This is a genomic window from Kluyvera sp. (genome assembly GCF_047971185.1).
Lineage (GTDB): Bacteria > Pseudomonadota > Gammaproteobacteria > Enterobacterales > Enterobacteriaceae > Kluyvera.
The window spans coordinates 56,719-106,732 of sequence record NZ_JBKDZH010000006.1; the positions used below are offsets into that span (position 1 = coordinate 56,719).

Below are 50,014 nucleotides of genomic sequence, written 5' to 3' on the forward strand. Positions count from 1 at the left end.
AAGATTTCCCGAAATCCTTTTTCTATCGCCTGAGCTACCTCGGTGGCAGAAAGGCTTTCTGTATAAGAGTCTGGGGCGATTACGATTTTCATATCTGAGCCTATTAGCGCGCGACGCCGGATGACGCAAAACTTACCCGGCCTACCTTGTAGGCCCGACAAGCTCAACGCCGCCGGGCACGTCGTCCTTAGCGAGTCACTTCCACTTTCGCCAGTTTCTCGTAATAGCACGCCAGGGCGCTATGGTCGGCGGTGCCCAGACCATCGGCGCGCAGCGCCTGCATCATTTCCATCACCGCCGCCGTCAGCGGCAGCTGCGCGCCAACGCCGTGGGAAGTGTCCAGCGCGTTCGCCAGATCTTTAATATGCAGGTCGATACGGAAGCCAGGCTTGAAGTTGCGGTCCATCACCATCGGCGCTTTGGCATCCAGCACGGTGCTGCCCGCCAGGCCGCCGCGAATCGCCTGATAGACCAGATCCGGGTTCACGCCCGCTTTGGTCGCCAGGGTCAGCGCTTCCGACATCGCCGCGATATTCAGCGCGACGATTACCTGGTTTGCCAGCTTGGTAACGTTACCCGCGCCGATTTCGCCGGTATGGACCACAGAGCCAGCCATCGCTTTCATCAGGTCGTAGTACTTATCGAAAATCGCCTTATCGCCGCCCACCATCACCGACAGCGTGCCGTCGATAGCCTTCGGTTCGCCGCCGCTGACCGGCGCATCCAGCATCTCTACGCCTTTCGCCTTCAGCGCGTCGCTAATCTCACGGCTTGCCAGCGGCGCAATAGAACTCATATCAATCAGCACGGTACCCGGCTTCGCGCCTTCGATAATACCGTTTTCACCCAGCGCTACCTCTTTCACGTGCGGCGAGTTCGGCAGCATGGTGATGATCACATCGCACTGCTCGGCAATCGCTTTTGGCGTGGTGGCGGTTTCCGCGCCCGCCGCAATCACTTCGGCAATGGTTTCAGCATTACGGTCGGCAACCACCAGCGAGTAACCCGCTTTCAGCAGGTTTTTGCTCATCGGTTTGCCCATGATACCCAGACCAATAAAACCAACTTTCATCGTTATTTCCTCAATTTTGCGTTAATTCGGTGGTGGTTATTTTTTAAAGGCATCCGCCAGCTTCTGCGTTCCGGCGCGGAACACGCCCAGGTCGCTGCCGACGGCCACAAAGGTGGCGCCCCATTCCAGATAGCGGCGCGCATCGGCTTCCACCGGCGCCAGAATGCCGCTTGGCTTACCGTGCGCTTTCGCACGGGCGAAAATGTGCTGAATCGCCTTCTGAACCTCAGGATGCGAGGCATTGCCCAGGTGGCCCAGCGCGGCGGCCAGATCGCTTGGCCCGACGAAAATGCCGTCTACGCCGTCGGTCGCGGCGATGGCGTCAACGTTATCCACGCCCTGCTGGCTCTCAATCTGTACCAGGATGGTGATGTTCTTGTTGGACTGCGTGAAGTAGTCCGGCACGGTGCCAAACATATTGCCGCGATGCGAAACGGAGACGCCGCGAATGCCTTCCGGCGGATAGCGCGTGGATGACACCGCCTGCGCCGCCTGTTCCTGGGTTTCGACGAACGGGATCAGGAAGTTGTAGAAGCCAATATCCAGCATGCGTTTGATGATCACCGGCTCGTTGGTCGGCACGCGGACCACCGGAGCGCTCTGGCTGCCTTTCAGCGCCATCAGCTGCGGGATGAGAGTCGTCACATCATTCGGCGCGTGTTCGCTGTCCAGTACCAGCCAGTCGAACCCAGCCAGGCCTAACACTTCGGTGCTGATTGGGCTGGCGAGAGCGGACCAGCAGCCGATTTGGATCTGATGAGCAGCCAGCGCCGCTTTGAATTTGTTAGGGAAAATCGCGTTATCCATTTTCATTACCTTAAGTTAGTCGCGGCTTACTTCCGCAGTTCCAGACGTTTGATGTCGCCCACCACGAACAGGTAGCAAACCATCATCATCAGCGCGGAACAGCCAACAAAAATCAGTGCGCCATTAAAGGAGTGCAGCTCGCTAACGATATAGCCAATCACCAGCGGCGTGACGATAGAGGCCACGTTGCCAAACACGTTGAACAGACCGCCGCACAGGCCGACAATTTCTTTCGGCGCCACGTCGGAGATAACTGGCCAGCCAAGCGCCCCGAAGCCTTTGCCGAAGAAGGCCAGCGCCATCAGCGTGACCACCAGCGCGGTGTTGTCGGTGTAGTTACATAAAATAATCGTCGATGCCAGCAGCATGCCCAGTACGATCGGCAGCTTACGCGCAAAGGTCAGCGTACAGCCACGGCGAATCAGGTAGTCGGAGAACAGCCCGCCCAGCACGCCGCCGGCGAAGCCGCACAGCGCAGGGATCGATGCCACCAGCCCCACCTTCAGAATCGACATGCCTTTATCCTGCACCAGGTAAATCGGGAACCAGGTGAGGAAGAACCAGGTGATAGTGTTTAAGAAATACTGGCCGAAGAAGATACCCAGCATCATACGGCTGCCGAGCAGCTGCTTGATATAATCCAGTTTCGGACCTTTCGCCGCCGCGGTGCCCGGCTTTTTATGGTCCATATCTACCACTGCGCCGTTATCCGAGATAAATTTCAGCTCTTCCTGGGACATCCGCGGATGGTCGGTCGGGTTATGGACGAACTTCACCCACATGCCGGTCAGGACGAAGCCAATCACGCCCATCACGGTGAAAACATGCTCCCAGCCCCAGGCAAAGGTCAGCCAGCCCAGCAGCGGCGAGAACAGTGCCAGCGAGAAGTACTGCGCGGAGTTAAAGATAGCCGAGGCGGTGCCGCGCTCTTTGGTGGGGAACCAGGCCGCGACAATACGCGCGTTCGCCGGGAACGAGGGTGCTTCAGAGAAGCCCAGCATAAAGCGCATAAAGAACATGGAGACGCCGGCCCACGCCAGCGGGAAGAGACCAACGAAACCCTGTAAGAAGGTAAACAGCGACCAGAAGAACAGGCTGTAGGAATAGACTTTCTTCGAGCCAAATTTATCCAGTAACCAGCCACCCGGAATTTGCATAAGCAGGTAAGCCCAGCCGAATGCCGAGAAGATATAGCCCATCGACACCGCGCTCAAATCTAACTCTTTCGCCACGGCGGTACCGGCAATGGAAAGCGTTGCGCGGTCCGCGTAGTTAACGGCCGTAACAATAAAAATAATTAAAAGAATTAAATAACGGGTAGGCATACCCTTTTTAGCTTCAGCAACGTCAGCAGTATCGTGTATCATTTTATTATCCTCGGGTACATGAGGCTTTAATCTTATTGTTTTTATTAAAGCGAATTCCGCTGATTATTTAATTGATAACGGGTTATCTCAATAAATAATCAGACACCTTGAAATCGACAATCAGTATAATCAGAATGCCGCCCCTGCACATTGTGCAAACTACCAATTTCATCGCTTTAAAAATTCATTTTATTGATCATATGCACACAGCACTGGGCGCTGATGCACAATTTCAGCCATTGATACCCTTGCCCCATGGGGGATGACAACGATAGGTGATCTGCATCACATTTTTATATTTAAACTCCTGACATTCTTTATTCCAATACTGGAGTGTTTTTATTTTCCATTACCAGAAGCGAAACACTTATATACATAATTCTTTTTACCCCCTGGCTGGAGAATGCTGGACAATGGCTAACATTGAAATCAGACAAGAAGCGCCGACTGCTTTTTATATAAAAGTACACGATACCGATAATGTCGCAATCATCGTTAACGATAATGGATTAAAAGCGGGAACGCGTTTTCCTGACGGTCTGGAATTAATTGAACATATTCCTCAGGGGCATAAAGTGGCGCTGGTGGATATTCCGCAGAACGGTGAAATTATCCGCTACGGCGAAGTCATCGGCTACGCGGTGCGCGATGTCGCCAAAGGCAGCTGGATCGACGAATCCACGGTCACCCTGCCGAAAGCGCCGCCGCTGAACACGCTGCCGCTGGCCACCCGAGTACCGGAGCCGCTGCCGCCGCTGGAAGGTTACACCTTCGAAGGTTATCGCAACGCTGACGGCAGCGTCGGCACCAAAAACCTGTTAGGCATCACCACCAGCGTGCACTGCGTAGCGGGGGTTGTGGACTACGTGGTGAAAATTATCGAGCGCGACCTGCTGCCGAAATACCCGAACGTTGACGGCGTGGTCGGTCTGAACCATCTGTACGGCTGCGGCGTAGCGATTAACGCCCCGGCCGCCGTGGTACCGATCCGCACCATTCATAATATTGCGCTGAACCCGAACTTCGGCGGCGAGGTGATGGTGGTTGGCCTCGGCTGTGAAAAACTGCAGCCGGAGCGCCTGCTGGAAGGTACGGAAGACGTGCAGAGCATCCCGGTCGACAGCGCCAGTATCGTGCGTCTGCAGGACGAGCAGCACGTGGGCTTTAAATCGATGGTCGACGATATCCTGCAGGTTGCGGTGCGTCATCTGGAAAAACTCAACCAGCGCCAGCGCGTCACCTGCCCAGCCTCCGAGCTGGTGGTGGGCATGCAGTGCGGCGGCAGCGACGCCTTCTCCGGCGTGACCGCTAACCCGGCGGTGGGCTACGCTTCCGATCTGCTGGTCCGCTGCGGCGCGACCGTAATGTTCTCGGAAGTGACCGAAGTTCGCGACGCCATACATCTGTTAACCCCGCGCGCCATCAACGAAGAGGTGGGCAAGCGCCTGCTCGAAGAGATGGCCTGGTACGATAACTATCTCGATATGGGCAAAACCGACCGCAGCGCCAACCCCTCACCGGGGAACAAGAAAGGTGGGCTGGCGAACGTGGTTGAAAAAGCGCTGGGCTCTATCGCCAAATCCGGCAAAAGCGCCATTGTGGAAGTGCTGTCGCCGGGCCAGCGCCCGACCAAACGCGGCCTGATTTACGCCGCTACGCCGGCCAGTGATTTTGTCTGCGGCACCCAGCAGGTGGCTTCCGGCATTACCGTGCAGGTGTTCACCACCGGGCGCGGCACGCCGTACGGCCTGATGGCGGTACCGGTCATTAAAATGGCCACCCGCACGGAGCTGGCGAACCGCTGGTATGACTTAATGGACATCAATGCGGGCACTATCGCCACCGGCGAAGAGAGCATTGAAGAGGTGGGCACCAAGCTGTTCCACTTCATCCTGGACGTGGCGAGCGGGCGTAAGAAAACCTTCTCGGATCGGTGGGGGCTGCACAACCAGCTGGCGGTGTTTAACCCGGCGCCGGTGACTTGATCGCACCCGCCAACGGACGGGGGTAGCCTCTGCGCTACCCCTTTTTTATTCCGCCAGCGCCACCAGAATCACGTCGACGCCGATTTTACGCAGCCCTTCCAGGCTCTCTTGCGGGATCCCTTCATCGACGATAATGATATCGACGCGGTGCATATCAATGATTTTGTGCAGGCTCGAACGGTTGAATTTGCTGGAGTCGGTAACCACGATGATCTTCTCCGCCACCTCGCTCATACGCCGATTCAGCCGCGCTTCATCTTCATTATGGGTACTGATCCCTCGCTCGAGATCGATAGCATCGACCCCGAGGAACAGCATGTCGAAGTGGTAATTCTGTAGCGACTGCTCCGCCTGGTCGCCATAGAAAGACTGCGACTGGCGACGCAGATGCCCGCCGGTCATCAGCAGCTCCACCCCTTCCGCTTCCAGCAGCGCGTTGGCAACGTTCATCCCGTTGGTCATCGCAATCACGTCGCTATGCTGGCGCAGCAGACGCGCGATTTCATAGGTTGTGGTGCCGGAGTCCAGAATCACCCGGTGGCCCGGCTTGATAAATTCCACGGCCGCTTTCGCAATGCGGCGCTTGACCGCCGTATTGAGGGAGCTTTTATCTTCAACGGAAGGTTCGATGCCCGGCGTGTTGCCGTCGCAAATCAATGCGCCGCCGTAGGCGCGTACGGCAATGCCCTGCTTTTCCAGAAAAGCCAGATCGTTACGGATAGTCACGGTGGAAACGCCGAACAAGCCGGAAAGATCGTTCACCTGCACACTTCCCTGCTGTCGCAACCGCTGGATGATCTGCTCGCGCCTTTCGCTGGTCCCGGAAACCCGCTTATCGACAGAAGAGTCGGTGTTGCTCATAAGAAATCCTTTGGTCAAATTCTTTCGTTTCATTTCGTTTTGTCTATTAACGCCTTTCCTTTATCGGAATGCAAGCCTTATAAAGGGCATGAGTACGCAGAAATAACTCCCACCAATCTTTCATTGTGTTTCTTTTGTGAAACAGATCGGAAAACTATTATCTTTCGTTTTATTTTTATAACACCATGATGCAGTATCAAATGAAACAAAACGAAAGATCGATGTCGCAGTTATCTGACCTGGAGAGGAAAGTGAAACATCTGACTGAAATGGTGGAACAGCATAAACGGGGGAAGACAAATGGGATTTATGCCGTTTGTTCCGCGCATCCACTGGTACTGGAATCCGCAATCCGTTATGCCCACGCCAACCGCACGCCACTGCTGATCGAAGCAACCTCTAACCAGGTTGATCAATTCGGTGGCTATACGGGGATGACCCCGGCCGATTTTCGCGACTTTGTTTATCGTCTGGCAGAGAAATTCCATTTTCCTCAGACGCAGCTGATCCTGGGCGGTGACCATCTTGGCCCCAACCGCTGGCAGAATCAGCCCGCCGCCGTGGCGATGGCCCATGCTGACGATCTGATTAAAAGCTACGTCGCGGCAGGGTTTAAAAAGATCCACCTCGATTGCAGTATGTCCTGCGAAGGCGACCCGGTTCCCCTGACGGACGCGATCGTCGCCGAGCGGGCCGCGCGTCTGGCGAAAATCGCGGAGGAGACCTGCATTGCCGAGTTTGGTGAAGCGGACCTGGTCTACGTGATTGGTACGGAAGTGCCGGTGCCCGGTGGCGCGCATGAAACATTAACTGAGTTAGCGGTCACCACGCCTGAAGCCGCCCACGCCACGCTCGAGGCCCATCATCACGCCTTTGAAAAGCAGGGGCTGAGCGCCATCTGGCCGCGCATTATTGCGCTGGTGGTGCAGCCCGGCGTCGAATTCGACCATACCCACATCATTGATTACCAGCCGCAAAAGGCCGCTGCGCTGAGCAAAATGGTCGAAGGCTATGAGACGCTGATCTTCGAAGCACACTCCACCGACTACCAGACGCCGCAGTCGTTGCGCCAGCTCGTGATCGATCACTTCGCCATCCTGAAGGTCGGCCCGGCGCTCACCTTCGCCCTGCGCGAAGCGCTGTTTTCACTGGCGGCCATTGAAGAAGAGCTGCTGCCGGCTAAAGCCTGCTCCGGCCTGCGCCATGTACTCGAAAACGTGATGCTTGACCGCCCGGAGTACTGGCAGAGCCACTACCACGGCGACGGCAATGCGCGCCGTCTGGCGCGCGGCTACAGCTATTCCGACCGCGTTCGCTACTACTGGCCTGATGAGCAAATTGATGACGCCTTTGAACGGCTGGTGCGTAACCTGGCCGACGAACCGATCCCGCTGCCGCTCATCAGCCAGTATTTACCGTTGCAGTACATCAAAGTCCGCGAGGGGGATCTCAACGCCACACCGCGAGAACTTATCATCAGCCATATTCAGGACATACTGCAGCAGTACCACGCCGCCTGCCAGGGCGTAGCGTCCGATAACGAATAACAACAAAGAGGAAAAACGTGATGCCAAATATTGTTCTTAGCCGTATTGATGAACGCCTGATTCACGGTCAGGTTGGCGTGCAGTGGGTCGGGTTTGCGGGGGCAAATCTGGTGCTGGTCGCCAACGACGAAGTCGCTGAAGACACCGTACAGCAGAACCTGATGGAAATGGTGCTGGCCGAAGGCATTGCCGTGCGCTTCTGGTCTCTGCAAAAAGTGATCGACAACATCCACCGCGCCGCCGACCGGCAGAAAATCTTGCTGGTCTGCAGAACCCCAGCCGATTTCCTCAAGCTGGTCGAAGGCGGCGTGCCTATCACCCGCATCAATGTGGGCAACATGCACTACGCCGAAGGTAAACAACAAATAGCCAAAACGGTTTCCGTTGACGCCAGTGACATCAACGCTTTTAACGGTCTGAAAGCCGCTGGCGTGGAGTGTTTCGTCCAGGGCGTACCGACAGAACCGGCTTTGGATCTCTTTAAACTACTTTGAGGGATTCACAATGGAAATCAGTCTGTTGCAGGCTTTTGCTTTAGGCATCCTCGCCTTTATCGCTGGCCTGGATATGTTCAACGGCTTAACGCACATGCACCGCCCGGTGGTACTTGGACCGCTGGTCGGCCTGATTCTGGGCGATCTGCATACCGGTATTTTAACCGGCGGTACGCTAGAACTGGTGTGGATGGGGCTGGCCCCGCTGGCGGGCGCTCAGCCGCCGAACGTGATTATCGGCACTATTGTGGGCACCACGTTTGCCATTACCACCGGCGTGAAGCCTGACGTCGCGGTCGGCGTTGCCGTGCCTTTCGCCGTCGCGGTGCAAATGGGCATTACCTTCCTGTTCTCCGTGATGTCCGGCGTGATGTCCCGCTGCGACCGTATGGCGGCAAATGCCGACACCGACGGGATTGAACGCGTCAACTATCTGGCCCTGCTGGCGTTAGGGATTTTCTACTTCCTCTGCGCGTTTCTGCCGATCTACTTTGGGGCAGAGCACGCGAAAACCGCCATTGACGTTCTGCCGGAGCGCCTGATTGACGGCCTGGGCGTAGCAGGCGGCATCATGCCCGCTATCGGCTTTGCCGTACTGCTGAAAATCATGATGAAGAACGTCTACATCCCCTACTTCATTATCGGTTTCGTTGCCGCGGCCTGGCTCAAGCTGCCGGTGCTGGCGATCGCCGCCGCCGCGCTGGCCATGGCGCTGATTGACCTGCTGCGTAAATCCCCTGAACCGACTCAACCTACGGCACAGAAAGAGGAATTCGAAGATGGCATCTAATCAACAGACTCTGCCGAACGTATCCGACAATGAAGATACGCTGCTGACCGGCGTCAATGAAAACGTCTATGAAGACCAGAGTATTGGCGCAGAGCTGAGCAAAAAAGACATTAATCGCGTGGCCTGGCGTTCCATGCTGCTGCAGGCGTCCTTTAACTACGAACGTATGCAGGCTTCCGGCTGGCTATACGGCCTGCTGCCCGCGCTGAAAAAGATCCACACCAACAAACGCGACCTGGCGCGCGCCATGAAAGGCCACATGGGCTTCTTTAACACCCACCCTTTCCTGGTGACGTTTGTGATCGGCATTATTCTGGCGATGGAGCGCTCTAAGCAGGACGTTAACAGTATTCAGAGCACCAAAATTGCCGTGGGCGCACCGCTGGGCGGCATTGGCGATGCGATGTTCTGGCTCACCCTGCTGCCTATCTGCGGCGGTATCGGCGCCAGCCTGGCGTTACAGGGTTCTATTCTTGGCGCCGTGGTGTTTATCGTGCTGTTTAACGTGGTGCATCTCGGCCTGCGCTTCGGGCTGGCGCACTACGCCTATCGCATGGGCGTTGCCGCCATCCCGCTTATCAAGGCGAACACCAAAAAAGTGGGCCACGCGGCGTCTATCGTCGGGATGACGGTGATCGGCGCACTGGTCGCGACCTATGTGCGGCTGAACACCACGCTGGAAATCAAAGCCGGTGACGCCGTGGTCAAGCTCCAGGCTGACGTTATCGACAAGCTGATGCCCGCTTTTTTACCGCTGGTCTATACCCTGACCATGTTCTGGTTGGTCCGCCGCGGCTGGAGCCCGCTGCGTCTTATCGCCATTACCGTGGTGCTCGGCGTGGTCGGTAAATTCTGTCACTTCCTGTAAAGCAAAAGAGGTTTGAGATGTTAGGTATTATTTTGACGGGGCACGGCGGTTTTGCCAGCGGCATGGAAAAAGCGATGAAGCAGATCCTCGGCGAGCAGTCGCAGTTTATCGCCATCGATTTTCCTGAAACCTCGACTACCGCGCTGCTGACCTCACAGCTGGAACAGGCGGTAGCTTCTCTGGATGACCAGCAGGATATCGTTTTTCTGACCGACCTGCTCGGCGGCACGCCGTTCCGCGTGGCCTCGACCCTCGCTATGCAAAAGGCCGGGCGAGAAGTCATTACCGGCACCAACCTGCAGCTGCTGCTGGAGATGGCCATGGAGCGCGATGGGCTAAGCAGCGAAGACTTTCGTCTCCAGGCGCTGGAGTGTGGCCATCGCGGCTTGACCAGCCTGGTGGATGAACTGGGACGCTGCCGCGAGGAGTGCCCGGTAGAGGAAGGCATATGACGCACATTCTCCGCGCCAGACGCCTGCTGACGGAACACGGCTGGCTGGATGACCACCAGCTGCGGATGGCGGAAGGGGTTATCACCGCCATCGAACCCATTCCGTCAGGCGTTACGGTACGCGACGTCGAGCTCTTGTGCCCGGCCTATATCGACATCCACGTCCACGGCGGCGCTGGCGTTGATGTGATGGACGACGCGCCGGATACGCTCGATATCCTGGCCCGCCATAAGGCGTGTGAGGGCGTTGGCAGCTGGCTTCCTACCACCGTCACCGCCCCGCTGGCGTCCATTCACAGCACGCTGGCGCGGATCGCCCAACGCTGTCATGAAGGTGGCCCCGGCGCGCAGGTGCTGGGAAGCTATCTTGAAGGCCCGTACTTTACCCCGCAGAACAAAGGTGCCCATCCGCCTGCGCTGTTCCGCGAGCTCAATCGCCTCGAGCTGGATGAGCTGATTGCCGTCTCCCGGCAGACCCTGCGGGTGGTGGCGCTGGCGCCGGAGAAAAGCGATGCGATACAGGCCATTAAGCATCTGAAGCAGCGCGGTATACGCGTGATGCTGGGGCACAGCGCCGCCAGCTGGGAGCAGACCCGCGCCGCATTCGACGCGGGTGCCGACGGGCTGGTGCACTGTTACAACGGCATGACCGGCCTGCATCATCGAGAGCCGGGGATGGTTGGCGCAGGATTAACCGACCCGCGCGCGTGGCTGGAACTTATCGCGGATGGGCATCATGTTCATCCGGCGGCCATGCAAGTGTGCTGTTGCTGCGCCAAAGAGAGAGTGGTGCTGATTACCGACGCCATGCAGGCGGCCGGTATGCCCGACGGCGATTACACGCTATGCGGCGAGGAGGTCACCCTGCGCGGCGGCGTTGTCCGCACCGCCGCGGGCGGCCTGGCGGGCAGCACGCTGTCGGTCGATGCCGCGGTGCGCAATATGGTCGAGTTGACGGGAGTGACCCCGGAAGACGCTATCCATATGGCTTCGCTGCATCCCGCGCGCCTGCTGGGCATTGACCGCCAGGTTGGGTCACTCGCGGTCGGCAAACGTGCGAGCCTCATCGCACTAGATAGCCGCCTACATCTGCAACGGTTATGGATTCAGGGGCAGCCTTTCGCCTTCTGACCTTTCGTTTATCACCAGGGCCTGCGCTTAGTCCGTGTAAGGCCTTTCTTTTCCTTTCGTACCTCAAATATCCCACCCGTGGCGATCGTAGCTTAATCGCTAAGTATCAATGAGATAAATGATTCTTTCGTTTTACGATCACAAATTTCGTTTTATTTCACATCACATCATTGAACTTTCGTTTTCTTTTCTATAGATTTTAATTAACAGATAGCGTTCATAAGTGAAACGAAACGAAAGATAGCGACATTATGCCAGCGTCTGATGTGGAATTTACAAGACTAAGGACTTACGTTATGCCCGAAACCTATATCCCCGCTGCCGCCACAACCGGTACCTGGACAGAAGAAGAGATCCGCCAGCAGCCCGCTAGCTGGATCCGCTCGCTGAAAAATATCGACGCGATGCGATCCGCCATCGACGCCTTCCTGGCGCCGCTGGTGCGTAAACCCGACCTGCGAATCGTCCTGACCGGCGCCGGGACGTCAGCATTTATCGGCGAAACCATCGCCCCCTGGTTATGCCGTCAGACCGGGAAAAACATCAGCGCGGTGCCAACCACCGACCTGGTCACCAATCCCATGGACTATCTGAACCCGGCGCATCCGCTGCTGCTGGTTTCCTTCGCACGCTCGGGCAACAGCCCGGAAAGCATGGCGGCCGTTGAGCTGGCAAACCAGTTCGTCCCAGAGTGCTACCACCTGTCGATCACCTGTAACGAAGCGGGCAGCCTGTACCAGAATCTGGTCGACAGCGACAACGCATTTGCCCTGCTGATGCCAGCCGAAACCCACGATCGCGGCTTTGCCATGACCAGCAGCATCACCACCATGATGGCCAGTTGCCTGGCCGTATTCGCGCCAGAGAAAATCAACGCTCAGACCTTCCGCGACGTGGCCGATCGCTGTCAGGCGATCCTCACCTCACTCGGCGATTTCAGCGGCGGCGTGTTTGGTAACGGGCAGTGGAAACGGATTGTCTATCTCGGCAGCGGCGGGCTACAGGGCATTGCACGTGAGTCCGCGCTGAAGGTTCTGGAGCTCACGGCAGGCAAGCTGGCGGCGTTTTACGACTCGCCGACCGGCTTCCGCCACGGCCCAAAATCGCTGGTTGATGGTGAAACGCTGATCGTGGTGTACATCTCCAGTCATCCTTACACCCGCCAGTACGATCTCGATCTGCTGGCGGAACTGCGCCGCGATCGGCAGGCCATGCGGGTGGTGGCTATCGCCGCCGAAAGCGATGCGGTCATCGAAGCCGGGCCGCACATTCTGCTGCCGTCGGCGCGCCAGTTTAACGATATGGAGCTGGCCTTCTGCTTCCTGGTTTACGCCCAGGTTTTCGCCCTCACCCAGTCCCTGTCTGTCGGTAATACGCCGGATACGCCGTCTGCAAACGGCACCGTCAACCGCGTCGTGCAGGGCGTCATCATTCATCCCTGGCAGGCTTAAGAGGATCGCACTATGAGTATTATTTCCACCAAATATCTGCTGCAGGATGCCCAGGCTAAAGGCTACGCGATACCGGCATTTAACATTCACAACGCCGAAACGATCCAGGCGATCCTCGAAGTGTGCAGTGAAATGCAGTCACCGGTGATCCTCGCCGGTACCCCTGGCACCTTTAAACATATTGCGCTGGAAGAGATCTACGCATTGTGCAGCGCGTATTCCACCAGCTTTGATATGCCGCTGGCCTTACACCTGGATCACCATGAATTGCTGGAGGATATTCGTCGCAAGGTCAATGCTGGCGTGCGCAGCGCGATGATCGACGGTAGCCACTTCCCGTTTACCGATAACGTCGCGCTGGTGAAATCGGTGGTTGATTTCTGCCACGCGCACGATTGCAGCGTTGAAGCCGAACTGGGCCGCCTGGGCGGCGTGGAAGATGACATGAGCGTGGACGCCGAAAGCGCCTTCCTGACCGACCCGCAGGAGGCCCGACGCTTTGTCGAGCTGACCGGCGTCGACAGCCTGGCCGTGGCCATCGGCACCGCACATGGCCTTTACGCTAAAACGCCAAAAATCGATTTCCAGCGGCTGGCGGAAATTCGTGAAGTAGTCGACGTGCCGCTGGTGCTGCACGGCGCAAGCGACGTGCCGGACGAATACGTGCGCCGCGCCATCGAGCTAGGGGTATGCAAAGTGAACGTCGCCACCGAGCTGAAAATCGCCTTCGCGGCGGCGGTGAAAGAGTGGTTTGCCGAGAACCCTCAGGGCAATGACCCGCGCTACTACATGCGCGTGGGCATGAACGCGATGAAAGAAGTGGTGCGCAGTAAAATTCACGTTTGCGGATCGGCACATAAAATGATGGCGGATCCCCTGGTAGGGTAAAGCCACACCGCTAACACAGCCGCCAGATGCCGCCTTTCTTTGCGCCTACACGTTGCAGTTTGCCTCTTTGCTGCAACGTTTGCAGCGCTCGTTCGACCGTTCTGGCGGAAACATTAGCATCCTGAGCAATACTTTTCGCCGTCACCGTGGGTTGGGCGGCGATTTTCTGTAAAATCAGCACTTCCAATGCCGTCAGCTTTTCTTCCGACATTTCTTCCGACATTTCTTCCGACATTCCTGTCGGTTTACCTAATCCTTCTTGTAGCGCGGCAATAATATTGCCCAGCATAAATTCAATAAACGGAGTACAGTCGCTTGCTTTATCACATTGCCCTAACACCTGATAATAGCGCTCCTGCTGATAGTGAATCAGTGTTTCAACAGGAAGCCATCCCAGTTCCTCACGCCATTCACTTAAAATCAATGTCTGCCACAAGCGTCCCATTCTGCCATTACCGTCAGCAAAAGGATGAATAAACTCAAACTCATAGTGAAACACGGCGCTGGCAATAAGCGGATGAATATCCGTTTCCTGCAACCACAGCAGCAAATCATTTATCAAGCGTAATACCTGCGATGCAGGCGGCGCCATATGGACCAGCCGTTCACCGCGGTATATCCCCACGCTACCTGAACGCAGCTGGCCTGGCGCATCCACAAGTCCCGCCATAAGCATGCGATGGGCGCTCTGCAGATCGACAAGCTGATGGCTTTTCCAGGCCAGCATTTTGTCGTAGGCCAGGAGGGCATTTCTGACTTCCTGAATATCTTTTGCCGGCGCAAGGACTCGCTTCCCCTCCATTAATGCCGTCACCTGATCGGCAGTTAACGAGTTATGCTCAATAGCCAGCGAAGCCTGAATGGTACGGATACGATTCTCTTTGCGCAGCAAAGGGGATGTGCGCCCCGACATCGCCGCCCAATGACCTATAAGCTCACCAATTTCAATAACCTGATTGAGCATTAATGGTGTTACGCTAAAAGGCGGTTTGTAGGCGCTCACATTTACTCCCCTTGCTGCTCCAGCGCGTACTTATACAGCGCATTCTTCTTCACGCCGTGTATCTCTGCCGCCAGTGCCGCCGCTTTCTTCAACGGCAGCTCTTTTTGTAACAACGCCAGCGTACGCAGCGCATCAGCCGGGAGGTCATCTTCTTGCGCTTTATGCCCTTCGACAATCAGCACCATTTCGCCCTTACGACGGTTTTCATCTTCTTTGACCCACGCCAGCAGTTCGCCGACCGGCGCGCCGTGGATGGTTTCCCAGGTTTTGGTCAGTTCGCGCGCCAGCACCACGTAGCGGGATTCGCCCCACACGGCGACCATATCTTCCAGGCTATCCAGCAGGCGGTGGGTGGATTCATAAAAAATCAGCGTACGCGGTTCTGCTTCAATGGCTTTCATCGCGTCGCGGCGGCCTTTGGATTTCGCAGGCAGGAAGCCTTCGTAGCAGAAGCGATCGGACGGCAGACCGGCAGCGCTCAGCGCGGCAATCGCCGCGCATGGGCCAGGGAGCGGCACCACGCGGATGCCCGCTTCGCGGCAGGTGCGTACCAGATGATAGCCCGGATCGTTAATCAGCGGCGTGCCGGCATCGGAAACCAGCGCGATGTTCTGACCTTCTTTGAGCTTCGCCACCAGCGTTTCGGCTTTTTGTTGCTCATTGTGATCGTGTAAAGCAAACAAACGGGCGTTAATCGCGAAGTGTTGCAGCAATAAACCGGTGTGCCGCGTGTCTTCAGCCGCAATTAAATCAACAGCTTGCAATACTTCGAGCGCTCGTTGGGTAATATCAGCCAAATTTCCGATAGGAGTAGGTACAATAAAGAGTTGGCCTTGAGAATTATCCGCCGATTCGTGTTGTTTCATTGTTTCGTCCGTATTGCCGATTTAATATTGAGCATTGCGTAAAAAATATCACTGGATACAGTATGGTACCCTCAACATTTTCTCGTATGAAAGCCGCGCGTTGTCTGCCGGTTATCCTGGCTGCGCTGATTTTCGCAGGCTGTGGAACCCAGCAGCCCGCCGATCAGAGTGCCGCCCAGCTTCAGGGCGCGACGCAGGCTGATTCCGGCTTTTACCTGCAGCAGATGCAGCAAAGTTCGAATGATAGCAAGACCAACTGGCAATTACTCGCCATTCGTGCACTGCTGAAAGAAGGTAAGAGCCAGCAGGCGCTGGAGTTGTACAACCAGCTGCCGAAAGAACTGAACGCCGCCCAGCGTCAGGAGCAGTCGCTGCTGGCCGTTGAAATCAAGCTCGCGCAGAAAGATTACGCCGGCGCTCAGGCGCTGCTGCAGCCGCTGAAAGCCGATGATTTCGACAGCGCTCGCCAGGCCCGTTTCTGGCAGGACGTCATCACCGCCGAGCAGGGCAAACCGTCCCTGACGCTGCTGCGCGCCCTGGTTGCCCAGGCGTCGCTGCTGACTACTCCGCCAGAAAAACAGCAGAATAGCGACGCCACCTGGCAAGCGCTCTCCGCCATGACACAGCAGCAGGCCTACGCGCTGGTGATCAACGCGGATGAAAACGATCTGCGCGGCTGGCTGGATCTGCAGCGCATGTGGTTTGATAACCGCAACGATCCGGACATGCTGAAGGCGGGCATCAAAGACTGGCAGACCCGCTACCCGCAAAACCCGGGGGCGAAGGTGCTGCCGTCGCAGCTGGCCAACGTGCAGAACTTCAAGCCGGCGTCGGTGAATAAAATCGCCCTGCTGCTGCCGTTGAGCGGCCAGGCGTCGGTCTTTGGCCGAACCCTTCAGCAGGGTTTTGAAGCGGCGAAAAACGGCGTGATGCCGGTCAGCGGCAGCGCGGTACCGGAGCAGGTTGCCCAGGCGGCCTCCGCGTCGGTCGTGAGCCCATCGCAGGCTGAAATTAGCGATCTGACCAGCCCGCAGACCCAAACGCCGGAACAGACTGCGGCCTCCCCAGCGCCGGTTCAGGCCGCCGCTGAGCCAGAAACAACCGCCGAACAGACCAGCGAAACGCCAGCCGCACAGCCGCAGGCCGTCACCAGCGTGGCGGCGAATCCGTCAGCGGAACTGAAAATCTACGACACCTCTTCCCAGCCGCTGAACCAGATTCTGGCGCAGGCGCAGCAGGACGGCGTCAGCCTGGTGGTCGGCCCGCTGTTGAAAAACAACGTCGACGAGATGCTGAAAAGCAACACCTCTCTCAACGTGCTGGCGCTTAACCAGCCGGAGTCGGTCACCAGCCGCGCCAATATCTGCTACTTCGCCCTTTCGCCGGAAGATGAGGCCCGCGACGCCGCGCGCCATATCCACGACCAGGGCAAACAGTCTCCGCTGCTGCTGGTTCCGCGTAACGCCCTCGGCGATCGCGTTACCCAGGCCTTTGCCGACGAATGGCGCAAGCTGGGCGGCGGTACGGTCCTGCAACAGAAATTTGGTTCGCTCTCTGAGCTGCGCGGCGGCGTCAACGGCGGCTCCGGCATTTCCCTGTCGGGAACGCCGGTGGCCTCTACTCAGCCACAGCCGCAGAGCGTCACCATCGGCGGGCTGACCATTCCGGCCGCGCCAACCGATGCACAAATCACCGGCAGCAGCAAAGTCGATGCCGCCTATATTCTGGCAACACCGGAAGAGATCGCCTTTATCAAGCCGATGATTGCGATGCGTAACGGCAGCCAGAGCGGCGCAATGCTGTACGCCAGCTCGCGCAGCGCCCAGGGCACTGCGGGCCCGGACTTCCGTCTGGAGATGGAAGGTTTACAGTATAGCGAAATCCCGATGCTGGCCGGCAGCAACCCGGCGCTGATGCAGCAGGCGCTGCGCGCGGTCAACAATGACTACTCGCTGGCGCGCCTGTACGCGATGGGCGTTGACGCCTGGGCGCTGGCCAATCATTTCTCTGAGATGCGCGGCGTGCCGGGCTTTGAGCTGAACGGCAATACCGGCGATCTGAGCGCCAGCCAGGACTGCGTGATTAACAGGAAGTTATCATGGCTCAAATACCAGCAGGGGCAAATCGTCCCGGCCAGCTAACCCGCAAACAGACCGGTGACGCCGCGGAACTGCGCGCGCGTCGCTGGCTGGAGCGTCAAGGGCTCTGTTTTATCGCCGCCAACGTCCATGAGCGCTGCGGCGAGATCGACCTGATTATGCGTGAAGGGGCGGTGACGGTGTTTGTTGAAGTTCGTTACCGCGCTTCCAGTGCGTTTGGCGGCGCGGCCGCCAGCGTCACCCGCTGCAAACAGAACAAACTGTTACAGACCGCCCGTTTGTGGCTTGCCCGCCATAATGGGAGTTTTGATACTGTGGATTGCCGTTTCGATGTGATAGCCTTCACGGGCAATGAGATCGAATGGTTTCAGAACGCTTTTAGCTTATAGAATGTAAAGGGATATCGTGCTCGAAAGAATCAAAGTGTGCTTCACCGAAAGCATCCAGACCCAAATCGCCGCGGCGGAAGCGCTCCCGGACGCTATCTCCCGAGCCGCGATGACCCTGGTACAGTCGCTGCTGAACGGCAACAAAATTCTCTGTTGTGGTAACGGTTCATCCGCGGCCAACGCACAGCATTTTGCGGCCTGCATGATCAACCGTTATGAAACTGAGCGTCCCGGTTTACCGGCGATTGCACTAAATACGGATAACGTGGTCTTAACGGCAATCGCTAACGATCGCCTGCATGATGAAATCTATGCCAAGCAGGTGCGCGCGCTGGGTCACGCCGGTGATGTGCTGCTGGCTATTTCTACGCGCGGCAACAGCCGCGATATCGTGAAAGCGGTTGAAGCCGCCGTGACCCGCGACATGACCATCGTGGCCCTGACGGGCTACGACGGCGGCGAGCTGGCCGGTTTGCTGGGCCAGCAGGATGTGGAAATTCGCATCCCGTCGCACCGCAGCGCGCGCATTCAGGAAATGCACATGCTCACGGTGAACTGTCTGTGCGATTTAATTGATAACACCCTTTTCCCACACCAGGACGACTAAGGAGAACACATGAAGGTAATTTCGACCCTCGCGGTCCTGATTTCCGCACTGCTGCTCCAGGGATGCATTGCAGCCGCCGTTGTTGGCACCGCTGCAGTGGGGACCAAAGCCGCAACAGACCCGCGCACGGTGGGAACTCAGGTGGACGACAGCACGCTGGAAGTTCGCGTTAACAGCGCCCTGTCGAAAGATGAACAGATTAAGAAAGAAGCGCGTATCAACGTGACCGCTTATCAGGGCAAAGTGCTGCTGACCGGACAAGCTCCGGACCTCAGCCTCGCGACCCGCGCGAAGCAGATTGCGGTAGGCGTGGATGGCGCCACCGAAGTGTTTAACGAAGTGCGTCAGGGCCAGCCAATCAGCCTCGGCACCTCTTCGTCCGACACCTGGATCACCACCAAAGTCCGCTCGCAGCTGTTAACCAGCGATCAGGTGAAATCCTCGAACGTGAAGGCCACCACTGAAAATGGTGAAGTGTTCCTGATGGGCCTGGTGACCGACCGCGAAGGCAAAGCCGCGGCCGACATCGCCAGCCGCGTGAGCGGCGTGAAGCGCGTCACCACCGCGTTTACCTACATCCAGTAATCCGCACTACTGCCCGGCAGCTTTACTGCCGGGCTATTTCTCTCAGCTGACGCGACGTCAGAATCGTGACCGGTGAGGTTCCCGGACTCTTCGCCATTTTCAGCATCGCTTGCGCCACATCCTGCGCAGCAATCGCTTTCCAGTTGCCCGGCAGCAGACTAAACAGCGGCGCCAGCAGACGCTCGTTCAGCCGCGGTGTACCGCTGCGTTCCCCCAGCAGCATTGAAGGACGAGCGATCGTCAGCCGCGGCCAGCCCTGTTCAATCAAGGCCGACTCCATCTCTCCCTTCACCCGGTTGTAGAAAAACAGCGAGTTGGCGTTAGCCCCCAGCGCGCTGACCACCAGCAGCTGCTGTGCGCCCAGCCGCAAACCGGCCTGCGCGGTTTCCAGCACCAGCTCATAATCGACGTGGGTGAACGCGGCTTTTGAGCCCGCGTCGCGTATCGTGGTGCCGAGGCAGCAAAATACCGTATCAACGGCTGAGGTGACCTGCGCCAGCGCGGCGCTGAGATCCGGGTCATGCGGATTCTCAATGCCGAAGGCGTGCTCCAGCGGATGACGCGTGGGCGCAATAATCGATTCCACTTGCGCCTCGTGGCGTAGCAGGTTAAGTAAGTGCCCACCAACTAAGCCGGTGGCACCGGTGATAAGTACGTGGTGCATAAAGAAGCTCCGTGTATTCCCCAGCCTCACAGAGCGAGGCTGGGGGGCATTTATCCATTACGTCTGTGGCGATACATCCCTATTAATTTATAGGCAGCCGGAATGATAAACAACGACAGCAGCGGCGCGGTGATCATCCCGCCAATCATCGGCGCGGCGATACGGCTCATCACTTCAGAACCCGCGCCCGTTCCCCACAGTATGGGCAATAACCCGGCAATAATCACGGCGACGGTCATCGCTTTTGGCCGCACGCGCAGCACCGCGCCGTGGTACAGCGCCTCGTCCAGCCCCTGCTCGGTGAAGGTTTCCGGCCGCTGGAGTCTGGGGTCGGCCTCTACGGCGTGACGCAGATACATCAGCATCACCACGCCAAACTCCGCCGCCACCCCGGCCAGGGCGATAAACCCGGTGCCGGTTGCCACCGACATATGGAACCCCTGCCAGTAAAGGAACCAGATGCCGCCCACCAGCGCAAACGGCAGGCTCATCAGAATCAGCAGCGCTTCCTCCACCCGCCGGAAGGCCAGATAGAGCAGGATGAAGATAATCATCACCGTCATCGGCACCATCAGCTTAAGCTTTTTATTCGCGTGCTCCAGCAGTTCAAACTGCCCGGAAAACGCCACGCTGGTTCCCGGCTTGAGGGTCACGTTCTGGCTAATGGCCGCCTGGAGGTCGCGCACCACCGAAACCATATCGCGATCGCGCGCGTCGATGTAGATCCAGCTCGCCGGACGGGCGTTTTCCGTTTTCAGCATCGTTGGTCCGGAAACCACCTGCACCTTCGCCACATCGCCCAGCGTAATCTGCTGCTTCGCGGGCGTCAGAATCGGCAGCTGACGCAGCGCCGTCGGGCCGTCGCGGAAACCCTGCGGATAACGGATGTTGATCGGGTAACGCGCCACGCCTTCGACGGTTTCCCCCACGGTCATCCCGCCGATGGCCGACGAGACAAACAGCTGCACATCCCCCACGGTCATGCCGTAACGCGCCGCTTTCTCGCGGTCGATATCCACGTCGATATAGCGCCCGCCTTCCAGCCGCTCCGCCAGCGCGGAGACCACGCCCGGTACTGTTTTCGCCACCGTTTCAATACGCTGGGCCGCGTCATCGATATCCGCCAGCGAGGTCCCCGAGACTTTAATACCGATCGGGCTTTTAATACCGGTCGAGAGCATATCAATACGGTTGCGAATCGGCGGCACCCACAGGTTCGCCAGCCCCGGCAGACGCACGGTGGCGTCCAGCTCATCGATAATTTTGTCGAGGGTCATCCCTGGCCGCCACTGCTCCTGCGGCTTGAGCTGGATGGTGGTTTCAATCATCTCCAGCGGCGCGGAGTCGGTCGCCGTTTCCGCCTTCCCCGCCTTACCGAACACCGATGCCACCTCCGGCACCGTTTTAATCAGCTTATCGGTTTGCTGCAACAGCACCGCCGCCTGCCCCGGCGAAATGCCCGGCAGCGTCGAGGGCATATACAGCAGATCGCCCTCGTTAATCTTCGGCAGAAACTCACCGCCCACCTTGCTCAGCGGCCAGAGAACGGTAAACATCGACAGCACCGCCACCAGCAGCGTCAGCTTCGGCCACTTTAAGACCTTCAGCAGCAGCGGGTGATAGAGGGCTATCAGCAAACGGTTCAGCGGGTTGCGCGACTCCGGTGGAATTTTTCCCTTAATCCAGAAGCCCATCAGAATCGGGATCACCACGATCGCCAGCGCCGCCGCTCCGGCCATGGCGTAAGTTTTGGTAAACGCCAGCGGGCCAAACAGCCGCCCTTCCTGACCTTCAAGCGTAAAGATTGGAATAAACGACAGGGTGATGATCAGCAGGCTAATAAACAGCGCCGGCCCCACTTCCACCGCCGCGTCGGTAATCTCTTTCCAGCGCGTGGCGTTGTCCATCTGCGCGTCGGGATGCGCTTCCTGCCAGTGCTCCAGCCGCTTGTGAGCGTTCTCGATCATCACGATCGCCGCGTCGACCATCGCCCCCACCGCAATCGCGATACCGCCAAGCGACATGATGTTGGCGTTGAGCCCCTGGAAATGCATGACGATAAACGCAATGCACAGCCCCAGCGGCAGCGAGACGATCGCCACCAGCGCCGAGCGCACGTGCCAGAGGAACAGCGCGCAGACGACCGCCACCACGATAAACTCTTCAATCAGCTTTCCGCGCAGGTTGTCGATTGCCCTGTCAATCAGCTGGCTGCGATCGTAGGTGGTCACCACTTCCACGCCTTCCGGCAGGCTTTTTTGCAGCGCGGCCAGCTTCTCCTTGACCGCCGTAATCACGTCGCGGGCGTTCTTGCCTGAGCGCAACAGCACCACGCCGCCCGCCACTTCGCCTTCGCCGTTCAGTTCGGCAATACCGCGGCGCATTTCCGGGCCAATCTGCACCCGGGACACGTCCATCAGGTAGACCGGTACGCCGTTTTCCCCCGCTTTCAGGACGATATGGTTAAAGTCTCCCAGGCTTTTGAGGTAGCCGGTCGCGCGCACCATATATTCCGCTTCGGCGATTTCAACCGATGAACCGCCCGCTTCCTGATTCGAAGCGCTGAGTGCCTGTTTGACCTCGCCCAGGCTGATACCGTATTGGGCGAGCTTCATCGGGTCGACCTGCACCTGATACTGTTTCACCACGCCGCCGACCGACGCCACTTCGGCGACGTTAGGGATGGTTTTCAGCTCATACTTGAGGAACCAGTCCTGCAGCGAGCGCAGCTCCGCCAGATCGTGCTTGCCGCTTTTGTCGACCAGCGCATACTCAAAGATCCAGCCGACGCCGGTGGCGTCCGGGCCAATCTCCGAGCTGACGCCCTGCGGTAATTTGCCCTGCACCTGGTTGAGGTACTCCAGCACGCGCGAGCGCGCCCAGTACAGGTCGGTGCCGTCTTCAAAAATGACGTACACGTAGGAGTCGCCGAACTGCGAGAAGCCGCGCACGGTCTTCGCCCCCGGCACCGACAGCATGGTGGTGGTGAGCGGATAGGTGACCTGATTTTCCACAATCTGCGGCGCCTGCCCCGGATAGCTGGTTTTGACGATCACCTGCACGTCCGAGAGGTCCGGCAGCGCATCCACCGGCGTATTCACTATCGTCCAGCCGCCCCAGAGGCTGAGAAACAGCACGCCCATCATCACCAGAAAACGGTTGGCGACCGAGCGCCGGATAATCCATTCAATCATCGCCGTCTCCTTAATGCCCGGCATGGGCATCGGCGGTATGCCGCATGCGGTCCAGCGCGCCGCTGATATTGGCTTCGGAGTCAATCAGGAACAGACCGTTGAGCACCACCGACTCTCCTTCCGTCAGGCCGCTGGCGATCCCCGTCTGATGCTGTGACTCATGCAGCACCTGAATCTTCTTCGGCACAAACTCGCCGTTGCTGGCCACGGTAATTACCCGCTGCTCGTCGCCGGTATCAATGACCGCCTGTGACGGGATCAGCAGCATGTCGTCGCTTTGCGTATTCAGTTTCAGGTAAGCGTTCATCCCCGGCTTCAGCAGTTCGCCCGGGTTGTTGACCTGCAGGCGCACCTGCACGGTGCGGGTGGTCTGATCGACGCTCGGTAAAATGGACCATTTCTGGATCGGGAAGGTTTTATCGGGATAGGCGGGGATCGCCACCGTGAACTGCGTCGAGTCCTTCAGCAGCCAGGCCGTGGACTCCGGCACCGCGGCGCTGATCCACACCGGATCCATGCCCTGGATTTGCGCCACCACGTTATCTTTGGCGATGTTCATCCCGCTTTTCAGACTGAAGGCGGTCAGCACGCCATCAATCGGCGCGTTGAGGGTAAAGCGCGTCTGCACCCGGCGAGTGATGCGCATCCGCTGGATATCCGATTCCGGCATGCCGGCCAGGCGTAGCCGTTCCAGCACGCCCTCCAGCTGGGTTGCCGTGCCGCCCGAGTTAGCCAGCAGCAGGTATTCACTCTGCGCCTCGACCCAGGACGGAATCGTCACCTCCACCAGCGGCGTGCCTTTGCGTACCTTGTCACCGACCGTGAGCGGGAAGACCTTTTCGATAAAGCCTTCGGCGCGCGCCTGCATAATCACAAACTGGTATTCGTTATAGCTGACGTTCGCTGGCAGAGTCTGGCTGTAGGTCAGCCGCCCTTTCGTCACCGTCGCAGTACGCATGCCCAGATTGTGCACCTGAGTGGGATCGATACGTACGCCATTCGTGGAAGTCTCGCCCCCTTCGTCGGCGTATTTCGCCACCAGGTCCATATCCATAAACGGTGATTTCCCCGGCTTATCGAAGCGCACATCGGGCTTCATCGGATCGTACCAGTAGAGCACCTTGCGCTCGGCGGGCGAGGCTTTAGCCTGCTCACCAGGAGCGGCCAGGTGACCAATAGCCGACGCGGCCAGCCCGCCCACGATCAGGCTACAGACGATCGCCGCCGTATATTTTAATTGAGCTTTTGTCATAGCCATCAGCGCGTTTTAATGTCCTGAAGAAGGGAAATATTCCCCTGCTGAATGAAGCTGAAGTCCACGCGGCTGCCCTCTTTGAGCTGTTCGATCGCGGGCGTCAGTTCGCTGTAGGTAAAGCGCATGGTCATCGCCGGCCAGTTAACTTCCGCAATCGCCTCATGTTCGATGGTGATTTTCTTCGCCTGTTTATCAATGAGCTTCACGACGCCGGTACCGTTAATCACCGCCGGTTTCGCGCTCATATCCATCATTTGTTCGTGGCCGTCATGCTGCATTTCCGCCGCCTGAACGTTCATCGCCATCGCCATAAAAATGCCGCCGAGCAGAGTCGTAAAATGACGCATTATTGAAGTCTCCTGAATAAGGGTTAGGCTTTCCAGCCGCCGCCAAGGGCGCTGAATAAATTGATTTCATTAACCTGTTGGGAATAAACCAAATCGAGAATGGCCTGCTGCGTGGTGAATATTGAACGCTCCGCATCGAGCACTTCGATATAGCTCACCGCGCCGCTGGCATATAACGCACGCGCGCGTTGTAAGGTAATTTGCAGCGAGGTTAAATAACGCTGCTGGGCGATGAGTTGCCCCTGAATGCTGTCGCGAAGCGAAAGCGCATCCGCCACCTCTTTAAACGCCGCCTGAATTTTTTGCTCGTAGCTCACCGCCGCCTGCCGCTGCTTGACGTTTGCCAGCGCGAGGTTGGCTTCATTCCGCCCGGCGTTGAAAATCGGCAGGTCTATCTTCGGCACAAAGCTCCACATACCGCTCGCCGCATTAAACAGGCTGGAGAGCGATCCGCTGCTGGTCGATACGCCGCTGGTCAGGGTGATGGAGGGGAAAAACGCCGCGCGGGCCACGCCGATATTGGCGTCGGCGGCGCGCAGCTGGTGCTCGGCCTCCATGATATCCGGGCGCTGCAGCAGGATCGTCGATGGCAGATTCGCCGGTAGCGCCAGCGGCTTCACCGCCCCGCTTTGCGGGCGGTCATTTAGCGGCGTGTTATAGGTGCCAAGCAGCTGTTGCAGTAAATGGTTGGCCTGCGCCAGCTCGCCTTCCCGCTTGGCGATATCGGCGCGGGTGCTTTCCATCACGCCGCGCGCTTGTTCCAGCGCCAGCACGTTAGTGCTGCCGGTCACCAGCTGTTGTTCTACAAAGCCGTAGGACTGCTGATAGTTGCGCAGCGTCTCGTGAGCAATAGCCAACTGTGCGGCCAGACGGCGCTGGTTGAAGTAGGCCTGAGAAACGTTGGTCACCACCACAATTTGCGCGGCGCGCTGGGCCGCCTGACTGGCGAAAACGTTCTGCCTGTCGGCTTCGCTCATATTTTTCAGCTTGCCGAAAAAGTCCAGCTCGTAGCTCAGGTTCAGCCCAACGTCATAACTTTTCGCGGTGGCGTCGCGGCCTTGCAGATCGCCTTTGTAGTTCGCGGCAGAAGCGCCGTCCAGCTGCGGATAGCGCCCGGCGTCGGTGACGTTGTACTGCGCACGCGCGGCCTCAATGTTGAGCATCGCCATGCGCAGGTCGCGGTTGTTGCGCAGCGCAACATCGATTAACTGCTTTGCCTGCGGGTCGACAAAAAAGGTTTGCCAGCCGGTCTCCTGCCAGCTGCCGCCGGTCGCAACCAGCGTGCCCGTAGACAGAGAAAATTGTTGGGGAACGATATTTTCGGGCTGCTGGTAATCCGGCGCCAGCGAAGTGCATCCGGCCAGAATAAACGCCATCAGCAGCGTCAAAGGTTTTGCTTTCAACATGTCACGTCCTGTTTGGCCTAATGACGACACCTTACCGGAGTGACTCTGATGGCAACCTGACAGGATAATGACAAAGTTGTCATTTACGCGGCGGGAGAACGTGATCTACCCGGCGAAAATGCGAGCCAAAGAACGGTCTCGACGTTTATATTGGTTAAAAATAAAAATATGGGCGGCCAGAAGGTCGTCGCGATCACGTTTACTCAATTAAAACGCCAGAGCGCTCACAAATTAACGCCAGGTTGCGGGGAAGTGTATTTCTCTGGAAAAATACGAGATCAATATTTTCATAGAGTTATAAAACGGAGGATAATTTTCCCTGTGAGACGCTCAGCATAAACAGACGATACTCACCCTTTCGCCATAATAGAACGTTGTTTCACGTAAATAGCGCTCCTATCATCATTTTCATTCTTCTTTTTACCCGTCATTACCTCTGTTCAGGGATGAAATAATACCTACCGCAAAACCGGAGTCTGTCAATGAAATACAAAACAAAAGCGCTTGGTTTAGCTCTGCTGTGTACCCTTTCACAGAATGCCTTCAGCGAACAGCTCGACGTCTGGATCCGCGCCAGCAATGATTCAAAGGTGATTTATCAAAAGCTCGCCGACCAGTTCCAGAAAGAGACCGGAATTACCATCAAATACTTCAACGCCGTCACCGACTTTGACCAGCGGCTGGCCCGCGCGGCAACCGGTAACGCGCTGCCGGACGTGGTGTTCAACGATGCCATTATCGTCGGCCAGATGGTGCAACTGGGTATCGTTGATGAAATTAAACCGGGCGAGCTGAAAGGCGGCGGCGACGTTTACGAGGCGGCGTGGAAATCGGCCCAGCTGCCGGACGGAAAGTACTACGGTGTCCCCACCTCCGCGCACACCTACGCGCTGTTTATCCGCCAGGACTGGCTGAACAAACTCAACCTCAAGGCCCCCACCAGCTGGGATGAGCTGAAAAAAGTCGCGCAGGCGTTTACCCACGACGACCCGGACGGCAACGGTAAAAATGATACTTACGGCTTCACCATGCCGCTGTCTACCACCCGTGGCTACGCCAGCTCGTTCTCTTCCTCCTACCTCTGGCAGGCGGGGGCTAACTACTTAGTTGCCACCCAGCCGGGGAAATTTAAGGCCGCGCTCGACAGCAAAGAGATGGTCACGGCGATGGAATTTATGCGCGGGATGGTGTGCGAAGGGCTGGCGCAGCCGGGGGCGATTAATCACACGACCGCCGACGCCAACACCACGTTCCGTTCCGGGCAAACCGGCATGTACTCCTCCGGCCCGTACCATATTGCGCTGTTCGATAAAGATCCGGGCAAAGAGACCTACACCGTGGTGCCGCCTCCGGCAGGCCCCGGCGGCGCAACCTCCATGGCGGAAGGCACCACCGCGTTCCTGATGAAAACCAGCCAGCGCAAAGCGGCAGCGAAGAAATTCCTCGAGTTTCTGATCTCGCCGGAAGGGCAGAAGATCGGCATGGCGACCGACAGCACCTCGATGCCGATCGTCCGTCTGCCGATTAACAAGACGCTGAATATCAAGGATTACCATGACGATCCGCGTTGGGAAGTGTTCGCCGAAACCTACGCGAAAGACGGTCGTTATATGCCGCAGATCCCCAACTGGATCCCGGTACGGCAAATTACCGCCGATGGCTTTAACAAAATTTACGCCCGCTGCGACGGCGATATTCCGGCGGTGCTGAAAGAGATCAACGGTAAGGTCAACGAGGAGCTGAAGCGGCAGAACGCGTGGGCCGAATAAACCCGGCTTTTCGCATTCGGTTCTTCCGTCCCCCTTCACTCCTCATTAGAATGGCCCCATCACACAGCGGCGGCGGAGGGCGCGTGAAAATTCTGGTGGTGGAAGACGAGGTCAAAACCGGGGAGTACCTGTGCAAGGGGCTGACGGAAGCGGGTTTTGTCGTCGATCGCGCCGACAATGGCCTTAACGGCTATCATCTGGCGATGACCGGCGACTACGACCTGCTTGTGCTGGATATTATGCTGCCCGACGTCAACGGCTGGGACATCGTGCGTATGCTGCGCGCCGCCAACAAAGGTATGCCGATTCTGCTGCTGACGGCGCTCGGCACCATTGAGCACCGGGTGAAGGGGCTGGAGCTGGGCGCCGATGATTACCTGGTGAAACCGTTCGCCTTTGCTGAGCTGCTGGCGCGCGTGCGCACTCTGCTGCGGCGCGGCGCGGCGCCAATCGTCGAAAGTCAGTTTCAGGTCGCCGATCTCACGCTCGATCTGGTCTCGCGTAAGGTCACCCGCGGCAATACCCGCATCACGCTCACCAGCAAAGAGTTTACCCTGCTGGAATTCTTCCTGCGCCATCAGGGGGAAGTGCTGCCGCGCTCGCTGATCGCTTCGCAGGTGTGGGATATGAACTTCGATAGCGATACCAACGTGATTGACGTTGCCGTCAAACGCCTGCGCGCCAGAATTGATAACGACTTCACGCCCAAGCTGATTCAGACCGTGCGCGGCGTCGGCTATGTGCTAGAGGTTCGCGATGAAGGCTAGCCTGCGCCGCCCGTTCTCGCTGGCCACCCGCCTGACCTTTTTTATCAGCCTGGCCACCATCATCGCCTTTGCCGCTTTTACCGGCATTATGCTGCACTCGGTGGAAAAACACTTTGCCGAGCAGGACGTCAGCGACCTCAAGCAGGTCAACGCCACGCTTAACGCGCTGCTCACCGCGCCGGAAACATCGGAAGCGGAAAAGCTGGCCAATATCGACAGCGCGCTGGCGGGCTACCGTAATACCGCCGTGCTGCTGACTACCCGGGAAAACCCGCAGCTTTACCGCTCGCCCGGCGGGCCGGATCTGTCGCCGATCCTCTCAAGCGCCCATTTTGCCACCGAACTTAAGACCGAACAGATGTTCCGCTGGACCGGCGGCGGCATGCGCCCTATGGCGGAGCACGGCGGCGATGCCGGCCAGCCCACCACCTACCGGGTGATTGCTTCGACCATCCGCGCGCACGACCAGACCTACACGCTGCTGACCGCGCTATCGATCGACTTCCACCTGCACTATCTTGATCAACTCAAGCGTAACCTGATGATGATCGCCACCGCTATCAGCCTGTTGATTATCGTGATCGTACTGATCGCCGTGCGCAAAGGCCACCAGCCGCTGCGCGACGTGAGTATGGCGATCAAAAACATTACCTCGGAAAATCTTGATGTGCGGTTGGATCCCACCCGCGTGCCGATCGAACTGGAACAGCTGGTGATGTCGTTTAATCAGATGATCGGCCGGATCGAGGACGTGTTCCGCCGTCAGGCCAATTTCTCTGCCGATATCGCCCACGAAATGCGCACGCCTATCACCAATCTGGTCACCCAGACCGAGATCGCGCTAAGCCATACGCGTACGGTGAAAGAGCTGGAAGATGTGCTCTACTCCAGCCTGGAGGAGTACAACCGGATGGCCAAAATGGTCAGCGATATGCTGTTTCTGGCGCAGGCGGATGAAAATCTGCTGACTCCCGAGCGCGTACCGCTGGATCTGCAAAGCGAAACCAGCAAGGTGTTTGAGTTCTTTGAAGCATGGGCCGAAGAGCGCGAGGTGAAGCTCTGCTTTGTTGGGCAATCGTCGCTCATTGCCGGCGATCCGTTGATGATCCGCCGGGCAATCAATAACCTGCTGTCCAATGCCATCCGCTATACCCCGCGCGGAATGTCAGTCACCGTGCAGGTGAGTGAAGTCGACGATCGCGTGGTGTATCGCGTTGAGAATCCGGGCACGCCGATTGCGGCGGAGCATTTACCGCGCCTGTTCGATCGGTTTTATCGGGTCGATCCGTCGCGGCAGCGGAAAGGTGAAAACAGCGGGATCGGGCTGGCGATCGTCAAGTCGATCGTCCGGGCGCATGGCGGGAAAATTAGCGTGACGTCCGATACCGTCGCCACGCGCTTTATCATTGAGCTACCGCGGCTTTAGTCGCGCAGCCAGTGAAGCTTCTTACCGAAACCGAGGGTGTTGTCGGTAAACTTCAGCTCGTCGAGGCGCAGCTCCCACACCGGGGCCGAGAGCATGCGGGCCACCGGGAAGCGGCGGACGTACAGCGCGCGTTTCTGCTCGGCCTCTTCGCCTTCCAGCAGGCAGATGTGGCCCTTAAACTGCACGCCGCGAATCAGCGCCACCGTTTTCGGCTGGCCGTTGACCGTGCCCGCTACCGGCGCCTGCTTGCCGGTCATCTGCCCGTGGCGCGTGGTCTCTTCGCTCAATAGATAGAACGCCACCCGCTGCGGGTCATAAACGTAGAACGCGTTGGCGCACCACAGCTCGCCTTCACTCGCCACGCACCAGCCGACAACGTGTTGTTTTGCCAGCCAGCGGCTAATGGTTGCCAGGGTTTCCATCTGTTCTCTCCGTTATGCTATGGTGCGTGCACCTACACAGACAGGTTGGCACACGTGCGTTGGTTTCTTTATCTCGTCCGTACCGAGGACGACAAATTGTACACCGGTATCACCACCGACGTTGAACGGCGGTTCCACCAGCATCAGAGCGGTAAAGGGGCGAAAGCGCTGCGCGGCAAGGGCACGCTGCGGCTGGCGTTTTCTGGTGAAGTGGGCGAGCACTCACTGGCGCTGCGCCTGGAGTACCGCATTAAGCAGCTAACGAAGCGCCAGAAAGAGCGCCTCGTCGCAGGTGACGGTTCATTCGAAACGTTACTGGACAGCCTTAAACACGATTAAAGTGGTCGGAATACTCCACCAGACCGTGTACGCCGTTTAACGCATCGTCGGCCAGACGGTGCACCATAAACGCGTCTTCAGTGCCAGGCCAGCGACAGCGTAGATCGTACTGTGCCGCGCGCTCGAAGCCGAAACGGCCGTACAGCGCCGGTTCGCCCAGCGTCACGACCGCTGCGTAGCCAAACTCGTTCAGCGAATCCAGACCTTCATAGACCATCTGACGCGCCAGCCCCTGACCGCGGTACGCTTCATCCACCGCCAGCGGTGCCAGACCCACCCACTGCAGCTCTTCGCCTTCAATGCTGACCGGGCTAAAGGCGACGTAGCCGACAACATGGCCTTCGTCGTCCGTGGCCACCAGACCCAGCGTAATCAGGCCGTCTTCGCGCAGCTCACGTACCAGATTGGCTTCGCCATCACGATTGAAGGTCCGACGCAGCAGCGCGTCGATGCCCGGGGCATCAATTCCAATTTCTACTCGAATCAGCATGGCTCACCTACCGATGTATGTTTGGTTTCTGATGGTGATTTTAGGCCAGCTTCAACGAAATCAGCCAGCTGCATCAGCATTACGCGCAGCGCTTTCGGCATCTGCTCAAGCTCGATGGCATCCATCAGATTTTTGACATAGAGACCCAGCTCCGTATCGCCTTCGATCACCAGCCGACGCTGGAAAAAGAGCGTATCCGGGTCCTGTTTGCGCGCGGCGATCATCAGGAGATCGCTGGCGTCCGCGCTGAAGCTCACGTCTGCCTGGGCCGCGTCGCTGACGATAAGGCGTTCATTCTCGACGGAAGTGAACCATTTAAGGCCAATATCGCGCACCTCAATGCTCAACCAACGCCCTTCCAGAAAATCCAGTTCGCCGTCATTCAGCGCCTGGCGGAACTGCCAGCTTAATACCTGCTGCAGCACCTGGCGTTTAAGCGCGAACGGCGTCATTTTTACCGGAACGCTCATCAAAGTCGGAGCAACATGAACCAGACGTGAACGCAGTTTATCCAACACAAGCTTTACTCCCTGAATGCAATAGTTCCGTTATTTTGCCATATCAGATAAACGACATAGCGGCGTAAATCAACAATTATGTCGTGAGGCAGAGGGATTATTGGCGCAATCAATGCGCTTTTGTCTGCCTCAAATCAAAAATGATTAGCGTTAGGTTAACTAAAATTCCCATTCATTAACAATAATGCGCCCTGCTGGGCCGCTAACTCAGGAAGAATTATGGAGTTGCTCTGCCCTGCCGGAAACCTCCCGGCGCTTAAGGCGGCGATCGAAAACGGCGCCGATGCGGTGTACATCGGGCTGAAGGACGATACCAACGCCCGCCATTTCGCTGGCCTGAACTTTACCGAAAAAAAATTGCAGGAAGCGGTCAGCTTTGTGCATCAACATGGCCGTAAGCTGCATATCGCCATTAACACCTTCGCGCGCCCGGACGGCTACGTGCGCTGGCAGCGCGCGGTGGACATGGCAGCCCAACTGGGCGCCGATGCGCTGATCCTCGCCGACCTCGCCATGCTTGAGTATGCCGCAGAGCGCTACCCGCATATTGAGCGCCATGTCTCCGTTCAGGCATCCGCCACCAACGAAGAGGCGATTAATTTCTACCATCGCAATTTTGACGTCGCCCGCGTGGTGCTGCCGCGGGTGCTATCCATTCATCAGGTGAAGCAGTTAGCCCGCGTCACGCCGGTGCCGCTGGAAGTGTTCGCCTTTGGTAGCCTGTGTATTATGGCCGAAGGCCGCTGCTATCTCTCTTCTTACCTGACCGGCGAGTCGCCGAACACCGTCGGCGCCTGCTCTCCGGCGCGCTACGTGCGCTGGCAGCAAACGCCGCAGGGGCTGGAGTCGCGGCTGAACGAAGTGCTGATCGACCGCTATCAGGACGGAGAAAACGCCGGCTATCCGACGCTGTGTAAAGGGCGCTATCTGGTCGACGGCGAACGCTATCACGCGCTGGAAGAACCCACCAGCCTCAACACGCTGGAGCTGCTGCCGGAGCTGCTGGCCGCCAACATCGCCTCGGTGAAAATCGAAGGTCGCCAGCGTAGCCCGGCGTACGTCAGCCAGGTGGCGAAAGTCTGGCGTCAGGCCATCGACCGCTGCATGGCGGATCCGCAAAACTTCGTCCCGCAGGCCGCGTGGATGGACACTCTCGGTTCGATGTCCGAAGGTACTCAAACCACCCTCGGCGCGTATCACCGTAAATGGCAGTAGGAATTCCCATGAAATATTCATTAGGGCCGGTGCTTTACTACTGGTCAAAAGAGACGCTGGAAGAGTTCTACCAGCAGGCCGCCGCCAGCAGCGCCGACACCATCTATCTGGGCGAAGCGGTGTGCAGCAAGCGCCGCGCCACCAAAGTGGGCGACTGGCTGGAGATGGCGAAAACGCTGGCCGCTAGCGGTAAGCAGGTGGTGCTGTCCACCCTCGCGCTGGTGCAGGCGTCGTCCGAGCTCGGCGAGCTTAAGCGCTATGTCGAAAACGGTGACTTTCTGGTTGAAGCCAGCGATCTTGGGGTCGTGAACCTGTGCGCCGAGCGCAAGCTGCCGTTCGTCGCCGGCCACGCGCTGAACTGCTATAACGCCGTGACCCTGCGCCTGCTGCAAAAGCAGGGCATGACGCGCTGGTGTATGCCGGTGGAGCTGTCCCGCGACTGGCTGGTGAACCTGCTGAACCAGTGCGAGGAGCTCGGCATCCGCGATAAGTTTGAGGTTGAAGTGTTGAGCTACGGCCATCTGCCGCTGGCCTACTCCGCCCGCTGCTTTACCGCGCGTTCGGAAGATAAGCCCAAGGACGAATGCGAAACCTGCTGCATCAAATACCCGAACGGGCGCAGCATGCTGTCGCAGGAGAACCAGCAGGTATTCGTGCTCAACGGCATCCAGACCATGAGCGGCTATGTCTACAACCTCGGCAACGAGCTCGCCTCCATGCACGGTCTGGTAGATATGGTGCGCCTGTCGCCGATGGGGAATGAGACTTTCGCGATGCTCGACGCCTTCCGCGCCAACGAGAACGGCGGCGCGCCGCTGCCGTTGACGGCCAACAGCGATTGTAACGGTTACTGGAAGCGTCTGGCGGGGCTGGAACTGCAGGCCTGATAAAACCGCTCACTTTGTTAACAACAGTGGTCAGATTTTAATGCATTATTAAAGATGCAGCTTTTCTGGCCGGGCGCGCCCGGCGGGAACAAGACCTTCAATCTGATGACTATGCTGTAGCAAAGTGAGCCTTTATGACTGACAAAACCGTTGCATTCTCGGTGCTCGATCTGGCGCCGATCCCCCAGGGTTCCTCCGCGCGAGAAGCCTTCTCCCATTCGCTCGATCTCGCCCAGCTCGCTGAACAGCGCGGCTACCATCGCTATTGGCTGGCAGAGCACCACAATATGGTCGGCATCGCCAGCGCGGCAACCTCCGTGCTGATTGGCTATCTGGCCGCCAACACCACTACGCTGCGTCTGGGATCCGGCGGCGTGATGCTGCCGAACCACTCACCGCTGGTGATCGCCGAGCAGTTCGGCACGCTCAACACGCTGTATCCCGGGCGCATCGATCTCGGCCTTGGCCGAGCGCCAGGGAGCGATCAGCCGACCATGCGCGCACTGCGTCGCCATATGAGCGGCGATATCGATAACTTCCCGCGTGACGTAGCGGAGCTGGTGGACTGGTTTGACGCGGTCGATCCTGACCCGCAGGTGCGCCCGGTGCCGGGCTACGGCGAAAAGATTCCGGTGTGGCTGCTCGGTTCCAGCCTGTACGGCGCGCAGCTTGCCGCCCAGCTTGGCCTGCCGTTCGCCTTCGCCTCACACTTCGCCCCGGATATGCTGTTCCAGGCGCTGCATCTCTACCGGACGAACTTCAAGCCGTCGGCACGGCTCGAGAAACCATACGCGATGGTGTGCATCAATATTATTGCCGCCGACAGCAACCGCGACGCGGAGTTTCTCTTCACCTCCATGCAGCAGGCATTCACTAAGCTGCGCCGCGGCGAGACGGGCCAGTTGCCGCCTCCGGTTCAGCAGATAGAGCACTTCTGGACGCCGTCGGAAAAATACGGCGTTGACCAGGCGCTGCGCATGTCGCTGGTGGGTGATAAAGCGAAGGTTCGCCACGGGCTGGAGTCGATTCTGCGTGAAACTCAGGCCGATGAGATTATGGTCAACGGGCAGATTTTCGATCACCAGGCGCGGCTGCATTCATTTGATTTGGCGATGGATGTGAAGCAGGAATTGTTGGGGTAGTGCGGTTTATTTCCCCTCACCCCGGCCCTCTCCCCAAAGGGGCGAGGGGGAAAACCGCTCCGAACGGTCCCCTCTCCCCCACGGGGAGAGGGTTAGGGTGAGGGGGAGAACGCCTTACTGGTAAACCGGTAATAAATTAAAGCTCGACAGCACCACGCAATGGCACTTTCTTTTGCAACCAAAAGAATAATTTGTGACCTACCTCATTCTGATTTTACTATTTTCCACCACTGATAACGTTCAGCGTTATTACGTTACCTCGAGCGTAATTGTCCCTCTAAATTAACGGTGATATTTTCCCTCTGCCTTAATTCACGCGGAAGGAAATCATCATGAGCGCTGCAAAATGGATCGGCGAATGTGTATTAAAGGCCATTTTAATGGAGGCGTGTACCTGGCCCAAACCTGGGCTGGTCACCCCCATTTCACAGGGCGCGCACGCGGATATGGATATCTGGCTTTTTATGACCAGTTCCACAGCGATAGCCCCCTGCTTTTACCGCTGCGCGCAACTCGGAGAAGACCATCAAGGCTCCCCGCAGTCGCTGCTACAGGCGCTTCGCGTAACCGGTATTCACTACGAAAAAAGGTTATTACAGAGCACGAATCAGGTGAACACCCAGCGCGGTATTTTATTTGCGGGTTCTTTGCTTGCCGCAGCTGCCGGGCGGCTACATAGCCGTCGCGACGTCATGACTTACGACACCCTCAGCCACAGCGTTAAAGCTATCTGTCAGGATCTGTGCCGTCGCGATTTTTCTGCGCTTGACCTGCGCCCCCCGCAGACTTACGGCGAAAAATTGTATCTCAGTCATGGTATCACCGGCGTTCGTGGCGAGGCGGAGAACGGTTTTCCGCTGGTCTGCAATATCGGTCTTCCCGCGCTACATCAGGCACTGGAGGCTGGGCTTAGCTGGCGCGAGGCTCTGGTAGATACCTTGCTTTCACTGATGGCGCAGTGCGATGACACCACCGTACTGTCGCGCGGCGGTTTTGCCGCATTGGCGGAAATAAAATCTCGCGCTGGCCATCTGGTTGCCCTCGGAGGCATGCGCCACCCGGATATCGACAAGGCGCTCGGCGACTTTAATGCCTGGTGTCTGGCGCAATGGGTCAGTCCCGGCGGTTCTGCCGACTTACTGGCGCTATGCCTTGCAATGTATTTTCTGTGCCACCCATCAGATGGAGAAATCATTAAGGAAACAATATGAGTATCTATTTATACACGCTATTAACTTATGGCCTGACGATCGTTATTTCATTTGCCGTAGTCGGCATTATTGTTGGCGTCAATAAGATGATGAATAAATTAAATATCACTGACGATTAATTCGTAGAAATCATTTTATCGCCATCAGGAATATAATATATGGATATCTTTGTTAAGCTCTTTTCGGGCATAGGCACCTTTTTTACCGAAGACCCTAAAATAGCTATTGCGCGTTTGTTATTAATTATCCTCGGGTTCGTCCTGGCCTGGATGGGCTTTCGCCGCAAGCTTGAACCGCTGATTATGGTGCCAATGGGGCTGGGAATGATCGCCGTCAACGCTGGCGTACTCTTTCTTGCCGGCGGCCAAACCGGCACGCTAATCCTCGACCCGATGGTCAGCGACCCGGTAGAACTCGTCAACCTGATGCAGATTAACTTCCTGCAGCCGGTCTACAACTTCACCTTCAGTAACGGTCTTATCGCCTGTATCGTCTTTTTCGGCATCGGCGCAATGAGCGATATTAGCTTTATTCTGCTTCGTCCTTGGGCCAGCATCATCGTCGCTCTGTTCGCCGAAGCGGGCACCTTTGCCGCGCTCCTGCTGGGTATTGAAGTGTTTGGTTTACCTGCCAACGAAGCCGCCTCTATCGCTACCATCGGCGGCGCAGACGGCCCAATGGTGTTGTTTGCCTCGCTGATCCTTGCGCCGAATCTGTTCGTTCCAATCGCGATTATCGCCTACCTGTATCTGAGCCTGACCTACGCCGGTTACCCCTACCTGGTGCGTCTACTGGTGCCTAAGAAGTACCGCGGCATGGAGGTGGAGATTGAATATCCGACCGTGTCAAAGAAGGCCAAATTTATCTTCACCATTTGCGCCTGCCTGCTGCTGTGCCTGCTATTACCCGTCGCCGCACCGCTGATCCTCTCCTTCTTCCTTGGCATCGCCATTAAAGAAGCGGAAATCGAGCCGTTCCAGCAGCTTCTGGAATCAACCATGACCTACATGGCGACGCTGTTCCTCGGCCTGCTGCTCGGCACCCTCTGCGAAGCGCAAACCATCCTCGCTCCCAAGGTCGGCATCATCCTGATTCTGGGGATTGGCGCACTGGCTATCTCCGCTGTGGGCGCGTTACTCGGCGGCTGGTTTATCTGGTTTATCTCGAAAGGTTGCTATAACCCGGCGATTGGCATCGCGGGCGTCTCCTGCCTGCCGACGACCGCCAAGATAGCTCAGAAAGAGGTGAGCCATGAAAACCCGTACGCCATCGTTCTGCCGTTAGCGATGGGAGCAGGCGTCAGTGGCCTGATTGTGTCGGCCATCGCTACCGGGATCTTTATTTCCACGCTGTTCCTGCTGAAATAATGGAGTCATCACATGCTTAACGAGCACAACTGGCATCAACTAAAGGACGATACGCAGCAGCGACTTAGCCTGCTTGCGCCGTACATCCATGATGGAAAAATTATCGACGTGAAAGATACCGTCGCCGCGCTGGAAGCGGTTATTCGAAGCTACGATCGCGTCAATATTGAAGGCAATAACCAGAAACAGGCTGACTTTCTCGCCGAATGTCTGTGCAAAGTCGACCCGCAGAAGATCTCAGGTCTGCACATGGTGCAGTCTTCAGTGCCGCTCAGTTCGCATCTCGATCTCTTTGAAAAGGGTATCGCCGAGAAGCTTGATTTCGCCTATGCAGGACCACAGGACGGCCGTCTGGCGCAATTAATCCAGGCGGGCAAAATCAAGCTAGGCGCGATCCACACCTACCTTGAGCTGTTCAGCCGCTACTTTGTTGATTTAACTCCGCGAGTCTCGCTGATTACCGCCTTCGAGGCCGATCGGGACGGCAACCTCTACACCGGTTTTAACACTGAAGATACCCCGGTTATTGCCGAGGCGACACATTTCCGTCAGGGCATTGTCATCGCGCAGGTCAATAAGATCGTCGATAAAGTCCCGCGCGTAGATATTCCCGGCGACTGGGTAAATGCGGTGATTGAAGCGCCGCGTCCGTTCTACGTCGAGCCGTTGTTTACCCGCGACCCCGCGCTGATTACCGACACTCACGTGCTGATGGCGATGATGGCGCTGAAAGGTATTTATGCCGAATACGGCGTTGAGCGCATTAACCACGGTATTGGGTTCTTCACTGCCGCTATTGAACTCCTGCTGCCAACCTACGGCGAAGAGCTAGGGCTGAAGGGCAAGGTCTGTACCCATATGGTGCTCAACCCGCACCCGACGCTGATCCCGGCAATTGAGAGCGGCTGGGTGCAGTCGGTGCACTGCTTTGGCGGTGAACTGGGGATGGAGAAATATGTCGCCGAACGCCCGGACGTCTTCTACATCGGCCAGGACGGCACGTTGCGTTCTAACCGCGCCTTCGCCCAGGCCGCTGGCCACTACGCGCTGGATATGTTTATCGGCGGAACCTTGCAGCTTGATAAATACGGCAACAGCAGCACCGCCACCGCTAGCCGCGTTTCCGGCTTCGGCGGCGCACCAAATATGGGCTGCGATGCCAAAGGCCGTCGCCATGCAACCGCATCCTGGCTGAAGTGCGGCGAGGAGTTCAACGCCACACAGCAGCAGCTGATCGGCGATATGCCGCGCGGCAAACGGCTGGTGGTACAGATGCAGGAGACCTTCCGCGAGAAGCGTCAACCGGCCTTCGTTGACAAGCTGGATGCCTGGCAACTGGCAGAAAAAGCCGGCCTCGCTCTGCCGCCGGTCATGGTCTACGCCGATGACGTCACCCATGTATTAACGGAAGAAGGCATTGCTTACCTCCACCGCTGCGAGGGGCTGGAGCAACGCATGGCCGCGATTCGCGCCGTCGCGGGCTACACCGAAATCGGCCTGGCCGCAGACCCTGCACAAACTCAGGCGTTACGTGATGCCGGTATTGTGAAAACCCCGGAAGACCTGGGCATCGACCGTCGCCGCGCCAACCGTCAGATGCTGGCGGCGAAGAGTATTCGTGATTTAGTCGACTGGTCCGGCGGACTGTACAACCCGCCTGCACGCTTTCGCAACTGGTAAGGGAAAAAGAGATGGCTCTACATCAAATATCACATCATTTCAGCGGCAATGGCGCACGCGCTGCGCTGCCCAAAAGCGTGCACTGCGGCATTGTCGGCTCCGGCGACCTTGAGGTTCTGCTGGAGCCTCAGACACTGGAAGGCGGTATCGCAATCAACATCTGTACCCCGGTCACTGGCTTCGATGCTATCTGGGAAATCGTCCTCACCCGTTTCCTTGGGAACGGTCCATTTGGCGATATGCAGGTCAGCATTAACGACAATAACGCCACGCCGGCGGTAGTGGCTCTGAGACTTCAGCAGGCATTACAACAGGCGATGCCGGGAGAAAATCATCATGAGTGATCTGCGTTTTCTGGAGGCCAGCGCACGCGAACGCGCAATGGCACTGGTCGATAAAGGCTCCTTCACGGAGCTGATTGGTCCCCAGGCCAAACGGACCAGCCCGCATCTGCCGGTGCTGGGTGAAGCAGTCGAATTTGACGACGGCGTCGTCACCGGTATCGGTTTACTGGGTCAGCATCCGGCCATTGTTATTTCGCAGGAAGGCCGCTTTATCGGCGGATCTGTCGGCGAAGTGGGCGGTGCGAAGATGGTGGGGGCGCTGATGCTGGCCGAGCAGCTGGCCGCACAGACCCACTCCCCTGCACGGCGTCCGATCGTACTGATCTCCTTTGAAACCGGCGGCGTACGTCTGCACGAAGCCAACGCCGGTCTGCTGGCTCATGCCGAATGCATGGATATGCTGCAAACCCTGAGAGGTCGCGTGCCGGTTGTCGCCCTTATCGGCAGCAAAATTGGCTGCTTTGGCGGAATGGGCTTTGTCGCAGCGGCCACCGATATCATCGTGATGAGCGAATCAGGTCGATTGGGATTAACCGGGCCGGAAGTGATTGAGCAAGAGATGGGCCGCAGCGAGTTTGACGCATCAGATCGCGCGTTAGTGTTCCGCACTACCGGCGGCAAACACAAGTATATCGTTGGCGACTGTAACTATCTGATTGCCGATTCCCTCGATGCTTTCCACCAGCAAGCCGCCGTGATTGCCGATCTGCCATGGGCAGAAATAGAAAACCAGCGTCGTATCGGCAGTGAAGCCAAGGTCCGCGCACAGATGGCGCTCACACAGCAGATTAGCGAAATGGCCCCAGCAGACGCCCGGGATGTGTGGGCGGCGGCGGGTAACGTTGAACCGCAGTCGCTGGTGGATATGGATCTGGAATCCTTCCTGAGCAATGTCAAACGTCTGTCCGTGGAGGAAGCGTAATGGAGAATTTACTCGGTCAGGGCCGCGCGGCGATCGATCTGATCGCCGATGACGGCAGCTTTGAAGAAAACGCACTGGCGGACCTCAATCTGCCCTGCGAAGACTACGGCCCCGGCGCGGTCGTCGGTAGCGCTCGCATCAATGGCGAAATGTGCACCGTCATCGCCAACGATGCGATGACATTTAATCCTCGCTTCCCGGTGGTGTACGCCGGGATTATCGGCCTTGAAGAAGGCTACAAAATGGCGCTGGCAGTCTATCGCACTTTAGCGATGGACAAAGATAAACCCGCTCAAGAGAAGCGCCCGCTGGTCCTGATCGTCGACACGCCGGGGAACGGCCCCGGCAAACTGGAAGAGATCATTGGCATGAACAAAGCTACCGGCGCATATCAGCTCGCACTGGCGGAAGCCCGCCACGCTGGGCATCCGATTATTGCCATGGTCATTGGTCGCGCTATCAGCGGCGCCTTCCTCTGCCACGGTCTTCAGGCCGACCATATCCTCAGCCTGACCTCCAGATTCGGCACCATGATCCACGTGATGCCTCTGAGCAGTATCGCGCGCATCACCCGTCAGGACGTCGAACGATTGGGCGAGCTGTCACGCACTAACCCGGTGTTCGCCGCAGGGCCGGAGTTCTTCTGGGAGTTAGGCGGCGTTGAGGAACTGATCCATGCCATTGCGGAAATGAGAGAAGCCATCGTGCGCCACATTGCCGACGTGCGCGAGCACAAAGGCGAGTCTGGCTCGACGACGACGGGCCCGCAAGGGCGTGGTGTCTCCGGCAATCAGCGCGGCGGCAGAAAAATGCGCGGCGTAATTCTGGCACAAATGTGTGAGGAATATCAGGCCGTCTCTGCACGCTATCAGGCTGATTGGTAAGGGAAAGCGTACTATGAACGATCCCATCGCTACGCTCGAATGGCTGCTTCAGGCGCAGCAAGGCATACCTTCTCTGGAGGAAATGCCACGCCGCACGCTGATCGATAAAGGTATCGCAGGCCCTACGGCTGCGCATGTGATTGAAGAGATCCATACGCCGCTCAACCTGGCGTTGGTCACCTTCACCACCGGCAGCAGCGCGTTTCAGAATATCGTTGGCATGACGCACAGCGAATTACCGCTGCGAATCGCCGCCGGGAAACGAGCGCTGGCTGAAAGCGGCGTCACCGCAGGGCAGCGGCTGCTGATAACCTACGCGCCGCTGATCAACGTGTTTACTCGCCAGGCGCTGGATGAGAACCACCTTGAGTGGTCGTTCTTACCGCGCTCCTGCCGGGATGCGCTATTGATCGCCCTGTGCCGTCAGCAACCGAATGTAGTGGTGGGAGAGTCCTCATTTTTACGCGCAACGCTGGAGCAGGCGCTGAAAATGGGTCTGGTCAGCCGGCTTCCCAAAAATCTGACGCTGATTACGGCGGGCACGCCGCTGGATGCTTCACTGATTCCATTATCGGCATCGCTCGGCTACCCACTACACGATCTCTACGGTTGTCAGGAGTTTGGCTGGCTGGCGCTCAACGGCATTCCGCTCCGCGACGATATTTCACTGGTCCCCACGTCACAAGGTGGAGACTGGCGGGAAGTTATCGTTGGGGGCCTCCCCACCGGCGACAGCTTTCCCGTTGCGACAGGCAGTCATGTCTGCAACTCACAAGGCTACATCCAGACCTGGAAACGCCGTCGTACCTCGCCAGAGTATGAGATGGTCGTGATGGCCACGACCGCGCAGCATCGGGAGCTTATCGAACGCACGGCGCGAACAATTCTACGGATAAAAGGACGCGTTTGCCGGGTGGCTCCGGAGCTGCAAACGGGTGCTACCGCTACCCACATTCGCCTGTATCCCGCCGCCATGCCAGGCGTAATGCCGACGGGGGAAACCATTGATATTTGCGGCCCACGGCACAGCGCACAATTTGACGCCTTGCTTGACGCGCAGCGTACGCTACAGCAGCACGCCAAAAACGATCCGGCGTGGAGTAAGGCACGATGAAAGCATTACAGCGACATACGCTGTGCTGGCTAACGCCTTCGGCGCTGATTCCCATCGCCGAACGGCTGGAGAGCGATTTCAGCTATCTACCAGGCGCATTGCGTCGGGAAGCGCTTGAAACGCTGCTATCTGGCAACCTGCCGGGAATTGTTCGCCGGGGGCGGCATAGCATCAATGATATACCACTGGGATTTTGTTTCCCCCTGCGCTGGCACGGGCTGCGGCTACGACTGGCGGCGTGCGCGCCTGCCCGGGCGATTGTTCGTTGTTCAACGCCTGAACAGACGGCGCGCCTGCCGGTAGCCGATAGTACCTGTGCAACCCGAGCCTTCAACGCATTGCGCCAGGCGTGGCGCTGGCCTGATTTGCATCTTGGCGTCTGGGGTTCGGTGGCGCTGGAAATCATGACCCCCTGGCAGTGGACCGACAGCGAATCTGACCTTGATATTCATTTTGTGCCCGCTTCACTAGACGACCTGGCTCCATGCCAAATGATGCTAAACCGCATCGAGCAAAAATTTCAGTTACGTATTGATGGTGAGATTTATTTGTCAGATGGATATGCCATCAATATTAAAGAATGGTTTAGCGGAAGTTCCACTCTGCTGGCTAAAGGTGAAAACGATGTTCAAATAATTACGCGGCAGCATGTCACGGAATTATCCCGGGCATCGTTATATTAAATATATTAAAGGAAACTAATATGTCTGAAGTTAAATCAAAAGTCCCTGGTGTTGTTGACGAAGTAAAAGCTACCATAGGTGATAAAATTGAAAAAGGCCAGATTATCGTGGTAATGGAAGCGATGAAAATGAAGATGCCGATCGCGTCGCCAGAAAGCGGAGTATTAAAAACGCTGAACGTTAATGCTGGCGACCGTGTAAACCCTGGCATGGTGTTATTTGATATTACGGCCGAATAAATATTTGCGATCCCGGCTAAATTAATGCGACATTCTTTGTGATAATCTCGCTGCGCTAATAGCATATCAGTGAGCGTTTTGTTCGCTGATATGATTAGCAAAAGTGATTGGGTTTAGATGTATTCTGTTTAATGTTCGCATAATAAACAAATCACTATACTAAAAGCATCTGTTTTTATTACTGTCTATCCATAGACGCAGCCATTCGGCTGCGGACTTATATTATTGACTTTTAGTATGGCCAGCAAAGAGAAACATCATGATCATTTACGGATTGATGTTAATGGGATTATGCATGTTCGCCGGCTTAATTATCGGCGATCTATTAGGATTGCTGCTGGGTATTTCGGCCAACATCGGCGGCATTGGCTTCGCGATGCTTTTTCTCGTCGTCATCTCACAGAAGCTGATGGAAAAAGGGCTGCTGTCAAAACCCGCAGAACAGGGCGTGGCGTTCTGGAATGCCATGTACATCCCTATTGTCGTCGCCATGTCGGCAAACCAGAACGTTATCGCGGCATTAAAAGGGGGGCCGGTGGCGCTGATTGCCGGTTTGGGCGCCGTGTTTATCGGCTTTTTGCTGATTAAACCACTGAGCAAAATTGGCAGTAAACGAAGCCCGGACAATGCCGCTATATAAGGAATGGTGAGACAACATGGATCAGATAATCAAAATTCTTAGCGGTAACTTTACCAGCAACGGTCTAATCACCGCCTTTGTCGTCGTCGGCCTTGTCTGCTGGGCTGCTAGCTGGGTCTCCACCCATCTGTTACGCGGCAAAATTCATAGTTCAGCCATTGCGATCGTGGCAGGCCTGCTGCTGGCATGGATTGGCGGCGAGCTGACCGGGGGTAAAAAGGGCTTGGCCGACATCAGTCTATTTAGCGGAATTGCGCTTATGGGCGGCGGGATGTTTCGTGATTTTGCCATCATTTCTACTGCCTTTGGCGTCAGGCTGGAAGAGCTTAAAAAGGCAGGTCTGGCAGGATTGCTGGCCTTAATCATCTCTACCGTCCTCTCTTTCTACCTTGGCGCCATTGTCGCATGGGCCTTTGGCTACACCGATGCGGTCAGTATGGCGACCATCGGCGCTGGCGCAGTGACCTTTATCGTCGGCCCGGTTACCGGAGCCGCACTGGGTGCGACATCGGACGTCATTGCCCTGAGCATTGCCGCTGGGGTGATTAAATCGATTGCCGTTATGATTGTCACGCCGCTGGTTGCCCGTGCAGCCGGCTTAACCTCTCCTGCTGCCGCCATTGTGTACGGGGGGTTAATGGGGTCAACAAGCGGCGTCGCCGCAGGACTCGCGGCCACCGATCCGAAGCTGGTTCCCTATGGCGCTATGACCGCAACATTTTACACCGGCCTCGGCTGTCTGCTGGCCCCCTCAGCGCTGTATCTTTCTTTAACACCGTTCTTTTAACCACCAACGCCTGTTGCCTCGGCAGCAGGCGCGGGAGATCGCTATGCATGCATTTCAACAAATGAAACCCGGACAAATTGCTGTTTTAGCTTCTCAGTGCCCTCAGGAAGAAGAGGAGAATTTCCGCCTTAAGCTACTGAGTGACAAACCAGAACATCGCGTTGGATTCGCATTTATGACGGGAACAGCCGAGGAGATAAAACACAAGCTTCAACGATGCGTTGTCGGCTGCGCGCTGAAACACCAGATCATCAGCCGTCAGGATAGCGCCATCTTTACGTTATGCCGAACCAGCCAGCAGGCGTTAGCCCATGCCCTTGCAAACAATATTGCCGATGACCATATTCGTATCAAACTTGCCCTGGTCAGCAACCCGCATTGGCTGGCGGTATCCATCTACGGAGAAGCACGGGTTTATCAGCGAATGAGCCATGAAATTATGGGGTTTTGTCTGCATCGTTACTCTCCATCATAAGCTGTCTGGCATACATGCGGCACTCAGCAAGTAGCGAAAGAAGCCCTGGATGATTCTCCTGGCTACGAGGAAAAACCAGCGAGATCTCCTGCTCCATCCGGTAGGCTTCCTGCAGCGGCAACAGGCGAATTCCGCTTCGGAAGAGCTCCCGCATACGACCGGGAATCAGGGTATAACCTACGCCAGCGTTCACCATACTCATCAACGAGAAAATATCGTGTACGCGAACCGTGATATCCGGTGCAAAACCTGCAATCCGGAATGCTTCCTGAAAACCTCTCCAGGTCGCAAATCCCTCACTAAGCGCAATAAATTTTTTGCTCTGTAGCTGCGCTAAATCTACCGGCCCCTGCAGGCTATCGGCATCCTGAATGGGTACCGCCAAATAAATCGAGTCAGAGAATATAGTCCAGGTTTCGAATAACTGTGGATTATAATCATCGGGTGTGGAAATTAATGCGGCATCAATATTTCCTTCATTGAGCGCCTCTAAAAGTTTTTTATTAGAGTTCATAATGAATTCAATGGAAAGTTCAGGACGCCGTTTTTTCAAACCCTGGACAATTTGCGGTGCCGTTTTTAACACCAGCGAATAAAGTAAACCCAGACGAAGAGCAGGAGAATGGTAGCCAGAAGCCTCTCGGGTCAGATAAATACAACGTTCCATTGCCGAAATAACGTCACGCGCCTGTTTTTGCATAACCCAGGCACCTGGCAGCGGATGTAAATTACGCCCGTTATGAGTAAACAGCGCGCAACGTAAATTATCTTCCAGTGAATGCAATGCCCGGTGCACGCTGACGGGTGAGATATTGAGAGTTTCTGCTGCTTTAGAAATATTCATGGAATCCATATATTCAAGAAATATTTCCAACTTACGTAGTGTAATATCTTGCTCAGGCATATAAACATTCCCTTATTTAAAAACCCAGCAAGATAATAAGGGAATGCAATATATTATATATTGAGCCAGATCGTTAAATCTGACTCAGTGAAATTGAAACTTACTGGTAAACCGGTAATAAATTAAAGCTCGACAGCACGTGCACCAGCGCGTTCCCCACGCCAAACACCAGAATCAGCGTAATCATCGGCTTACCGCCCCAGACGCGGAATTTCGGGCTGCCGAAGCGTTTGCGGGATTTACGCGCCAGCAGTGCCGGAACAATCGCCGCCCAAATCGTTGCCGCCAGGCCCGCGTAGCCAATGGCGTACAGGAACCCGTTCGGCCACAGCAGGCCACCGATAATCGGCGGCAGGAAGGTTAACAGCGCGGTTTTGAAACGGCCCAGTGAAGAGTCATCAAATTTGAACAGATCCGCCAGGTAGTCAAACAGGCCCAGCGTTACGCCGAGGAACGAGCTGGCTACCGCAAAGTTAGAGAACACCACCAGCAGCAGGTCCAGACCGCGGCTATTCAGCACGCCGCTCAGCGCCTGTACCAGCACATCGATGTTACCGCCCTTCTGCGCAATGCCGATAAACTCCGGACGCGGAATGTTACCCATCGTCCCCAGCAGCCATACGGTATAGAGCACCAGCGCCAGCAGCGTACCGTACACCAGGCACTTCACGATAGTGCGCGGATCCTTGCCGTAATACTTCATCAGGCTCGGTACGTTACCGTGATAACCGAACGAGGCCAGGCAGAACGGCAGCGTCATCAGCAGGTACGGGGTATAGGAAGCGTGGCTTTCGGCGACGTTAAACAGCGTGGCTGGCGTCACATGGCCCATCAGGCTGCCGAAGGTCAGGAAGAAGGTGATCACCTTCGCGCCCAGCACGATGGCCGTCATGCGGCTCACCGCTTTGGTACTCAGCCACACCACAAACGCCACCAGCAGCGCAAAGCCAAAACCCGCCGCGCGTGCCGGAACGTTCAGCGACATCTCGGCAAAGGTGTGGTGCAGAATCGAGCCGCTCGCCGAAATATAGGCGTAGGTCAGGATGTAGAGCACAAAGGCAATGGAGATGCCGTTCACCACGTTCCAGCCTTTACCCAGCAGGTCTTTGGTGATGGTATCGAAGCTGGAACCGATGCGGTAGTTGAGGTTAGCTTCAAGAATCATCAGCCCGGAGTGCAGCATGCAGAACCAGGTGAAGACCAGCGCCGCCATCGACCAGAAGAACCACGCACCGGACATGACCACCGGCAGGGAGAACATCCCCGCGCCAATGATGGTGCCGCCGATGATCACCACACCGCCGAGCAGCGAGGGTGACGTTTGGGTGGTGGTTAGTGTCGCCATACAGCCATTTCTCCAGTGAATAATTTTGCTACTGCATTTTAATGTGTTGCACTGTACCAGTACATGAGTACAAAAGAAATAAAAAAAGCCCCAATCATCACGATCGGGGCTGTATATTTTACTTTACGCTTTTAAGCTGGGAGGCTTATGCGTCACCGCCGAAACGGCGACGGCCTGCGGAGTCATCACGACGCGGCGCGGCATCGTCACGGCGCGGGCCGCGGCTGCCTTCACGACGTTCGCCGCTGAAACGACGACCATCACCACGACCGCCTTCACGACGCTCGCCGCCGAAGCTACGACCGCCTTCACGACGCTCACCACCGAAGCTACGACCACCTTCGCGACGCTCACCGCCGAAACCACGGCCACCGCTACGCTCAGGGCGCGGCTGGGCATCGCCGATCAGCTGCATATTCATCGGCTTGTTCAGGATGCGGGTGCGAGTAAAGTGCTGCAGTACTTCGCCCGGCATGCCTTTCGGCAGTTCGATGGTGGAGTGGGTACCGAACAGCTTGATGTTACCGATGTAGCGGCTGCTGATGTCGCCTTCGTTAGCAATCGCGCCAACGATATGACGAACTTCAACGCCGTCATCACGGCCCACTTCAATGCGGTACAGTTCCATATCACCAACGTCACGACGTTCGCGCTTCGGACGATCTTCACGGTCGCCACGGTCACGCGGACCACGGTCGTTACGGTCGCCACGACGCTCAAAGCGATCGTCACGGTCACGGAACTCACGCTTCGGACGCATCGGCGCATCTGGCGGAACGATCAGAGAACGTTCGCCCTGGGCCATTTTCAGCAGCGCAGCGGCCAGCGTTTCCACGTCCAGCTCTTCGCCTTCTGCGGTCGGCTGAATTTGTGCCAGCAGGCCACGGTACAGGTCCAGATCGCTGCTTTCCAGCTGCTGCTGTACTTTCGCGGCGAATTTTTCCAGGCGGCGTTTGCCCAGCAGCTCTGCGTTCGGCAGCTCTACTTCTGGAATGGTCAGCTTCATGGTGCGTTCGATGTTGCGCAGCAGACGACGCTCGCGGTTCTCAACGAACAGCAGCGCACGACCGGCACGACCCGCACGACCGGTACGACCGATACGGTGAACGTAAGACTCGGAGTCCATCGGGATGTCATAGTTAACCACCAGGCTGATACGTTCAACGTCCAGACCACGTGCTGCTACGTCGGTGGCGATCAGGATATCCAGACGACCGTCTTTCAGACGCTCCAGAGTCTGCTCACGCAGAGCCTGGTTCATGTCACCGTTGAGCGCGGCGCTGTTATAGCCGTTACGCTCCAGCGCTTCTGCCACTTCCAGGGTCGCGTTTTTGGTACGTACGAAGATAATCGCCGCGTCAAAGTCTTCCGCTTCCAGGAAACGCACCAGCGCTTCGTTTTTACGCATGCCGTACACGGTCCAGTAGCTCTGGCTGATGTCCGGGCGAGTGGTCACGCTGGACTGAATGCGCACTTCCTGCGGCTCTTTCATAAAGCGGCGGGTAATGCGACGAATCGCTTCCGGCATGGTGGCGGAGAACAGAGCGGTCTGATGACCTTCCGGGATCTGCGCCATAATGGTTTCTACGTCTTCGATAAAGCCCATGCGCAGCATTTCATCTGCTTCATCCAGCACCAGGCCGCTCAGTTTAGAGAGGTCCAGGGTGCCGCGCTTCAGGTGGTCCAGCAGACGACCCGGGGTACCGACAACGATTTGCGGCCCTTGACGCAGGGCGCGCAGCTGCACGTCATAACGCTGGCCGCCGTACAGGGCAACCACGTTTACGCCGCGCATATGTTTAGAGAAATCCGTCATTGCTTCAGCGACCTGAACCGCCAGTTCGCGGGTCGGTGCCAGCACCAGGATTTGCGGTGCTTTCAGCTCAGGATCAAGATTGTTCAGCAGCGGCAGAGAGAACGCTGCGGTTTTACCGCTACCAGTCTGGGCCATGCCCAGCACGTCACGACCAGAAAGCAGGTGTGGGATACACTCAGCCTGGATCGGAGATGGTTTTTCGTAACCCAGATCGTTAAGGGCTTCAAGGATAGGAGCCTTCAGGCCCAGATCTGCAAAAGTGGTTTCGAATTCAGCCATGTAGTACAAGTGCCTCGATATTAATGGCGGCCAGTCTACATAACTCATCATGAAATTGATCTGCAATTTTCATTGAAAAGTGTGAACCGGCTCAAAGTAGGTGTATTAACGAACAACAACGCCCTCACCCGCGAAGGTGATGGCAATCAAAAAAGATTACGGGCTGATGTAGTCGTCAGCTATTGCTGGTCCGATTCTGCCAGGTCATCTTGGTCCTGGCCC

At 57.0% G+C, this 50,014-nt stretch carries 51 protein-coding genes (1 of these 51 cut by a window edge); 32 read left to right on the forward strand and 19 right to left on the reverse strand.

Annotation, left to right across the window (positions count from 1 at the left end; translation table 11 throughout):
• The 4 genes from garK to ACK5JN_RS00965 all read right to left on the reverse strand — a co-directional run.
• Positions 1 to 92, reverse strand: partial view of a glycerate 2-kinase gene (gene garK, locus ACK5JN_RS00950; protein ID WP_416868427.1) — the 5' portion only. The gene continues 1,054 nt to the left of window position 1, outside the view; 92 of the gene's 1,146 nt are visible here — the first part of the coding sequence; its start codon is at positions 90 to 92; its stop codon lies beyond the left edge, outside the window.
• A gap of 95 nt (positions 93 to 187) precedes the next feature.
• A complete protein-coding gene (gene garR, locus ACK5JN_RS00955) occupies positions 188 to 1,078 on the reverse strand; it encodes a 2-hydroxy-3-oxopropionate reductase (protein ID WP_416868474.1) in 891 nt (296 codons plus the stop codon).
• Positions 1,079 to 1,108: 30 nt separating this feature from the next.
• Entirely contained in the window at positions 1,109 to 1,879 is a 771-nt protein-coding gene (gene garL / locus ACK5JN_RS00960) for a 2-dehydro-3-deoxyglucarate aldolase (protein ID WP_416868428.1), read from the reverse strand.
• Between the two features lie 26 nt (positions 1,880 to 1,905).
• Positions 1,906 to 3,246, reverse strand: a complete 1,341-nt coding sequence (locus tag ACK5JN_RS00965) for an MFS transporter (RefSeq protein ID WP_416868429.1) — start codon at positions 3,244 to 3,246, stop codon at positions 1,906 to 1,908.
• Positions 3,247 to 3,659: 413 nt separating this feature from the next.
• On the opposite strand from ACK5JN_RS00965, the gene garD reads away from it, so the two are divergent.
• The gene (garD, locus tag ACK5JN_RS00970) at positions 3,660 to 5,231 is read left to right on the forward strand and encodes a galactarate dehydratase (protein WP_416868430.1); all 1,572 of its coding nucleotides are present in this window, start codon (positions 3,660 to 3,662) and stop codon (positions 5,229 to 5,231) included.
• A gap of 45 nt (positions 5,232 to 5,276) precedes the next feature.
• Here the strand turns inward: garD and ACK5JN_RS00975 are convergent, their stop codons facing one another.
• Positions 5,277 to 6,092 carry a DeoR family transcriptional regulator gene (locus ACK5JN_RS00975; protein WP_416868431.1) on the reverse strand — a complete coding sequence of 272 codons (816 nt, stop codon included), beginning with the start codon at positions 6,090 to 6,092 and terminating at the stop codon, positions 5,277 to 5,279.
• 221 nt (positions 6,093 to 6,313) lie between these two features.
• On the opposite strand from ACK5JN_RS00975, the gene kbaZ reads away from it, so the two are divergent.
• From kbaZ to kbaY, 8 genes are all read left to right on the forward strand, one after another.
• Positions 6,314 to 7,639, forward strand: coding sequence for a tagatose-bisphosphate aldolase subunit KbaZ (gene kbaZ / locus ACK5JN_RS00980; RefSeq protein WP_416868432.1), 1,326 nt, complete (start codon positions 6,314 to 6,316; stop codon positions 7,637 to 7,639).
• A 20-nt stretch (positions 7,640 to 7,659) separates the two neighbouring features.
• Complete coding sequence (gene agaV / locus ACK5JN_RS00985; protein ID WP_416868433.1) at positions 7,660 to 8,133, forward strand: PTS N-acetylgalactosamine transporter subunit IIB; 474 nt, start codon at positions 7,660 to 7,662, stop codon at positions 8,131 to 8,133.
• 10 nt (positions 8,134 to 8,143) lie between these two features.
• Complete coding sequence (gene agaW, locus ACK5JN_RS00990) at positions 8,144 to 8,923, forward strand: PTS N-acetylgalactosamine transporter subunit IIC (protein WP_416868434.1); 780 nt, start codon at positions 8,144 to 8,146, stop codon at positions 8,921 to 8,923.
• Positions 8,913 to 9,791, forward strand: a complete 879-nt coding sequence (gene agaE / locus ACK5JN_RS00995) for a PTS N-acetylgalactosamine transporter subunit IID (RefSeq protein WP_416868435.1) — start codon at positions 8,913 to 8,915, stop codon at positions 9,789 to 9,791. Before agaW ends, agaE begins: the two co-directional genes overlap by 11 nt.
• A gap of 17 nt (positions 9,792 to 9,808) precedes the next feature.
• Complete coding sequence (agaF, locus tag ACK5JN_RS01000; RefSeq protein ID WP_416868436.1) at positions 9,809 to 10,243, forward strand: PTS galactosamine/N-acetylgalactosamine transporter subunit IIA; 435 nt, start codon at positions 9,809 to 9,811, stop codon at positions 10,241 to 10,243.
• Positions 10,240 to 11,373: an N-acetylglucosamine-6-phosphate deacetylase gene (gene nagA / locus ACK5JN_RS01005; protein WP_416868437.1), complete on the forward strand. Its 1,134-nt coding sequence runs from the start codon at positions 10,240 to 10,242 to the stop codon at positions 11,371 to 11,373. Before agaF ends, nagA begins: the two co-directional genes overlap by 4 nt.
• 296 nt (positions 11,374 to 11,669) lie before the next feature.
• A complete protein-coding gene (locus ACK5JN_RS01010; RefSeq protein ID WP_416868438.1) occupies positions 11,670 to 12,824 on the forward strand; it encodes an SIS domain-containing protein in 1,155 nt (384 codons plus the stop codon).
• Between the two features lie 12 nt (positions 12,825 to 12,836).
• Positions 12,837 to 13,712: a tagatose-bisphosphate aldolase subunit KbaY gene (kbaY, locus tag ACK5JN_RS01015; protein ID WP_416868439.1), complete on the forward strand. Its 876-nt coding sequence runs from the start codon at positions 12,837 to 12,839 to the stop codon at positions 13,710 to 13,712.
• Positions 13,713 to 13,722: 10 nt separating this feature from the next.
• Here the strand turns inward: kbaY and ACK5JN_RS01020 are convergent, their stop codons facing one another.
• Both ACK5JN_RS01020 and rsmI read right to left on the reverse strand, forming a co-directional pair.
• On the reverse strand, positions 13,723 to 14,715 hold the full coding sequence (locus ACK5JN_RS01020) for a Fic family protein (protein ID WP_416868440.1): 993 nt from the start codon (positions 14,713 to 14,715) through the stop codon (positions 13,723 to 13,725).
• Positions 14,716 to 14,717: 2 nt separating this feature from the next.
• The gene (rsmI, locus tag ACK5JN_RS01025; protein ID WP_191238088.1) at positions 14,718 to 15,581 is read right to left on the reverse strand and encodes a 16S rRNA (cytidine(1402)-2'-O)-methyltransferase; all 864 of its coding nucleotides are present in this window, start codon (positions 15,579 to 15,581) and stop codon (positions 14,718 to 14,720) included.
• 62 nt (positions 15,582 to 15,643) lie between these two features.
• Here rsmI and ACK5JN_RS01030 point away from each other — a divergent pair, with 62 nt between their 5' ends.
• Genes ACK5JN_RS01030 through dolP form a run of 4 tightly spaced genes read left to right on the forward strand, consistent with a single transcriptional unit; the run spans position 15,644 to position 19,261 of the window.
• Positions 15,644 to 17,722 (forward strand): penicillin-binding protein activator, encoded by a 2,079-nt coding sequence (locus ACK5JN_RS01030; protein WP_416868441.1) that lies wholly within the window; start codon positions 15,644 to 15,646, stop codon positions 17,720 to 17,722.
• Positions 17,680 to 18,069 (forward strand): YraN family protein, encoded by a 390-nt coding sequence (locus tag ACK5JN_RS01035; RefSeq protein WP_416868442.1) that lies wholly within the window; start codon positions 17,680 to 17,682, stop codon positions 18,067 to 18,069. The genes ACK5JN_RS01030 and ACK5JN_RS01035 overlap by 43 nt, the downstream gene beginning before the upstream one ends.
• A gap of 16 nt (positions 18,070 to 18,085) precedes the next feature.
• Positions 18,086 to 18,676, forward strand: coding sequence for a DnaA initiator-associating protein DiaA (gene diaA, locus ACK5JN_RS01040; protein ID WP_064542037.1), 591 nt, complete (start codon positions 18,086 to 18,088; stop codon positions 18,674 to 18,676).
• Positions 18,677 to 18,685: 9 nt separating this feature from the next.
• Positions 18,686 to 19,261, forward strand: coding sequence for a division/outer membrane stress-associated lipid-binding lipoprotein (dolP, locus tag ACK5JN_RS01045; protein ID WP_064542035.1), 576 nt, complete (start codon positions 18,686 to 18,688; stop codon positions 19,259 to 19,261).
• 22 nt (positions 19,262 to 19,283) lie between these two features.
• Here the strand turns inward: dolP and ACK5JN_RS01050 are convergent, their stop codons facing one another.
• The 5 genes from ACK5JN_RS01050 to ACK5JN_RS01070 are packed head-to-tail and all read right to left on the reverse strand — an operon-like array spanning position 19,284 to position 26,127.
• The gene (locus tag ACK5JN_RS01050) at positions 19,284 to 19,925 is read right to left on the reverse strand and encodes an NAD(P)H-binding protein (RefSeq protein ID WP_416868443.1); all 642 of its coding nucleotides are present in this window, start codon (positions 19,923 to 19,925) and stop codon (positions 19,284 to 19,286) included.
• Between the two features lie 50 nt (positions 19,926 to 19,975).
• On the reverse strand, positions 19,976 to 23,119 hold the full coding sequence (locus tag ACK5JN_RS01055) for a CusA/CzcA family heavy metal efflux RND transporter (protein WP_416868444.1): 3,144 nt from the start codon (positions 23,117 to 23,119) through the stop codon (positions 19,976 to 19,978).
• Between the two features lie 10 nt (positions 23,120 to 23,129).
• The gene (locus tag ACK5JN_RS01060; protein ID WP_416868445.1) at positions 23,130 to 24,371 is read right to left on the reverse strand and encodes an efflux RND transporter periplasmic adaptor subunit; all 1,242 of its coding nucleotides are present in this window, start codon (positions 24,369 to 24,371) and stop codon (positions 23,130 to 23,132) included.
• 5 nt (positions 24,372 to 24,376) lie between these two features.
• Complete coding sequence (locus tag ACK5JN_RS01065; RefSeq protein ID WP_416868446.1) at positions 24,377 to 24,721, reverse strand: copper-binding protein; 345 nt, start codon at positions 24,719 to 24,721, stop codon at positions 24,377 to 24,379.
• A gap of 23 nt (positions 24,722 to 24,744) precedes the next feature.
• Entirely contained in the window at positions 24,745 to 26,127 is a 1,383-nt protein-coding gene (locus ACK5JN_RS01070) for a Cu(I)/Ag(I) efflux RND transporter outer membrane protein (RefSeq protein WP_416868447.1), read from the reverse strand.
• Between the two features lie 482 nt (positions 26,128 to 26,609).
• On the opposite strand from ACK5JN_RS01070, the gene ACK5JN_RS01075 reads away from it, so the two are divergent.
• The 3 genes from ACK5JN_RS01075 to ACK5JN_RS01085 all read left to right on the forward strand — a co-directional run bounded on the left by ACK5JN_RS01075 (position 26,610) and on the right by ACK5JN_RS01085 (position 30,089).
• A complete protein-coding gene (locus ACK5JN_RS01075) occupies positions 26,610 to 27,896 on the forward strand; it encodes an ABC transporter substrate-binding protein (RefSeq protein ID WP_416868448.1) in 1,287 nt (428 codons plus the stop codon).
• Positions 27,897 to 27,979: 83 nt separating this feature from the next.
• Positions 27,980 to 28,663 carry a copper/silver response regulator transcription factor gene (locus ACK5JN_RS01080; protein WP_416868449.1) on the forward strand — a complete coding sequence of 228 codons (684 nt, stop codon included), beginning with the start codon at positions 27,980 to 27,982 and terminating at the stop codon, positions 28,661 to 28,663.
• A complete protein-coding gene (locus ACK5JN_RS01085; protein WP_416868450.1) occupies positions 28,653 to 30,089 on the forward strand; it encodes a Cu(+)/Ag(+) sensor histidine kinase in 1,437 nt (478 codons plus the stop codon). Before ACK5JN_RS01080 ends, ACK5JN_RS01085 begins: the two co-directional genes overlap by 11 nt.
• On the opposite strand, the gene ACK5JN_RS01090 is transcribed toward ACK5JN_RS01085, so the two are convergent.
• Positions 30,086 to 30,511, reverse strand: coding sequence for a YhbP family protein (locus tag ACK5JN_RS01090; protein ID WP_416868451.1), 426 nt, complete (start codon positions 30,509 to 30,511; stop codon positions 30,086 to 30,088). The two genes, ACK5JN_RS01085 and ACK5JN_RS01090, sit on opposite strands and share 4 nt — an antisense overlap.
• A 54-nt stretch (positions 30,512 to 30,565) precedes the next feature.
• On the opposite strand from ACK5JN_RS01090, the gene ACK5JN_RS01095 reads away from it, so the two are divergent.
• Positions 30,566 to 30,850: a GIY-YIG nuclease family protein gene (locus ACK5JN_RS01095; RefSeq protein ID WP_416868452.1), complete on the forward strand. Its 285-nt coding sequence runs from the start codon at positions 30,566 to 30,568 to the stop codon at positions 30,848 to 30,850.
• Here ACK5JN_RS01095 and ACK5JN_RS01100 read toward each other — a convergent pair.
• Together ACK5JN_RS01100 and ubiT are read right to left on the reverse strand one after the other, a co-directional pair.
• On the reverse strand, positions 30,837 to 31,340 hold the full coding sequence (locus tag ACK5JN_RS01100) for a GNAT family N-acetyltransferase (RefSeq protein WP_416868453.1): 504 nt from the start codon (positions 31,338 to 31,340) through the stop codon (positions 30,837 to 30,839). The two genes, ACK5JN_RS01095 and ACK5JN_RS01100, sit on opposite strands and share 14 nt — an antisense overlap.
• Positions 31,334 to 31,858 (reverse strand): ubiquinone anaerobic biosynthesis accessory factor UbiT, encoded by a 525-nt coding sequence (gene ubiT / locus ACK5JN_RS01105; RefSeq protein WP_416868454.1) that lies wholly within the window; start codon positions 31,856 to 31,858, stop codon positions 31,334 to 31,336. Before ubiT ends, ACK5JN_RS01100 begins: the two co-directional genes overlap by 7 nt.
• Before the next feature lie 219 nt (positions 31,859 to 32,077).
• On the opposite strand from ubiT, the gene ubiU reads away from it, so the two are divergent.
• The 15 genes from ubiU (at position 32,078) to ACK5JN_RS01180 (ending at position 45,448) form a co-directional block, all read left to right on the forward strand.
• Positions 32,078 to 33,073 (forward strand): ubiquinone anaerobic biosynthesis protein UbiU, encoded by a 996-nt coding sequence (ubiU, locus tag ACK5JN_RS01110; RefSeq protein WP_416868455.1) that lies wholly within the window; start codon positions 32,078 to 32,080, stop codon positions 33,071 to 33,073.
• 8 nt (positions 33,074 to 33,081) lie between these two features.
• On the forward strand, positions 33,082 to 33,960 hold the full coding sequence (locus ACK5JN_RS01115; RefSeq protein ID WP_416868456.1) for a U32 family peptidase: 879 nt from the start codon (positions 33,082 to 33,084) through the stop codon (positions 33,958 to 33,960).
• Positions 33,961 to 34,094: 134 nt separating this feature from the next.
• Positions 34,095 to 35,102: a luciferase-like monooxygenase gene (locus tag ACK5JN_RS01120; RefSeq protein WP_416868457.1), complete on the forward strand. Its 1,008-nt coding sequence runs from the start codon at positions 34,095 to 34,097 to the stop codon at positions 35,100 to 35,102.
• A gap of 332 nt (positions 35,103 to 35,434) precedes the next feature.
• Positions 35,435 to 36,313, forward strand: a complete 879-nt coding sequence (locus tag ACK5JN_RS01125) for a triphosphoribosyl-dephospho-CoA synthase (RefSeq protein ID WP_416868458.1) — start codon at positions 35,435 to 35,437, stop codon at positions 36,311 to 36,313.
• A gap of 158 nt (positions 36,314 to 36,471) precedes the next feature.
• A complete protein-coding gene (gene madB, locus ACK5JN_RS01130; protein ID WP_416868459.1) occupies positions 36,472 to 37,680 on the forward strand; it encodes a Na+-transporting malonate decarboxylase, carboxybiotin decarboxylase subunit in 1,209 nt (402 codons plus the stop codon).
• A 12-nt stretch (positions 37,681 to 37,692) separates the two neighbouring features.
• Positions 37,693 to 39,360, forward strand: a complete 1,668-nt coding sequence (gene mdcA / locus ACK5JN_RS01135; RefSeq protein WP_416868460.1) for a malonate decarboxylase subunit alpha — start codon at positions 37,693 to 37,695, stop codon at positions 39,358 to 39,360.
• 11 nt (positions 39,361 to 39,371) lie between these two features.
• Complete coding sequence (gene mdcC, locus ACK5JN_RS01140; protein ID WP_416868461.1) at positions 39,372 to 39,704, forward strand: malonate decarboxylase acyl carrier protein; 333 nt, start codon at positions 39,372 to 39,374, stop codon at positions 39,702 to 39,704.
• On the forward strand, positions 39,697 to 40,626 hold the full coding sequence (locus ACK5JN_RS01145) for a biotin-independent malonate decarboxylase subunit beta (protein ID WP_416868462.1): 930 nt from the start codon (positions 39,697 to 39,699) through the stop codon (positions 40,624 to 40,626). The genes mdcC and ACK5JN_RS01145 overlap by 8 nt, the downstream gene beginning before the upstream one ends.
• Positions 40,626 to 41,510, forward strand: coding sequence for a biotin-independent malonate decarboxylase subunit gamma (gene mdcE, locus ACK5JN_RS01150; protein ID WP_416868463.1), 885 nt, complete (start codon positions 40,626 to 40,628; stop codon positions 41,508 to 41,510). The genes ACK5JN_RS01145 and mdcE overlap by 1 nt, the downstream gene beginning before the upstream one ends.
• Positions 41,511 to 41,523: 13 nt before the next feature.
• Complete coding sequence (locus tag ACK5JN_RS01155; protein WP_416868464.1) at positions 41,524 to 42,624, forward strand: acyl carrier protein; 1,101 nt, start codon at positions 41,524 to 41,526, stop codon at positions 42,622 to 42,624.
• Positions 42,621 to 43,307, forward strand: coding sequence for a malonate decarboxylase holo-[acyl-carrier-protein] synthase (mdcG, locus tag ACK5JN_RS01160; RefSeq protein WP_416868465.1), 687 nt, complete (start codon positions 42,621 to 42,623; stop codon positions 43,305 to 43,307). The genes ACK5JN_RS01155 and mdcG overlap by 4 nt, the downstream gene beginning before the upstream one ends.
• A gap of 20 nt (positions 43,308 to 43,327) precedes the next feature.
• Positions 43,328 to 43,546, forward strand: a complete 219-nt coding sequence (locus ACK5JN_RS01165) for an acetyl-CoA carboxylase biotin carboxyl carrier protein subunit (protein WP_416868466.1) — start codon at positions 43,328 to 43,330, stop codon at positions 43,544 to 43,546.
• 259 nt (positions 43,547 to 43,805) lie between these two features.
• On the forward strand, positions 43,806 to 44,186 hold the full coding sequence (gene madL, locus ACK5JN_RS01170) for a malonate transporter subunit MadL (protein WP_416868467.1): 381 nt from the start codon (positions 43,806 to 43,808) through the stop codon (positions 44,184 to 44,186).
• Positions 44,187 to 44,202: 16 nt separating this feature from the next.
• Positions 44,203 to 44,973 (forward strand): malonate transporter subunit MadM, encoded by a 771-nt coding sequence (madM, locus tag ACK5JN_RS01175; RefSeq protein ID WP_416868468.1) that lies wholly within the window; start codon positions 44,203 to 44,205, stop codon positions 44,971 to 44,973.
• A 43-nt stretch (positions 44,974 to 45,016) separates the two neighbouring features.
• Complete coding sequence (locus ACK5JN_RS01180; protein WP_416868469.1) at positions 45,017 to 45,448, forward strand: HutP family protein; 432 nt, start codon at positions 45,017 to 45,019, stop codon at positions 45,446 to 45,448.
• Here the strand turns inward: ACK5JN_RS01180 and ACK5JN_RS01185 are convergent.
• The 4 genes from ACK5JN_RS01185 to yrbN all read right to left on the reverse strand — a co-directional run bounded on the left by ACK5JN_RS01185 (position 45,411) and on the right by yrbN (position 49,865).
• Positions 45,411 to 46,352 (reverse strand): LysR family transcriptional regulator, encoded by a 942-nt coding sequence (locus ACK5JN_RS01185; protein ID WP_416868470.1) that lies wholly within the window; start codon positions 46,350 to 46,352, stop codon positions 45,411 to 45,413. The two genes, ACK5JN_RS01180 and ACK5JN_RS01185, sit on opposite strands and share 38 nt — an antisense overlap.
• Positions 46,353 to 46,452: 100 nt before the next feature.
• Positions 46,453 to 47,697 carry a tryptophan permease gene (mtr, locus tag ACK5JN_RS01190; RefSeq protein WP_416868471.1) on the reverse strand — a complete coding sequence of 415 codons (1,245 nt, stop codon included), beginning with the start codon at positions 47,695 to 47,697 and terminating at the stop codon, positions 46,453 to 46,455.
• A gap of 145 nt (positions 47,698 to 47,842) precedes the next feature.
• A complete protein-coding gene (locus ACK5JN_RS01195) occupies positions 47,843 to 49,792 on the reverse strand; it encodes a DEAD/DEAH family ATP-dependent RNA helicase (protein WP_416868472.1) in 1,950 nt (649 codons plus the stop codon).
• A complete protein-coding gene (gene yrbN / locus ACK5JN_RS01200) occupies positions 49,785 to 49,865 on the reverse strand; it encodes a protein YrbN (protein ID WP_100249910.1) in 81 nt (26 codons plus the stop codon). Before yrbN ends, ACK5JN_RS01195 begins: the two co-directional genes overlap by 8 nt.
• Positions 49,866 to 50,014 lie beyond the last annotated feature (149 nt).

Bases quoted from the DNA above. Each gene is read 5' to 3' on its own strand.
- ACK5JN_RS01035 (WP_416868442.1), top strand. From the start codon at position 17,680: ATGGCTCAAATACCAGCAGGGGCAAATCGTCCCGGCCAGCTAACCCGC.
- mdcE (WP_416868463.1), top strand. From the start codon at position 40,626: ATGGAGAATTTACTCGGTCAGGGCCGCGCGGCGATCGATCTGATCGCC.
- ACK5JN_RS01090 (WP_416868451.1), bottom strand. From the start codon at position 30,511: ATGGAAACCCTGGCAACCATTAGCCGCTGGCTGGCAAAACAACACGTT.
- ubiU (WP_416868455.1), top strand. From the start codon at position 32,078: ATGGAGTTGCTCTGCCCTGCCGGAAACCTCCCGGCGCTTAAGGCGGCG.
- agaF (WP_416868436.1), top strand. From the start codon at position 9,809: ATGTTAGGTATTATTTTGACGGGGCACGGCGGTTTTGCCAGCGGCATG.
- ACK5JN_RS01030 (WP_416868441.1), top strand. From the start codon at position 15,644: ATGGTACCCTCAACATTTTCTCGTATGAAAGCCGCGCGTTGTCTGCCG.
- ACK5JN_RS01100 (WP_416868453.1), bottom strand. From the start codon at position 31,340: ATGCTGATTCGAGTAGAAATTGGAATTGATGCCCCGGGCATCGACGCG.
- agaV (WP_416868433.1), top strand. From the start codon at position 7,660: ATGCCAAATATTGTTCTTAGCCGTATTGATGAACGCCTGATTCACGGT.
- agaE (WP_416868435.1), top strand. From the start codon at position 8,913: ATGGCATCTAATCAACAGACTCTGCCGAACGTATCCGACAATGAAGAT.
- ACK5JN_RS01125 (WP_416868458.1), top strand. From the start codon at position 35,435: ATGAGCGCTGCAAAATGGATCGGCGAATGTGTATTAAAGGCCATTTTA.
- mdcA (WP_416868460.1), top strand. From the start codon at position 37,693: ATGCTTAACGAGCACAACTGGCATCAACTAAAGGACGATACGCAGCAG.
- madL (WP_416868467.1), top strand. From the start codon at position 43,806: ATGATCATTTACGGATTGATGTTAATGGGATTATGCATGTTCGCCGGC.
- ACK5JN_RS01120 (WP_416868457.1), top strand. From the start codon at position 34,095: ATGACTGACAAAACCGTTGCATTCTCGGTGCTCGATCTGGCGCCGATC.
- ACK5JN_RS01065 (WP_416868446.1), bottom strand. From the start codon at position 24,721: ATGCGTCATTTTACGACTCTGCTCGGCGGCATTTTTATGGCGATGGCG.
- ACK5JN_RS01075 (WP_416868448.1), top strand. From the start codon at position 26,610: ATGAAATACAAAACAAAAGCGCTTGGTTTAGCTCTGCTGTGTACCCTT.
- ACK5JN_RS01195 (WP_416868472.1), bottom strand. From the start codon at position 49,792: ATGGCTGAATTCGAAACCACTTTTGCAGATCTGGGCCTGAAGGCTCCT.
- mtr (WP_416868471.1), bottom strand. From the start codon at position 47,697: ATGGCGACACTAACCACCACCCAAACGTCACCCTCGCTGCTCGGCGGT.
- ACK5JN_RS01185 (WP_416868470.1), bottom strand. From the start codon at position 46,352: ATGCCTGAGCAAGATATTACACTACGTAAGTTGGAAATATTTCTTGAA.
- madB (WP_416868459.1), top strand. From the start codon at position 36,472: ATGGATATCTTTGTTAAGCTCTTTTCGGGCATAGGCACCTTTTTTACC.
- ACK5JN_RS00975 (WP_416868431.1), bottom strand. From the start codon at position 6,092: ATGAGCAACACCGACTCTTCTGTCGATAAGCGGGTTTCCGGGACCAGC.
- ACK5JN_RS01055 (WP_416868444.1), bottom strand. From the start codon at position 23,119: ATGATTGAATGGATTATCCGGCGCTCGGTCGCCAACCGTTTTCTGGTG.
- ACK5JN_RS01155 (WP_416868464.1), top strand. From the start codon at position 41,524: ATGAACGATCCCATCGCTACGCTCGAATGGCTGCTTCAGGCGCAGCAA.
- ACK5JN_RS01050 (WP_416868443.1), bottom strand. From the start codon at position 19,925: ATGCACCACGTACTTATCACCGGTGCCACCGGCTTAGTTGGTGGGCAC.
- mdcC (WP_416868461.1), top strand. From the start codon at position 39,372: ATGGCTCTACATCAAATATCACATCATTTCAGCGGCAATGGCGCACGC.
- ACK5JN_RS01070 (WP_416868447.1), bottom strand. From the start codon at position 26,127: ATGTTGAAAGCAAAACCTTTGACGCTGCTGATGGCGTTTATTCTGGCC.
- madM (WP_416868468.1), top strand. From the start codon at position 44,203: ATGGATCAGATAATCAAAATTCTTAGCGGTAACTTTACCAGCAACGGT.
- mdcG (WP_416868465.1), top strand. From the start codon at position 42,621: ATGAAAGCATTACAGCGACATACGCTGTGCTGGCTAACGCCTTCGGCG.
- garD (WP_416868430.1), top strand. From the start codon at position 3,660: ATGGCTAACATTGAAATCAGACAAGAAGCGCCGACTGCTTTTTATATA.
- rsmI (WP_191238088.1), bottom strand. From the start codon at position 15,581: ATGAAACAACACGAATCGGCGGATAATTCTCAAGGCCAACTCTTTATT.
- kbaY (WP_416868439.1), top strand. From the start codon at position 12,837: ATGAGTATTATTTCCACCAAATATCTGCTGCAGGATGCCCAGGCTAAA.
- ACK5JN_RS01060 (WP_416868445.1), bottom strand. From the start codon at position 24,371: ATGACAAAAGCTCAATTAAAATATACGGCGGCGATCGTCTGTAGCCTG.
- ACK5JN_RS00965 (WP_416868429.1), bottom strand. From the start codon at position 3,246: ATGATACACGATACTGCTGACGTTGCTGAAGCTAAAAAGGGTATGCCT.
- ACK5JN_RS01085 (WP_416868450.1), top strand. From the start codon at position 28,653: ATGAAGGCTAGCCTGCGCCGCCCGTTCTCGCTGGCCACCCGCCTGACC.
- dolP (WP_064542035.1), top strand. From the start codon at position 18,686: ATGAAGGTAATTTCGACCCTCGCGGTCCTGATTTCCGCACTGCTGCTC.
- yrbN (WP_100249910.1), bottom strand. From the start codon at position 49,865: ATGAAAATTGCAGATCAATTTCATGATGAGTTATGTAGACTGGCCGCC.
- kbaZ (WP_416868432.1), top strand. From the start codon at position 6,314: ATGTCGCAGTTATCTGACCTGGAGAGGAAAGTGAAACATCTGACTGAA.
- ACK5JN_RS01115 (WP_416868456.1), top strand. From the start codon at position 33,082: ATGAAATATTCATTAGGGCCGGTGCTTTACTACTGGTCAAAAGAGACG.
- ACK5JN_RS01180 (WP_416868469.1), top strand. From the start codon at position 45,017: ATGCATGCATTTCAACAAATGAAACCCGGACAAATTGCTGTTTTAGCT.
- garL (WP_416868428.1), bottom strand. From the start codon at position 1,879: ATGGATAACGCGATTTTCCCTAACAAATTCAAAGCGGCGCTGGCTGCT.
- nagA (WP_416868437.1), top strand. From the start codon at position 10,240: ATGACGCACATTCTCCGCGCCAGACGCCTGCTGACGGAACACGGCTGG.
- agaW (WP_416868434.1), top strand. From the start codon at position 8,144: ATGGAAATCAGTCTGTTGCAGGCTTTTGCTTTAGGCATCCTCGCCTTT.
- ACK5JN_RS01145 (WP_416868462.1), top strand. From the start codon at position 39,697: ATGAGTGATCTGCGTTTTCTGGAGGCCAGCGCACGCGAACGCGCAATG.
- ACK5JN_RS01010 (WP_416868438.1), top strand. From the start codon at position 11,670: ATGCCCGAAACCTATATCCCCGCTGCCGCCACAACCGGTACCTGGACA.
- ACK5JN_RS01165 (WP_416868466.1), top strand. From the start codon at position 43,328: ATGTCTGAAGTTAAATCAAAAGTCCCTGGTGTTGTTGACGAAGTAAAA.